The sequence below is a fragment of the Thalassospira xianhensis MCCC 1A02616 genome, from assembly GCF_003326475.1.
Taxonomy (GTDB): domain Bacteria; phylum Pseudomonadota; class Alphaproteobacteria; order Rhodospirillales; family Thalassospiraceae; genus Thalassospira; species Thalassospira xianhensis.
Window position 1 is genome coordinate 57,672 of sequence record NZ_JPWA01000013.1, and the last position, 57,671, is coordinate 115,342.

A 57,671-nucleotide genomic window follows, 5' to 3' on the forward strand; every position below is an offset into this window, starting at 1 on the left:
CATGCGCATTCGCTGGTTCTGAATTCACGCATCCGTAAATCCACGTAATTCAATACATCCTGATGTGAATTTGATTACAGCAATTTAGCCGAAAACGGCAATTTGACCATTTGGACAACTCTGTATTTGCCCTTCTTCTGATCATGTATACAATCTGCACATCAAATACGCAGAAAAGTAGAATTTCCAAGATTGGCAATAACCTGCAGGGGGACATCATGAAGTCTGGTACTTTCCATCTTTCCCGTCGCGCAATGCTGTCGGCCATGGCCGCAGTAGCCGCGGTGGTATCTTTTGGCCTTGGCGCACCGGCAATGGCCGCCGACCCGATCAAGGTTTCGGCGATCTACACCGTTCCGGTCGAACAGCAATGGGTTTCACGTATCCACAAGGCGCTGAATGCGGCCCAGGAACGTGGCGACATCACCTATGAATTTTCCGAAAACGTCGCCAATACCGACTATGAACGCGTGATGCGTGAATATGCCGAAAATGGCTCGGCCCTTATTCTGGGCGAAGTTTTCGGTGTTGAACGCGCGGCTCGGAAGGTTGCCGCCGATTATCCCGAAACCGCGTTTCTGATGGGTTCGAGCTTCGGCCCCGAAGGCGACAATTTCTCGGTCTTTGACAACTACATCCATGAACCAAGCTATCTGGTCGGCATGGCGGCTGGCAAGGCGACCAAATCGAACAAGATCGGCATGGTCGGCGGCTTTGCCATTCCGGAAGTCAACCGCCTGATGAATGCCTTTATGGAAGGTGCCAAATCGGTCAATCCGGATGTCGAATTCACCGTGACCTTCATCAATAGCTGGTATGACCCGCCCAAGGCCAAAGAAGCCGCGTTTGCGATGATCGATAAGGGTGCCGACGTCATGTATGCCGAACGCTTTGGCGTTTCGGATGCTGCCAAGGAACGCGGTGTTCTTGCGGTTGGCAACGTGATTGATACCGCAGCTGATTATCCGGGCACCATTTTGGGTTCGGCACTCTGGCATATGGAACCGACCGTTGATCACGCTATTGCCGCCGTCAAGGCGGGAGAATTCAAGGCCGAAGATTACGGCAAGTTCAGCTATATGGCACCGGGTGGCGGCACCGTCGTTCTGGATGGCGCCCTTCTGCCCGATGGAACCGTTGCCGAAGTTGAAGCCAAGCAGGCTGAAATTCTCGATGGCAGCTTTACCGTCAACGTAAATGACGAAGAACCGAAATCTTCCATGTAAGATTTCTTCCACTTTGCAGGCAGTCCGGTTTAAACATCGGACTGCCTTTCGTTTTCGGGGAACACCCCCCCGCCGCTATCGCAATACGGCCAAGGCGTGACACATAAAAATTAACGGATCAGCCGGATGTCATCTGCTGCCAACCCATCTTTGGAAAAATCCCCGCAATTGCTGCTGCAACTGGCTGCAATCACCAAGAAATTCGGCCCCCTGATCGCCAATGACGCCATCGACCTTGATGTGCACAAGGGCGAAATCGTTGCCCTGCTTGGCGAAAACGGTGCGGGTAAAACCACCCTGATGAACATCCTGTTTGGCCATTATGTCGCCGACGGGGGAACCGTGATGGTCGCGGGTGCGGATGGCATCCTTGCCCCGCTTGAACCCGGTGCACCGCAGGCGGCCCTTGATGCCGGCATCGGCATGGTTCATCAGCATTTCACGCTGGCCGAAAATCTAAGCGGCCTTGATAATATTGTCCTTGGTACGGAACCGATTTTCCGCCTGCGCCGCGACCGCACCGGTGCACGGGCCAAACTGACGAAGCTGATGGCGGGATCGGGTCTTAACGTCGATCTTGATCAGCCGATTCACAAACTGACCGTCGGCGAAAAGCAGCGCGTTGAAATCCTTAAAGCCCTTTATCGCGATGCCCGTTTGCTGGTGCTTGACGAACCGACCGCGGTTCTGACGCCGCAGGAGGCAGACAGCCTTTTTGCAACCTTGCGACAGCTTGCCGCGACCGGGCTTTCGGTCATTATCATTGCCCATAAACTGGCCGAGGTTCTGGCGGTTTCCCATCGCATCGCGGTTCTGCGCGGCGGCAAAAAGGTTGGCGAAATGGCAACCGATCAGGCCGACCGGCGATCAATTGCCGAATTGATGGTTGGCCGCGATGTTCCGGTCAGCCGACGCAGCGAACGCGCACCGGGCAAACCGGTCATAGGACTTCGGGATGTTACGATTGATCGTGGCGATGCCAGACGTTCCCTTCATGGGGTGAACCTTATGGCGCGTGAAGGCGAAATTCTTGGCATTGCCGGGGTATCGGGTAACGGGCAGGCGGCGTTGGCGCAACTGATTGCCGGGCTGGATCGTCCCGATGTTGGTTCAGTCGAGATTTTTGGTGAAAAAGTCACGAAATTCGATGCCCATCAGTTCGCCCAGAATGGCATCGCTCGCATTCCCGAAGACCGCCATCATGACGGCATGGTGGGCTCGATGACGGTGGCGGAAAACATCGCCATCGAAGATGTCCGATCCCGCGATTATCAGAAGTTCGGCTTCCTTGATTTCGAGGCAATCCGAAAACGCGCCGAACATGCCATTGCCGATTATGATGTGCGCTGCCCCGGCCCGGATGCTCCCGCACGTCTGCTATCTGGCGGGAATATTCAAAAGCTTATCCTTGCGCGTGTTCTTGAAAAATCACCAAAACTAATTCTTGCCAACCAGCCATCACGCGGACTTGACGTTGGTGCGCAATCCGAAGTCCACAGGCGGCTTCTTGAGGCACGCGAAGGCGGGGCGGCGGTGGTTCTGATATCCGAGGATCTCGATGAACTTCTGACCCTGTCCGATCAGATTGCGGTGATTCACGCCGGTCATGTATCGGCAGCAATTGCGGCACATGATATCGACCGGTCCGAGCTTGGCCTGATGATGGCCGGACAGAAAAAAGGCGATATCGATTTCGGGCCCGATAATTTTGAGTCCAGCACAAAGCCCCGCGAAAAAACCGATGAAAATGCCCCGAGATCAGGAGACCCGGCGTGATCCGGTTTGAACCCCGCACCAATCCATCCGCAATCATGGTTTATGGCGTGCCCGTCCTGGCGGCAATTATCGCCATTCTTCTGGCGGCGATCCCCCTTGCGCTGGCTGGGGCACCAATCATCAAGGCGTATGGCCTGATGATGAGCGGCGCGTTCGGATCGATGTTTTCAATTTCGGAAATGCTGACACGCGCAACCCCACTGATCCTGACCGGGTTGGCAGCCGCCATCGCATTTCGGGCCAAGCTTTGGAATATCGGGGCCGAGGGGCAACTTTACATGGGGGCCATGGCCGCCGTTGCCATTGGATCAGGCGTCATTGACGGGCCAAGCTATATCATGATCCCGGTGGTGCTGATTGCCGGGGCTGCTGCTGGGGCGGTGATGCTGATCGGGCCGACACTTTTGAAAACACGGCTGGGCGTGGACGAGGTCGTAACCACTCTGCTTTTAAATTTCATCGTTATTCTGTTTGTGCAGATGATGCTCGAAGGTGCGCTTAAAGACCCGATGTCGATGGGGTGGCCACAGTCCGAACCGGTAATCGATAATGCTGTTTTGCCGCCGCTGATCGAACGGATGCGGGTGCATCTGGGATTGGTGATCGCGCTGATCTGTGCCGTGGCTTTGGCGATTTTCGTCAAGCGCACCATTTGGGGATTTGAAATCCGTGCAGTCGGTGAAAATGCTGCGGCGGCAAAGTTTTCCGGCATTTCGGTGACCAAGACCATGGTGCTGGTCGCGATGCTGTCGGGTGGTTTGGCCGGACTTGCCGGTGTATCGGAAGTGGCGGGAACCCGTGGCTACCTCGCGACCGATCTGTCGCCGGGTTATGGTTATGCCGGAATTGTGGTTGCCATGCTGGCCCGGCTGTCACCGATTGGCGTGATTATATCCGCACTGTTTGTGGCGTCGGTTTTTGTCGGTGCAGATTCCATGAGCCGCGCGATTGGCGTTTCAAGCTATCTGGCCGATCTGATTGTTGCGATGGCGTTGCTGTGCGTTTTGATCGGCGGGTTTTTAACCCGGTTCAAGGTCCATTTCGAACATCAGAAATCGGCGGGTTAAGGGGAAAGACCATGGAAATCATCGATATCCTTTTGACCGCAAATTTCTGGGCCGCAGCCCTTCGTATTGCAACACCGCTGATTTTCGGGGTGCTGGGCGCGCTGATTTGTGAACGCGCCGGAGTTCTTAACCTTGGCATCGAAGGCATTTTCACCGCCGGGGCGATGGCAGGATGGATGGCTGTCTGGCTGGGTGCCGGATTATGGGGGGGCGTTCTGGTCGCCGCCCTGGCCGGGGGCTTTTTCGGCCTGATCCACGCGATCCTGACCGTGCCGCTTGGCCTGTCGCAGCATGTGTCAGGGATCGGGGTAACGTTGCTTGCGACCAGTCTGTCGTATTTCACCTATCGCACGGCATTGCCCGATGTGTCGTCCCCACCGCGAATTACACCGTTCCAGCCGCTTGATATCCCGATCCTGTCGGATTTGCCGTTTATCGGCCCGGCACTGTTTTCACAAACGGCTCTTACAATGCTGGCGCTTGTCATGGTGTTTGTCACCGGCTGGGTTTTGTATCGCACCCCGCTTGGCCTTGCGATCCGGGCGGTTGGCGATAATCCGTCCTCGGTCGAGGCGCAAGGGTTATCGGTTTATGCGCTGCGCATCGGGGCCGTGGTTGCCGGATCGAGCCTGATGGCGTTGGGCGGTGCGTTTCTGACCATGTCGGCCTTTGATGCGTTTTTCTTTGGCATGATCAATGGCCGTGGCTGGGTTTGCATTGCCCTTACGGTGTTTGCAAGCTGGCGTCCCGGCAAGGCATTGCTGGGCGCGTTGTTGTTTGGCGCGTTTGATGCATTTCAGGTCCGCCTGCAAACCGAGGTCGGTGCGTTCCTGCCATCGCAGGTTTTCCTGATGATGCCTTATCTGTTATCGATTGCCGCCCTGATCATTGTCGCGCGCAAGGCCGATTATCCCAAGGCATTGCTGGTGCCATGGTTCAAGGGGCAGCGTTGATTTGCATCACCGCCCCAGCCAACCCAAGACTCTGATGATTTAAAAGCCCCACTTTCGAAGGACGCCACCATGCAAGCCGATCTGATTCTGAAAAATGCCAATCTGCCCGATGGTCGTACCGGCATTGATATCGCATGCAAGGATGGCAAGATCATCGAAATCGGGCCACAATTGCCGATCCTGGCGGCCGAGGAAATCGATTGTGACGGAATGCTGGTCAGCCCACCCTTCGTCGATAGCCATTTCCATATGGATGCAACCCTGTCGCTGGGCCTGCCAAGGATGAATGAGTCGGGCACGCTGCTGGAAGGCATCGCGCTTTGGGGCGAACTTAAACCTCTTTTGACCATCGAAGCAGTGATCAAGCGCGCACTTCGCTATTGCGATCTGGCAGTGTCCAATGGCCTGCTTGCCATTAGAAGCCATGTCGATGTCTGTGATGACCGTCTGCTTGCGGTTGATGCATTGCTTGAGGTCAAAAAACAGGTCGCGCCCTATATTGATCTGCAACTGGTGGCTTTTCCGCAGGATGGCTATCTGCGCAGCCCGACGGCAAAGCAGAATGTCATTCGCGCACTCGATAAGGGTGTCGATGTTGTCGGCGGTATCCCGCATTTCGAACGCACCATGGCGGACGGCGCGCAAAGCATTACCGAACTTTGCGAAATGGCGGCCAAACGCGGCCTTCGGGTTGATATTCATTGCGATGAAACCGATGATCCGCTGTCACGTCATATCGAAATGCTGGCCTATGAAACGCAGCGCCTTGGCCTTCAGGGGCGGGTGGCCGGATCGCATCTGACATCGATGCATTCGATGGATAATTATTACGTATCGAAACTGATCGCCCTGATGACCGAGGCCGAGGTCAGCGCGATTGCCAATCCGCTGATCAATATCACCCTTCAGGGCCGTCACGATACATATCCCAAACGTCGCGGCATGACCCGCGTGCCCGAATTGCGCAAGGCCGGGCTGACCGTGGCGTTTGGTCATGATTGCGTGATGGACCCATGGTATTCGATGGGATCAGGCGATATGCTTGAAGTCGCATCAATGGGACTGCATGTGGCGCAGATGACGTCGCGCGACGATATCCGGGCATGTTTTGACGCGGTAACAACCGAGCCCGCAAAAATCATGGGACTTGAAGGTTACGGGATCGAAGTTGGCAACAATGCCGATTTCGTCGTGCTGCAGGCCCGCGATACGATCGAAGCCATTCGCCTGCGGGCCAACCGGCTTTATGTCATCCGGCGTGGCAACATCATCGCCGAAACCCCGTTGCAGCAAACCCGCCTGCATCTTTCGGAACGGCCGGAAACCGTGCGTGGCGATAATTATGCCCCCCGTTCCAGCGATCAACAGGAATAGCGGAAACATCATGTTTTACGAACCCGGAAAAACACCCCATAACCTGCCGCATGATCCGTTCAAGGCCTGTGTCGCGCCGCGTCCGATTGGCTGGATTTCGACGGTTGATAAACAGGGGCGCGCCAATCTGGCCCCCTATTCATTTTTCAATGCGGTTTGTGGCAATCCGCCAATGGTAATGTTTGCATCCGGCGGATCGATTGACAGCCTGAACAATGCGCGTGAAACCGGCGAATTCATTGCCGCCGTCGCCCCGCGTGCGATGCTGCGCGAAATCAATTTCTGTTCCGCCCCCCTGCCGCCGGGCGAGGATGAATTTGAATATGCCGGCCTGACCAAGGAACCGGCGCAAACGGTTGCAGCATTCCGGATCAAGGGCGTTCCGATCCATATGGAATGCAAGGTGTTCCAGATTGTCGATCTGCCCGGCCCCACCCCGCAAAGCAAAAACGCGATGGTGATCGGTACAGTGGTCGGTTTGCATATCGATGATGCGATCATCCGTGACGGCATGGTCGATGTCACCCTGTTCGAGCCGCTGGCACGGCTGGGCTATCACGAATATGCCAGTGTCGCGGAAACCTTTACCGTCCGGCGCGAGGATTTCTGGTAAACAGCCCGCTTGTTTGCGGCGATAGGTTACGACTTTCTGTTGTTTCACGGAAACGACCCGCAACCGCAAACAAACTGTCACAGTAAAATTCTAATGTGATCCTCATCACTTGCGCCTGAACCGATGCATATGCCGGGTTCGGGCGTTTCTTCGTATGGGTTACACGATGGGGGATCACACCATGAAACGGACGATTGCAGCCGGTTTTGCCGGTATTGCGGCCATGCTTCTTGCAACAACGGCAATGGCGGGCGAGGCCAAGGTTTTCGAAACCAAAAGTGCGATTAACAATCTGTCGACTGTAATGGTAGATGGCGGCAAGGCCCGCGACCTGACGGTTGGTTTCGGTTCGGGTGCCTATCGCCGTCCGGGTGATCCGGCCAATATGTTTTATGCCGTATCAGACCGCGGTCCGAACTTTGTTTGCGATGACGTTCAGGACGTGCTTGGCGTTTCCGAAGATGTCGTTTGCCAGGGCCGCAAGGTTCGCGTTTATGCGACCCCGGATTATTCGCCGTCGATCTACACGATCTTCTTGAATGATGACGGCAGCTTTGACGTCAAGGATGTCATTGCGCTGAAAGACCAGAATGGTGTGCCGCTGACCGGTTTGACCAACAAGCTGTCAGTTGCAAAAACCGAAAAGCCGGTCGATGCCAATGGCAAGGAACTGGCACAGTCGGTTTCGTCCATCGATGCAGAAGGCATCATTCGCCTGTCGGATGGTTCGTACTGGATCGGTGAGGAAAACGGCCCGTCGATCCTGCATGTCGCGGCAGATGGCACTGTGAACGAACGTATCGTTCCGGCCGGTTCGGAAAAGGATTTCGAGGGTGCGGCCTATAAAGTTAGCGGCGGCCTTCCAGCGATCCTTGTCACCCGCCAGACCAACCGCGGCATCGAATCGATGGCCGTGTCGCCCGATGAAAGCAAACTGTATTTCATGGTGCAGAACCCGCTGGCGAACCCGAATGCCGATGCTTACAAAACCGCCAAGAACACCCGTCTGTTTGTCTATGACCGCGTAAAGGGCGAGCTTGCGGGCGAATATATCTATCAGCTTGATGATCCGCAGACCTTCCGCAACGATCCGTCGGACAAACAGAATGCCCCACGCATCTCCGAGGTCCTTGGCCTTGGCGATGACCGTCTGCTGGTTCTGGAACGGACCGATGGCACTACCAAACTGCATGAAGTCAAACTCGATGGTGCGTCGAACATTCTGGCATCTCGCTGGGACGATATGTCGACCAGCCCGTCGCTTGAACAGGAAAACGACCTGTCAAAGCTTGACCTGAAGGCAGTTGCCAAAACACTTCGTTTCGACAGTGCCGATTACCCTATGGCCCCAACAAAGATCGAAGGTCTTGCGATTATGGGTGACGGTGCTCTGGCCCTGATCAATGACAACGATTTCGGCATCAAGGGCGATGCCACCAAGGTGCTTCTGATCGACGGTCTGGTTCAGGCAGACAAATTCTGATCTCTAGCTGGATAGTCTGACACTGCGGGAAAGCTGTTATGTGGCTTTCCTGCTTTTTTATTGGGCGAAATCAGCGTAAAAGCGGCCCATGAAAAACGATCAGACACACACCACCCGGACTTTTGACATCCCCGACGGTATCGATGCGGTCATCGAACCAATGGATGCGACCGGTTATCTTGCCCCTGTCGGCTTTGAAGATCAGCTGCGCGCCGAACTTGGCGACGTGATCGAAAGCCACGACCGGCTGATGTTCGCACCCGGCCCCGAACGCCGTGTCTTCTGGGCGCAAAATGTCTGGCGCAATCCGGTGCGTATGGCAATCCCGTCGATCAAGGGTGCGGCCAAAATCCTGAAATTCAATCAGCGCAACTGGGCCATGTTCAAGTTCGATCATTTTTCGCGTGCGAAACTGATCGAGGCCAACCTGCCGCATGTATCGGCCAAACGGCAGGTTTTTGGCGAACCGGCCCCGACCGCGCCGCTGGGTTCATGGACATTGATCGATCCTGATACGATCATCGCATCGATGGATTGTTCAAGCCCGTGGAAAAACGGCGAGGTCGAGTTTGAAGAAGACAAGACCACCCCGCCCAACCGCGCCTATCTGAAACTGTGGGAAGCCTTTACGCGGCTTGGGGTAACACCGCAAGCCGGTGATCGTACCATGGATCTGGGCGGCAGCCCCGGCGGCTGGACATGGGTTTTGCATGAATTTGGCACCGATGTGATCAGCATCGATAAGGCGCGGCTTGACCCCAAGATCGCCAAATTGCCACGTGTCGATTTCCGGCAGGAAAGCGCATTCGGACTTAACCCCGATGAAGTCGGTTATATCGACTGGCTCTGTTCGGATGTGATCTGTTATCCGGACCGGTTGTTCCAGCTGGTCAATCAGTGGATGGATGCCGGGATGGCAACCAATTTCATCTGCACCATCAAGCTGCAGGGCGACACTGATTATGCCGCAATTACCCAGTTTGCCGACATTCCCGGATCAAAGGTCGTACATCTTTACAACAACAAGCACGAACTGACCTGGATGAAGGTCCCCGGCGTGACCGATCGGGACTGACTGCGCGTCAACTCGTCCAATCAGGCTTCGTCATCCCCATTATAGGCGGGGATCGCCGGATCAATCGGGTAATAGTCGCCCTTGTCTTTGCAAAACATCTGGGCAGATGTCGATATGCCCGATGCACCATCAAGCGTTCCGGGTGTAATAGCAACTTCCTGCGAACGGACCGGTCGCCAGAACAGGGATGATCCGCATTCCTTGCAAAAGCCCCGGTCGCTTTGATCAGAAAGGCGATACCAGCGCAGGCCTTCTTCGCGGGTCAGATGCAGGGCATCCTTTTCCACCCGGGCATATGAACTGACATGACCGTGTAGTTTGCGGCACAGTTTGCAGTGACACATCTTGGTATCATGCAGTTTGCCGTGCACTTCATAACGGACTTCACCGCAGTGGCAGCCGCCAGCATGAACTTTCCCGGATGGTGTCGATGCGTTCATCTACCTTCCCCTTCTGATCGAATTCCGTTTCCCAGTATCTGGGCGATGGTGCGTGACATGCAAGCAGACACGTTACAATATCGATGTAATTGCTGGCAAAATTGCGACGATAATGTTTGAGCTTCGTCACAAGCAGTCCTATTCTGCCGCTTCTGTTCAGGCCCCGGATGATGACGCCACCGCGCCAGATGCCATCCGTCGCCTTGCCTCACAAGCGATGGGATATCATGACTGATCTGTCCTTCCATTATGATGTGCTTGTCATCGGCAGCGGTGCTGCCGGTTTATCCACCGCACTGAAACTCGCCCCGCATGTAAAGGTAGCCGTCCTTTCCAAGGGCAAGATTGACGATGGTTCGACCAACTGGGCACAGGGCGGAATTGCCGCCGTGCTTGATGCCGCCGACAGCATCGAAAGCCATGTCGAGGATACCCTGATTGCAGGTGCCGGATTGTGCAAACGCGACACCGTCGAATTTGTTGCACGCAATGCCCCCAATGCCATCAAATGGCTAGATGATCTTGGCATTCAACTGACCCGCGATCCGGAAGGCGGCAATGACCAGCCGTTTCACCTGACACGTGAAGGCGGGCACAGCCATCGCCGCATCGTTCATGCCGCCGATGCCACCGGGCGCGCGGTGCAGACCACCCTGCAGGGTGAGGCGGTCAAACACCCGAACATCAGGATTTTTGAAAACTACCTTGCGATTGATCTGGTGACAGACCGCAAGCTTGGGGGAGAAGGCCGACGATGCATCGGGGCCTATGCGCTTGATCTGACAACCGGCAAGGTCCGGTCGTTCAATGCACGCACCGTGGTACTTGCCACCGGGGGTGCCAGCAAGGTTTACCGGTTTACATCCAACCCCGACGGATCGACGGGCGATGGCATTGCCATGGCATGGCGTGCGGGTTGCCGGGTGATGAATATGGAATTCAGCCAGTTTCACCCGACCTGCCTCTATCATCCGCAGGCCAAATCATTCCTGATTACCGAGGCAGTGCGCGGCGAAGGCGGCAAATTGCTGCTTGCCGATGGGACGCGTTTCATGGACCGGTTTGACGAACGCGGCGAACTGGCCCCACGCGATATTGTCGCGCGCGCGATTGACCATGAAATGAAGCGTCTGGGTGCGGATTGCGTGTACCTTGATATCACGCACAAGGGCGAGGATTTCATCCGGGAGCATTTCCCGACCATCCATGAAACCTGCCTGTCGTACGGCATCGACATGACCAAACAGCCGATCCCGGTTGTTCCGGCAGCACATTATACATGCGGCGGGGTTTTGACCGATCTTCGCGGGCGCACCGATCTGACCGGGCTTTATGCGATTGGCGAATGTGCAGGGACGGGTCTTCACGGGGCGAACCGGCTGGCGTCAAACTCGCTTCTGGAATGCCTGGTATTTGGCGAGGCGGCGGCACGCGACATTGTCGAAGCCCTTCCGGTCGATGACCGGTTCAAGGACCTGCCGGACTGGGATGAAACCGGAATTACCGATTCCGACGAGGAAGTCATTGTTGCCCATAACTGGGAACAGTTGCGCAACGTGATGTGGGACTTTGTCGGCATTGTGCGCACCACCAAGCGTCTGCAACGTGCGCAGCATCGCATTGATCTTCTGTTATCAGAGATCGACGAGTATTACGGCAATTTCCGTGTCACCAATGACCTGCTTGAATTGCGCAACCTGTCGGTGGTTGCCAAGCTGATCATCCAGTCGGCATTGTGGCGCCATGAGAGCCGCGGTCTGCATTACACCACCGATTACCCGGAACGCGATGACAGCGCCACCCCGCGCCAGACCATTCTGGTACCCGAAAACTTTGCCGGTCGCTGGGTCGTGTCGGGCCAATGGAAAACCTGATCGGAGAAACAGCCATGACCGCCACCCTGATAGGTATCGCCCGCAAGACCCGTTCCCGTGCACCAATGGAAACACTGGACAAGGTTAATGTCAGTCTTGATCTCGGTGTTGATGGCGATTATCGCGGCAGGCTTCGCAAACGCCAGATCACGGTTCTGGCCGAAGAGGACTGGCTGGCGGCCTGTACCGAGATTGACCGCGCGGATTTGCCATGGACCACGCGCAGGGCCAATTTGCTGGTGCGGGGAATGAAACTGCCACGAACGCCTGGGGCACGTATCCGGATCGGTGATCTGGTCCTTGAAATCACCGGCGAAACCGATCCCTGTAGCCGGATGGAAGAAGCCGCCGAAGGCCTTGAAAAGGCGCTTTCCCCCGATTGGCGGGGTGGTGTTACGTGCCGCACCATCGAACCCGGTGCAATCCGCGTTGGGGACGCGGTTGTTTCTGTCTGACCGGTACTGCGTTCCATCTGGAAATCCCCTGTCGGCTTCCCACTTAAAAGGCAGAAGCATGGTCGGGGGAAAGAATGGAACTTGCTCCAATACCGCATAACGAAGCCGAACGTCAGGCCGTCATTACGCGAATGCGCATCGCAACCTTTGATGCAGAACCGGAACTGGATCGTATCACGTCGCTTGCCAAGCGTATCTTTGACGTCAAATCGGCCACGGTGACGGTTCTGGACCATGACCGGCAGATTTTCAAATCACGGGCAAATTTCGAAAAACTCGAAAGCAGCCGTGATATTTCGTTCTGCGGACATGCAATCACCCAGACCGGACCAATGGTGATCAACGATGCGCGTGCCGACCAGCGATTTTGCGACAATCCGTTGGTGGCGTGCAACGAACCGATCATTTTTTACGCCGGAATGCCTGTGCATCATCACGAGGGTTATCCGATCGGAACGCTTTGCATCTTTGACAACAAACCGCGCGAGATGAGCGAACGCGATATCGATAACCTCAAGGACCTTGCCTATCTTGTCGAGATGGTTTTGCTGCTGCGGTTCGCGCAATTCAGCCAGAAACGCCTTTTGCAGAACCTTGATGATGCGGTGCGCCAAAGCATGATGGACCCGATGACCGGACTATGGAACCGGCGCGGACTTGACGAAATCCTTGATCGCGAGCTGGCGCCGGATGGCGCACCGGTCCCCGAACCCTGTGGCGTTCTGTTGTGCGATATCGATCACTTCAAAGCGGTCAACGATACGCACGGGCATCTAATCGGCGATGAGGTGATCATCAGCATTGCGGGAATGCTCAAAAATCATCTGCGGGAAAACGATATCATTGCCCGGGTCGGCGGCGAGGAATTTGTCTGTGTCATTCCCGGCATGACGCGTGACATGACACCGAAAATCGCCCAGAAACTTTGCGATATCCTGCGCAATACCCCGATTGAAACCAGCGAGGGTAAAACACTTGATCTAACAATCTCCATCGGGGCGACGTGGCTTTCGCCTGTTATGGGCCCGATCAACCGCAAGGCGGTTTTTGAAACGGCGGACGAGGCACTTTATAGCGCAAAATACAGCGGCCGTGACAGGGTTGTCTTCAATGCTGAACCGTTGAAAGACCGCACCAAAGGACTACTTGAACGACACTAGATTCTACCTAAAATAGATCAATGTCGTCACAGGAGATTCGGCTTGAAAGTTGCACCGATACCGGAAAACGAAAGCGAACGGCAGAAATCGCTTGAAAGCATGGGTATTCTGTCGACACCTCGCGACCCGGAGCTTGACCGGATCACGCGTCTGGCCGAACGCATTTTCAAGACCGAGTTTACGGCAATTTCGCTGCTTGATGGTGATCGGCAGTTTTTCAAATCCCGGGTCAATCTGAGCGCGTCCGAAACATCGCGCGATATTTCGTTCTGCGGTCATGCCATCATGCATGACGCGCCGCTTGTCGTTGGCAATGCAATCAATGACGAGCGTTTCAGCGACAATCCGCTGGTAGCGGGTGCCCCTCATATCCGGTCTTATGTCGGTGTTCCGCTTGCGAACGCGGAAGGTTTCAAGCTTGGCACGCTTTGCATTATCGATTCAAAAACACGCAATTTCTCAGATAGCGAAATCGAAACCCTGAAGGATCTGGCCCACTGGGTCGAAACCGTTCTGGCGCTGCGCTATACCGAACGCAGCCAGAAACAGCTTCTGGCCGACCTTGATGCCGCCCATCGCGACGTGATGATCGACAGCCTGACCGGGGTGTGGAACCGCCGCGGGCTTGAGGAATTGCTGGCGCGCGAAATGTCAAGTTCGCGGATAAAAGGGGGTTCGGCGGGTATCTTCATGCTCGATATCGACCATTTCAAAAAGGTCAATGACAGCTATGGCCATCTGATCGGTGACAAGGTGATACAAGAGATTGCCGCAATCATGTCATCCAGCCTGCGCGATCATGACATTGTCGGCCGGTTCGGTGGCGAGGAATTTGTCTGTATCCTGCCGGGGCTTCGCCTCGAACAGACCATGTATCTGGGTTACAAGCTGTGCGATACGGTGCGAGATCAATGCCGGGTCAGCGATATGAACGGCAATCCCGTTCCGATCACAGTCAGTGTCGGAGCGACTTGGATATCCAATGAATCAACGGGACAGTACGAGCCTCACGACATCCTTAGAATTGCCGACGAGGCCCTTTATGAGGCCAAGGAAAGCGGGCGTGATACCGTACGTTACCGCGCACTTGATTCATTTGGCAGTCTCGACGATCTTAAGGGTTGATCGCGGCCCTGACCCAATCCCGCAGGGCATCCGGCCCTAGGTCATATAATCCATCAAGCGCGATATAGGGATCCCCACCCAGCGTGAGCAGGCTGGCAAAGGCAGGCTCGGTTTTGACGCCTTCGCGTTTCAATTGCCGGATGTCTGATGCAAAACTCTCGCCCAGAAGGGCAACCACGCGCGCCTCGACCAGCATATGGCGAAAGCCGAACTGGCTTTGCGATGGTGTGCCGGTGGCAAAAATTTCGACCGGAAGATCACCCAGAACAAACCGCACGACAATAGCCGGACCGACATGCTGCGTCGCCGGACGGTGATGCAGCCCAAAACCATCAAGATGACCAAAGGCCGACTGTGCACGGGCTTCAAAACCGCCAAATCCCGGGCAATAGCAGAGAATGTCGATATCCGATCCGTCGATATCGAGATTGATCGGAAAAGTTCCGGCAACAATGGGATCAAACCCGGCAAGTCCGTCCCATACGCCATGCTGTATAAGCAGACGGGCGGCCTTTTGACCGCGCACGGAAACGGATTGCAGAACATCAAGACCACGAAAGGCGTCGGGCATCAGGCTTTTGGGCCAATCCATTACCGGTTGGTTCATTGATAAATCCATTCCATTTCTTGACCCGTCTGCCATTGCACGGGATATGTAATGAAATCAAATATTTTTGACGTATGAGCGATCTGTTGATCAGATACCCACGCCGATTTCGGGACATGCCATCACATGCTTGACGTTCTGGCTATCACCAGCCCCATCTTTCTGATCATCGCCTTGGGCTATTTCGCGGTCCGGCAAAATATCATATCGCAGGATGTGGCGCGCGGCATGGGCGCGTTCGTGATGAATTTTGCCCTGCCTGCCCTTCTGATCAAGACGCTATCGGGGCGCGAACCGGCCGAAATCATTCACGGCGAATTTCTGATCGCCTATGGCGGCGGGTCGCTGATCATGTTGACGCTGGGCATCGCCTATACACGCTTTATTGCGCGGAAATCCTTTGCCAATGCGACACTGCAGGGTCTTGGCATGTCCTTTTCCAATAGCGGTTTTATCGGTTATCCGGTGGCGGTACAGGTGCTTGGCCCACCGGCAGCAATCGCGCTTGCACTATGTGTGATGATCGAAACACTAGTAATGATGCCGCTTGTTCTTGTTCTTGGTGACAGTGCCAATAACAATGGCCACGGCCGCCTTCACGTTCTTGGCAATGCGATAAAAAGCCTTTGCAAGACACCAATCATCATTGCGATTTTTATTGGGCTTTGTCTTGCCCTTACAGGGATCAATCTGCCCGGTCCGGCCCTGAAGGCAATCGATATGCTGGCCATGGCATCCGGCCCGGTGGCCCTGTTTGTCATCGGTGCAGGACTGGTCGGGTTGAAGCTGAAAGGCATGCGGATTGACATGGCCCGCATTGTCTTCGGCAAGCTGGTCCTGCATCCGGTTGCCGTATTCACTCTGGTTTGGATACTGCCGCCAATGGAACCGGTTTTACAGATTGCGGCAGTCAGTTTCGCCTGTTCTCCGATGCTGAGCATCTACGCCATCTTTGGGCAACGTTATGGCCATGAAGGATTATGTGCCGCATCTCTCATGGTTGCGACATTGCTATCCTTCATCACCATTTCAACGGCACTTTGGCTTCTTGATATCACGCAGGTCTTCGGGCCAATGCCCTAAGTGGGCTTAACCACCCGGCCCGCGACCACCGTTACGGCCGAATGGCGGCGGAGGAGGACGATCCCCCGGAAAGCCTTTTGGCCCGCCAAAACCACCGCCGGGTCGTTGGCCGCCTGGTCCACCGCCCGGTCCAAGACCACCCGGCCCCCGGGCAAAGCTTGGATCGGATTGGCCCGCAAGAAAGCGCGGAATGAAAGGGAAGCTTTCCGTCACGAAATACGCATAGGTCCCGCCAGGATATTCAGGGGTAACGGTTTCACGACCATTGGCTTCGTCTAGGTCGCCAAGGCCGGGGATAAATTCATAATCCTCGCCAAAGGTGCCATCATAACTGCCACCCGGTCCGCCCGGACGCGCACCTTTTTTCACACGCCACGAACTACTCAGCGCCTTGATCCCAGCATCTGGTTTCGCAGGGTCGCGATAGCCAAACAGGGCGTAGATCGGAAACCCGTCAGCGGCAAAACCGATGCGAATTGAATGCTGTTCCGGTGACCAGCTTTTGATCAGGCCCTTTGGCATGCCGTGATAGTGATAGGTGCCGTCAGGCTGCACATGGGCGTTGTTTTCATCCAGACCAAGATCAAGGGTGGGCGATATCGCCTCGTACCGCCATCCGGATTGCCGATCACGTTGCCAGTATTCAGCGGTGAAGGGATCAAATGGTACCCCATTTACCGCAATCCCGAACAGACCGTGCGTGTTTGGCATAAACCGCCCGGTTCTTTGCGGATTGACCGACAGACGAAACTCAAGCGACTGCGCTTTTATGCTGTTGGGATTGTGACGATTGGGGAAGCTACCGGTCGCGTGATCCGGGATCGCGTTGGAGCGGATGTAACGATATTGCCCGTCTTCGCGGATATTGACCTCATTGCTGATCGCCCAGGCCTGCCGCACCGGGTTAAGCACCATGGCCGCGAGCGGCAACATGCCAAGCCCGACCAGTATATTACGGCGCATCCGGTCAATTTCGGGTGCGTGATTACCGCGATAAACGCCTTCATCCAGCTCATGATGGTGGTGATCATGCCCATCATGATCATGTTGGCCTTTTTGGGTCATTTCCTTCCCCCCCCCCCCTGTTTCTTCCCCCGACCGGACGGCTCCCAATGCCGTCCGGTTTTATAGTGGGGACTGAAACCGAAGGATTCCAGTAAAAAGACGTCCTAAGTGGTCGCTTCCCCGGCATGGGCAAGGATTTCTTCGGCCTCGCGGATTTCCTGCTGCTGGGCCCACATTTCGGCATAGAGGCCGTCCTGTGCCAGAAGGTCCTGATGGCGGCCGCGTTCGGCGACCTGCCCGTCACGCAGCACGATGATTTCATCGGCATCAATCACGGTCGAAAGCCTGTGCGCGATCACAAGCGTCGTATGCCCGCGCGACACATCGCGAAGGGCCTGCTGGATATCTTTTTCGGTGCGGGTATCAAGGGCCGATGTTGCCTCGTCAAAGATCATGACTTTCGGACGTTTCAGTAACATACGCGCAATCGACACACGCTGTTTTTCGCCGCCGGAAAGTTTAAGTCCGCGTTCACCCACCATGGTTTTAAAGCCCTGCGGCAGACCGGCGATGAAACCATCGATACTGGCGAGTTTGGCAGCATTGGTGATTTCTTCCTCGTCCGCACCGGGACGGCCATAGGCAATGTTATAGGCAATCGTATCGTTAAACAGGACCGTATCCTGCGGCACGATACCAATTGAGCGACGCAAGGATGTCTGCGACACATCACGGATATCCTGCCCGTCAATCGTGATCCGCCCGGATGAGACATCATAGAAACGGAACATCAGGCGGGTCAGAGTCGATTTGCCCGCCCCGCTTGGCCCGACAACGGCAACGGTTTTGCCCGCCGGGACATCGAAACTGACACCTTTCAGAATCTGACGATCAGGGTTATAGGCGAATTTGACATCCTCGAACCGGATTGCCGCCTCGCCACAAGCCAGTGCCGGTGCCCCGATCTTGTCTTCAACTTCCTTTTCGACGTCGAGTAACGAAAACATGCGTTCCATGTCAGTCAGCGATTGCTTGATCTGACGATAGACGAAGCCAAGGAAGTTGAGCGGCATGTAAAGCTGCAGCAGATAGGTATTAACCAGAACAAAATCGCCTACGGTCATATTGCCATCCTGAACACCCTTGGCCGCCAGAAGCATGTTCAGAACCAGACCGACCGCAATGATCGCACCCTGCCCGATATTGAGTTTGGACAGGGATTCCTGTGACTTCACCGCAGCCGTTTCATAGCCGCGCAGGGCGTTATCATAACGACGGGATTCGTGATCCTCGTTATTGAAATACTTGACCGTTTCGTAGTTGATCAGGCTGTCGATGGCCTTGGTGTTCGCTTCGTCATCGCGCTGGTTCATTTCGCGGCGGAACTTCATGCGCCATTCGGTGACGATCAGGGTGAACGCGATATAGATCACGATGGTGACAAACGTGATCAGCGCGAACCAGAAATCATAAAGCACCCACAGAATGCCCGACACCATGAAGATTTCAAGCAGGGTCGGCAGAATGTTAAACAGCATGAAGGACAAAAGGAATTCAATCCCCTTGACCCCGCGTTCAATGGCGCGCGAAAGACCGCCCATCTGACGATCCAGATGGAACCGCAGTGACAGGGCATGCAGATGTTCAAAAACGCCAAGGGCGGATGTCCGGATGGCGCGTTGTGCGACCTTGGCAAAGACGGCGTCGCGCAATTCCCCGAAGGCCGAAGATAAGACTCGCACAAGCCCGTAAGCGACGATCATCCCCACCGGAACCACTATGAGGGAAGTCGTGTCAGCACCTGCGGAACCGGCGCCGGCTTTTCCGCCACCAAGAGCATCAACCGCGTATTTATACAGAACCGGGACATAAACGTTGGCGATCTTCGCCCCGACCAGAAACAGCAGGGCGATAACCACACGGGTCTTGAGCTCGAACTCGCCACGCGGCCACAAATACGGCAAAAAAGTTTTAACAACACCAAATTCAGCGCGGGCTGATGGCTGGTTATCACCCATGTTTTTCAAGTTCTTATCCCCTGGTGGGTACCATGTGGCGTGTCCGACACAGCCCCGACTTTCTGATTGACGTCCCGCTTTCCCAAAACAACAGATGGCCCGTATTCAATGATTTGGCAAGCAAGCCGGACAAGAAAGCATGTCTTGCCGTCTACGGGATAGTTCGCAAAACATTGATTTATCGTTCCTAGATGATTGCAGTTGCGCGGTCAGAGGGATATTTTGTCAAATTGTCGATAAAATTACGATAAGCCCGCCCGGGAAATTCCGGCCCGCGGGACATCTTCAAGGAACGGAACCAGGACCATGACGGCACTTGCCAGCATCGAAAACCAGAACATCACAGCATTGATGCGCGACATGGGCATCAATGCCCGTGAAGCTTCGCTGAAACTGGCACAGGTCCCGTCCGAACCAAAAACCGCCGCCCTTAAGATAGCCGCACGCAAATTGCGCGAAAATGCCGATATCATTTTGGCCGCCAATGCGCGTGACATGGAAGCAGGTCGTGCCAAGGGCCTGACGCCCGCATTGCTGGACCGCCTTGCGCTTGATCCCGCACGTATCGAAAGCATGGCGTCCGGTGTCGAGGCGGTTGCGAACCTTGCCGATCCGGTGGGTCGCGAGCTTGCCCGCTGGAGCCCCGAGCGCAACGGTCTTGATATCGCACGCGTGTCCGTGCCGCTTGGCGTGATCGGCATCATTTATGAAAGCCGCCCGAATGTGACGGCCGATGCAGGTGCCATGTGCATCAAATCGGGCAATGCCGCAATCCTGCGCGGCGGTTCGGAAAGCTTCAATTCATCACGTGCGATTTTTGATTGCATGCTTGCAGGTATTCTTGATGCCGGTTTGCCTGAACACGCCCTTCAGATGATCCCGGTGACGGATCGCGCCGCCGTTGGCGAGATGCTGAAACTGTCCGATTACATCGATGTCATTGTCCCGCGCGGCGGCAAGTCGCTGATATCGCGGATTACCGATGAAAGCCGCATTCCGCTGTTCAAGCATCTGGAAGGGCTTTGCCATACCTATATCCATACCAGTGCGGACCAGTCCAAAGTCGTCGATATCGTCGTGAATGCCAAAATGCGCCGGACCGGCATTTGCGGTGCGACCGAAACCATCCTGATTGATCAGGCGGTTGCCGATGATCTGTTACCGAAAATTGCCGCCGCCCTTGCCGACAAGGGTTGCGAATTGCGCGGCGATGCCAGCGCGCAGAAAGCTGACAACCGCATCCTGCCCGCAACGGACGAGGATTGGGTCACCGAGTATCTTGATGCGATTGTATCGATCAAGGTCATCAATGGCGTCGATGAGGCGGTCAACCATATCAACACATATGGATCACATCACACCGACGCCATTTTGGCCGAGGATGCCGATGCGACCGCGATCTTCCTGAACGGTATTGATTCCGGCATCGTGATCGTCAACGCATCGACCCAGTTTGCCGATGGCGGCGAATTTGGCATGGGGGCTGAAATCGGCATTTCGACGGGTAAACTGCATGCACGTGGCCCCGTCGGAGTCGAACAGCTGACCAGCTATAAATACATCGTGCGCGGCACCGGCCAGACCCGCCCATGAGCTTTTCGACGCCCAGAAGTCATAGTGCCCCACCCCGCGTCGGATTGCTGGGCGGATCATTCAATCCGGCGCATGAAGGGCATCTGCATATATCGCTCGAAGCGTTGAAAAGCCTGCGTCTTGATGCGGTCTGGTGGCTGGTGTCGCCGCAAAACCCACTCAAGCCCACGCAGGGCATGGCAGACCTTGCCGACCGCTTCGATTCGGCACTGATGATGGCAAAGCATCCCCGCATTGTTGTTTCTGCAATTGAATCAGAACTTGGAACCCGCTATACGGCCGACACTCTCGCAGCCTTGCAGCGTCGTTTTACCCGAACGCGGTTCGTATGGCTGATGGGGGCGGACAATCTGGCCCAGTTTCATAAATGGAAATGGTGGGACAGGTTGATTTTGCGCGCTCCCATTGCGGTCCTTGACCGTGAGGGGTATTCTAACAAGGCATTGTCCGGGACGGCAGCCAAGCGTATGGAACGCTGGCGCATCCCATCGGACAGGGCGGGTTTGCTGGCCGATCTCGATGTTCCGGCCTGGGTTTACCTGCCAATAAAGCGCCATCCGGCCTCTTCGACCGCAATCCGCGCCGAAGGCAGATGGCAGGTTTGACCGGCGGGAATTTCCCGAATCCGAAACGGATTGGGCTTTCTCGCGTAAATTGAGGTGGCGACCATAGGTACCGCAAAAAAGACTCTGACCCCGGGCGAGCTCCTTGCCCTTATTCAGAGCACGCTCGAAGACGACAAGGCCGAAGACCTTGTCACCATTGATCTGACCGATAAAACCTCCCTTGCCGATCATATGATCATTGCAACCGGCTCATCCTCCAGACGGGTGGCGTCGATGGCAGAACATATTGTCGAAAAGCTGAAAGATGCCGGCCAGGGCCGAGCAATGGCTGAAGGCAAGGAGCAGGGTGACTGGGTGCTGGTTGATGCCGGTGATGTCATCGTTCATCTGTTCCGCCCGGAAGTTCGCGCGTTCTACAACATCGAACAGATGTGGGGCGTTGAGAACCCGGCGCTTAAACAGCAGGCGGCGCGGCTGTATTAATACAGTCCGCCCCGGTTTGCCCTGACCACCGCGGGGATTGGCCATCGGTGCCCCCCAAGGCGGGCCGGAACCGGATCGGAAAGATGCAAATTACCCTTGCTGCAGTGGGCCGAATAAAGAACGGCCCCGAAAAAGATCTTTTTGACCATTACGCAGCGCGCCTGCGCTGGCCCTTTGCCGTGCGGGAAGTCGAAGAAAAGAAAAAACTTCCGCCCAATCAGCTTAAAGACCGCGAGGCAGAGCTTTTGCTGGGCGTTATTCCCGATAATGCCTTTCTGATCGCGCTTGATGAGCGCGGGCGCGAATACGGTTCCATCGATTTTGCGACAAAGCTTGAAGGCTGGATCGATCAGTATGCCGGAAACATTGCCTTTGCCATTGGCGGGGCCGACGGGCATGGGGACGCCATCAAATCGCGCGCCAATACGCTTTGGTCTCTTGGCAAGGCGACATGGCCACATATGCTGGTGCGCGCCCTGATTGCCGAACAGCTTTTCCGCGCCCACGCCATCCAGACCAATCATCCCTATCACCGGGAATAACCTCCAAAATCACCAAAAGCATCGTTTCCCCCCCACTCTTGGATAAGTTGTTTCAAAATTTGTCCGTGAGTATTCCTTTATCTGTTTGAGAAGGGGAATTAACGATGCAAACCAGGTACTTAAAGATCGCTGCCATTATCGGCCTGGCGATGCTTACCGGCGCGTGCGCAGCTTCGCGTAGCGTTGTCGAAATTCAGGAACCAGCCAAAATCGAAAACCCGGCGACCGGTCCAGCCGTCAAAATCGTTTCGGTCGAAGACAAACGCCAGTTCGAGATTGATCCATCCACGCCAGACATTCCGTCACTGTCGAATGACGAAATTGATGATGTCACCTTTACGTCGCGTGCCTATGCCCGCAAACGCAATGGTTACGGAATGGCGATGGGGGATGTTTTGCTCCCCGAAGGTAAAACCGTTGCCGAAGCCGTCAACAAGGCAATTTCAAACGGCTTTAAACAGGCTGGCTACCGCGTCCTCGAACCCGGTGACGCCGAATATGACGACGCGGATGCCGTGGACGCCGACCTGATCAAGTTCTGGTCATGGTTTGAACCCGGTTTCTGGCAGGTCACGGTGCATAACAAGTCGGAAGTGACATTGAAGGGCACCGAGTTGAACAAGGGCGAACCGATTACGGTCATCGACAGCTATCAGGAAAAAATGCAGATGGTCCTCGACAGCGACTGGCAAAGCAATGCTGTTAACGCCCTTCGCGAACTTTCGTCAAAGATTGCCGAAAAGCTGGAAACCTTGAAGTAACCAGCCTTAGCGCAAATCATACTGCATGCGCACAACACCGGATTTGTAATGTTCAGATGCCACCAATTTCGGTGTTGTGCCCGCAGCGTCCCGGCCAAACAGTCGAATGCCATCGCCCAGAATTTCCGGGATGATGAACATTTCAAGCTGATCGACAAGCCCGCCAAACAGGAATTGGGTCACGACACTGGCCCCGCCGACGATCCAGACATCGCCAGTGTCGGACCTGTCGTCGCGAAGCTGTGTTGCCAGTTCGACAAGGCTACCACCATAGGCCTCGGTATTGGCCGGACGGTTATCGGGTAAATCACGAGATGTCAGAACAATCGTGCGACGGTCTTCATATGGCCACTCGCCAAATTCCATCACCTGATCAAAGGTTTTCCGTCCAATGATCAGAGTTCCCACGGTGCCCAGAAAGCCCTCGAAATCAAACTCCGCCGGATCGAAATCATCGAGCCAGTCAACTGCACCATTGGTACGTGCGATATAGCCATCCAGACTGACCGCAATATAGATACGGAACAGTTTCTTTTTCATGCTTTGCCCAACCTGTTCGGGGTCTTTGCCCCGTTTCTGATTATTCAATGATATCAGAATGCAGGGTCAAGGTGGCAAGAATCGGGCCGGATGCAAAACACCCCCGAAACAATGGCTTCGGGGGTGTTTGAGAACACTTTTGCAGGCTGCTCAGCATTCAACGACGTTGACATTGACCGCAAGCCCACCCTGGCTGGTCTCCTTGTATTTGCTTTGCATATCAATGCCGGTCTGGCGCATGGTTTCGATCACCTTGTCGAGTGACACGGTATGCTGGCCGTCACCACGCATCGCCAGACGGGCGGCATTGATCGCCTTGACCGCCCCCATGGTGTTGCGCTCAATGCAGGGCACCTGCACCAGACCGCCAATCGGATCACAGGTCAGGCCAAGGTTATGTTCCATGCCAATCTCGGCGGCGTTTTCAACCTGTTCGGGCGTGCCGCCCATGACCGCACAAAGCGCCCCTGCTGCCATCGAACAGGCGACACCGACCTCACCCTGACAACCGACTTCGGCCGCCGAGATCGACGCACGCTTTTTATAGATCGAACCAATGGCCGCCGCTGTTAACAGGAATTCGCGTATTTTGCCCTGCGTGACATTGGCCCCGAACCGTTCGTAATAGCGCAGAACGGCGGGAATCACGCCTGCCGCCCCATTGGTCGGGGCCGTAACCACCCGCGAACCGGCAGCATTTTCCTCGTTCACGGCAAGGGCATAAAGATTGACCCAGTCGATCACGGTCAACGGGTCCTTAAGTCCGGCTTCAGGCCGTTCGGTCAGTTCAAGATATAGCTTCCGCGCGCGCCGTTTGACATTCAGCCCACCGGGCAGAATCCCATCGGTTTTGCAGCCCCGTTCAATACAATCCATCATCGCGCGATGCACACGGTCCACGAATTCCTCGGTCTCGGCGGGTTCGCGCCAGCTTTTCTCGTTTTCGGCCATGACTTCGGCAATCGACAGCTTTTCCTGTTTGCAGATCGCCATCAATTCATCGGCCGACGAAAAAGCATAAGGCAGCGTGATGTTATCGCCGGAATATTCCGCTCCACGATCATCACCCGATACAATAAACCCACCCCCGACCGAAAAATATTCCTGTTTGTGCAAAACAACACCATCATGGTCGAAGGCAGTGATGCGCATACCATTGGGGTGTTCGGGCAGGCTTTCGGCCATGTGAAACACAAGGTTGGTATCGCGGTTAAACGCAACCGGATGCCGACCGTAAAGCTGTAATTCGCGGTCCCTGTCAATCGCATCCATCGTCGGCGCGATCCGGTCAGGATCAACCGAACGCGGTCGTTCCCCCGAAAGCCCCATGATCACTGCGGTATCGGTGGCATGGCCCTTGCCGGTCAAGGCAAGCGATCCGTAAAGATCAACAATTACCGAGCCGATTTTTTCAAGCAGATTGCGGGCTTCAAGTTCCAGACAGAAACGATAGCCCGCCCGCATCGGGCCGACCGTATGCGAGCTCGATGGCCCGATGCCGATGGTATAGAGATCGACAACGGAAAGGTTAACGTCTTGCGGACGTTGATTTTTTTCTTCGGTCAAAAGGGCCTCCCACGGCTCTTTGTCATGCGAAACAATGCCGCACGACGTTATAGAACCGGTGTCTTGCCCCCTCTGTCCCTTGACCTGAGATTGTGCGCCTTGCCGCCAAAAACAAACAAGTCTTTGACGCCATGGCTTCATCCTTCGGTGGAAAGATGATGCAGGGCTTTGGCCCCGTACCGCTTTCTCTCTCCAGAGCCTCAATCCGCAACGGTCCATCTGCCTGAGAGTTTTCGGGGCTATTGCTCCTTCGGCGCCGATTTGATCGCGGGATCAAATCGGGCTCTCCCATCGCGGTTATTCGAGGTATCACCGTTGCAGGCCAGATTACAGGCAGGTGGCAAGCCTTGTCAAAAAGCAGCTTTGCAACCGCACAAAAAATACCCGGCCGGAAGGCTGTTCAATGCCCCCATTCATGATAGATTGCGCGTTGAAAATGCTTTGATTGACAGCGTCTGATGGCGGACCCACCGCGCCCGGCGTCATTGTACGGATGGTGAAATTACCGGAAAATAACCATCTTTACCGGTAATTCAGCCTTTTACCTTATTTCGTGTACCTTACTTCGTGGGATTATGATTGTGACTGTATCAAATACCGTAAAGCGCCCGCGTCCGGTGGTGCTGTGCATTCTGGATGGCTGGGGATATCGCGAGGAAAGCAAGGACAATGCGGTTGCATTGGCCAATACCCCTGTTTGGGACGCGCTTTATGCCAATAATCCGACCGGTTTTTTGAAGGCTTGTGGTCTGGATGTCGGCCTGCCCGAAGGACAGATGGGCAATTCGGAAGTCGGCCATATGAATCTGGGTGCAGGCCGGGTTGTGATGCAGGAACTGCCGAAAATTGACGACGCGGTCAAAACCGGTTCGATCGCAGAAACCGACACGGTCAAAAAAGTCATCGCCAAACTCAAAGAAAGCGGTGGTGTTTGCCATATCGCGGGACTTCTGTCCGAAGGCGGTGTGCATTCCCATCAGGCTCATATGGCAGCCCTTGCCAAAATCATCGCATCAGCCGGTGTGCCGGTAAAAATCCACGCCTATCTGGATGGCCGTGATACCGCGCCCAAAAGTGCCGCTAAATTCCTTGAAAAATTCCGTGCGCTGATTGGCGATGCCAATGTTGAAATCGTGACCGTTACCGGGCGCTATTACGCGATGGACCGCGATAATCGCTGGGAACGTGTCAGCCAGGCCTATTTCACGATGGTGCAGGGTAAAAACTACACCGATGGCCGTACCGCCGAAAGTGCCGAAGCTGCGATCAAGGCAGCCTATGATGCCGACACCACGGATGAATTCGTTCTGCCGACCGTAATCGGTAATTATGACGGCATGAAAGACGGCGACGGGCTTTTGATGACCAATTTCCGAGCCGACCGCGCGCGTGAAATTCTGGCCGCCATCTGCGCACCGGACTTTGACGGGTTTGACCGTGGCACCCCGATCAAATTTGCCGTACAGGCCGGCATGGTCGAATATTCATCTGACCACGCGAAATATATGGATGCGATCTATCCGCCGCAGGTGTTGCCAAATATCTTTGGCGAAGTTGTTTCCAGGGCGGGCATGAAACAGTTGCGCATTGCGGAAACCGAAAAATATCCGCATGTATCCTTCTTCTTTAACGGCGGTGAAGAACAGGTTTTCGAGGGCGAAGACCGTATTCTGGTACCCTCGCCCAAGGTTGCGACCTATGACCTGCAACCGGAAATGTCGGCCCCGGAAGTGGCCGAAAAGTTGGTGGCTGCGATCAGCGCAGAAACCTATGACGCGATCATTCTGAACTTTGCCAATCCCGACATGGTCGGCCATAGCGGCATTCTTTCAGCCGCCATGAAAGCCGCCGAAGCAGTTGACACCTGCCTTGGGCAGGTTGTCGATGCGGTTAAATCGGTAGGCGGCGTGATGTTCGTTACCGCTGATCACGGGAACTGTGAGATGATGGTCGATCCGGAAACCGGTGAACCGCACACCGCACATACACTTAATCTGGTCCCGACCATACTGGTAAACGGGCCGGAAGGTGTCACTCTGGAAAATGGCCGACTTGCCGATGTGGCACCAACGTTGCTTCAGCTTCTTGGCCTGCCGCAGCCAAAGGAAATGACCGGCAAACCGTTGATCAAGGGCTTGAAAGGGAATGATGCGCTTCTTGCGAGCTGATCTGCGTTCCAATACCGCCCTGCCTGCGCTGGCTGTGATTGCAGCCATGATTGCGGGCGGGGCTGCGCCTTCTTTTGCCCAATCGCTGCGCAAAGTGGACAGCCAGCTTGATAAACTTGAAAGCCAGTTGTCCGAACAACAGAAACAGGAAGAATTCCTGTCACGCAAATCACGCGAGCTTTGGACCGAGGAACAGGCGCTTCAATCCGAGGCCATTTCGGTCGCCAGAAGGGCCCAGCGCCTTGAAACAAAGCTGACCGAGCTTGAAGACCAGCTTGCCAAACTTGAAATCCGCGAAAAGCGCGCTGCCACCAGCCTTGAAGACAAAGCCGGGCAATATGCCCGCATTCTGATGGCGCTGCAGCGGCTGTCGACCACCCCACCCGAAGCCGTGATCGCCCTTCCGACCAGCCCGCAGGATACGTTGCGGTCAGCCATCCTGTTAAAGGCCGCCCTGCCGGGCGTCGAGCAGCATGCACGCGATCTGCGGGCCGAACTTGAAGAAATCGGCACCCTTCGCGAAGATATCCGTTCACGGCGCAGCGAAATGGCATCCGCCACCGAAGAATTACAGGCAGAACGCCAGTCACTGGCCTCCCTGCTTAACGAAAAGCGCAAACTGCGTTCGGAAACCGAGGCTGAGGCCAAAATGGCATCGCGCGCCGTCAATGAATTGGCGACCGAGGCAAAATCACTTGGCGATCTTCTGGAAAGCCTGAAAAATCGGGCAGAAGGCGTTCCCGAACCCCGCATGAAACCGGAACGCCAGATTGCCAAACGCGAAGAGCCCAAACCTGCCCCGCCCCCATCGACCATTGCCAGAAACGAGCCACCCGCCCCGCCTACCGACAAGACGGCCCCGGCAAGCAAACCTTCAAACGCCGCCGATGAAGAAATGGCTGTTGGCAGTTCGATCACGTTGGCACACGGACAATTGCGTATGCCAGCAAGCGGGAAGGTCGTTACACTGTTTGGCGAACGGTCGCGCGGACCGGACGGATTGGCGGTTACACATTCCAAGGGGATCGAGATCGACACGCGCCCGAACGCGCAAGTCGTATCACCCTTTGACGGCAAAGTTGTATTCGCCGGGCCCTTCCGTGGCTATGGCCGCCTCTTGATTATCGAACATGGCGAAGGATACCATAGTCTTATCGCCGGTTTTGATCGGCTCGACAGTGTGGTAGGACAGTATTTGTTGGCGGGCGAACCTGTTGGAATAATGGGTGAAATATCGCCTAAACTCTATCTGGAGATGCGCCATGACGGCGAAGCGGTCAATCCGCTTCCCTGGCTGGCCTCGAAAAACGGCAAGGTAAGTGGATGAAAACCTCTCGATTGGCAGTATTCGCACTCGCTACCGGCATGACTTTGGGCCTTGCTTCGCCCGCGCTGGCGCAATCTTCACCAACAACGTCGGCCGAAACCTATCGGCTGCTAAACCTGTTTGGCGATGTGTTTGAACAAGTGAAATCGAAATATGTCGAAGAAGTCGATGACAAACAGCTTATTGAAGCTGCGATCAACGGCATGCTCACATCGCTTGATCCACATTCCTCATATCTGAATATGGATAATTTCGAGGAAATGCAGGTTGATACCCGCGGCGAATTTGGCGGGCTTGGCATCGAAGTCACGATGGAAGAAGGCTTTGTCAAAGTCATTTCCCCGATTTATGACACGCCAGCCGAAAAAGCCGGTTTGCAGCCGGGCGATTACATCACCCATATCGACGGCACACCGATCCGTGGCCTTGGCCTGAACGAAGCGGTCGAGATGATGCGCGGCAAGGTCAATACCGATATCCGCCTGACCATCATGCGCAAGGGCGAAGCCGCACCGTTTGACGTGACGCTGACCCGGGCCGTAATCAAAATCCAGTCGGTCCGCTCCGAAGCGAAGGACGATGTCGGGTATATCCGCATCACCAAATTCAACGAACAAACCTATAGTGGCCTGCAACGTGCGATCACCGATATGCGCGATCAGATCGGTCCGGAAATGAAGGGCCTTGTGATTGATCTGCGTAACAATCCCGGTGGATTGCTTGATCAGGCGATTTCGGTTTCGGACGCGTTCCTGGACAAGGGTGAAATCGTATCAACCCGTCCGCGCGATACCGAAAACACCGAACGTTACAACGCCCGTCCGGGTGATCTTGCCGACGGACTTCCGATGATTGTACTGGTCAATGATGGTTCGGCATCCGCATCGGAAATCGTTGCCGGTGCCCTTCAGGATCACCGCCGGGCGGTCATCATGGGAACGCGCAGCTTTGGCAAGGGATCGGTTCAGACCATCCTGCCGATGCCGGGCAACGTGGCACTTCGTCTGACCACAGCGCGCTATTACACGCCGTCGGGTAAGTCGATCCAGGAAGTCGGCATTGTGCCTGACATCATCGTACCGCAAGCACGTGTAGAGAGCATCGAAGCCGCCCAGCGCCGATCCGAAGCCGACCTTAACGGTGCCTTGCGCAACGAGGACGAAACCATCAGCAATGCCGAAAGCGATGCAAATGATCGCCGCAGTGCCGCCGAGGAAATCGCGCTGGAGGATTATCAGCTGTCACGTGCACTTGACATGATCCGGGGCATTGCCCTGTTCGCACCCCGCCCGCAAGGGTGAGGTGCGAACCGAATACCGAAAGAGACTGACCTTTCGTGATCAGGAAACTCATAAAATCCTTGCGGTTTGGCCGAAAGAAGGAACGGGATCCTCTCGATGACATGGGCGATGAAGAAACAGATGATGTTTCAAACACCCTGTCTGACGAGGATCTTCCCTTTAACGAGCTGCCGATTGAGGTCCAGTGGGAACGCCTGCCCAAGCGTCCGCCATCGCGGCGCTGGTGGTTGTCCAAGCTCCTGATCATTGCCCTGTTTCTAAGCCCCATCGGGGCCGCGGCAATTGGCCTGATCCCGATCCTTGATCCAGAAACCGGATGGCGGCTGTTCCATCTGGGCAGTCCGAAAACAATCGCTGCTGTTCCCGGTTCCGAACGCGAACTTCAGGAAGAAATCGCCAAGGGCGTGCGTGACGTTGAAGAACGCACCCGTGCCGAGCAGGAGGCCCTTGCCAATGCCGGCACCAACCAGTCCGGCGAACCGCAAAATGCAGAAGACATTGCCAAACAGCTTGAAGGCGTTGCCGATCTGGTTGGAACACCGGGACAGGATGGCACGACCGACGGCAGCACAACACCGACCCCCGAAGAACTTGCCGCCCTTGCCGAGGAAGGCGCACTTGATCAGCCCATAGAGCCAGATCCCTTGCGCCCGGCCCCCATTCCCGGTCTGGATGAGGAAGGCAGCTTTGGCCGCATTCCGCGAATTGCCGATGATGGCACGACACCGTTTGATGCTTATAAACGCCCGTTTGACGTGGTTGAAGGCCAACCCTATGTCGGTATCATTGTAACCGGTATCGGCTTGAATAGTGACAGAACACAGGCCGCAATCGAAGATTTGCCGCTGAACATTTCGCTGGCGCTGTCACCCTATTCGAACAATCTGCCCGAGGTCGCGGCCAATGCACGGGCGATGGGTCACGAAGTATTCTTGCAGTTGCCGATGGAGCCAATCGACTTCCCGCTGTCCGATCCCGGTCCGCGTGCGCTTCTGACGAGCCTTCCGGAAGGTGAAAACCTTGTCAGGCTGGAATGGTTGCTGGCGCGATTCCCCGGCTATGCTGGTGTGGTCAGTTATCTTGGATCAAAGTTTGGCAGCCTTGACAGTGCCATCCGCCCGGTTATCGAGTTCATCGACCGGACGGGCCTGATGTATGTTGAAGGCACGAATTCAGGATCGATCAGTCTTGGCGCACAACTGGCATCGAATGCCGACACCCCGAATGCCATAGGCAATATCATGATCGACGAAATACCAAGCCGACGGCAAATTGACGCCCGCCTGAACGATCTGGTTGAGCAGGCAAAAAGCAATGGTGTCGCCATCGGGATCGCGCAATCCTATCCGGTCACCATTCAGCGCCTTCGCAACTGGTCGGCACGGCTTGCGCGTCAAGGGGTTCAGCTTGCACCGGTTTCGGCCCTTGCAAAGATGCAGGTCACACCGCAATCTGCGGTCGAGGCGGAAGCCGCCCGGCGTGAAGCGGCACTGGCCGAAGAACGTGCGCAGCAGAATGCCGCCCCGGAAGATACCGGCGACGGCGCAAATGAAACAATCGAGAATTGACAGCATAGCTGACGCGTAAACGCGGACAGGGGGTAAAAATGGCCAAGAAATCAGGTAGCAAGTCGAAGAAAGCTGCCAAGCCGGACAAGGATCAGCCGATCGAAAGTACCGGCGGAGCTGGCCTGACAGCGGAAGATTTACCTTATCGTCCATGCGTCGGGATTGCGCTGTTCAATGATGATGGACAGGTCTGGATCGGCAACCGGATCGGATTTGAAGGAGCATGGCAATTGCCGCAGGGCGGCATCGACGACGGCGAAACTGCAGAACAGGCCGCACGGCGCGAGCTGTCTGAGGAAATCGGAACCGACAGGGCAGACATCATTGCCGAAACCCCCGACTGGCTCACCTATGACCTGCCCGACCATCTGATCGGCAAGGCATTTGGAGGCAAATATCGTGGCCAGAAACAGAAATGGTTCGCCATGCGCTTTACCGGCAAGGAAAAACATATCAAAATCGATGCGCCTCATCCCGAATTCGACGCGTGGCGCTGGACCGATTTCGGAACTTTGCCCGATCTGATCGTGCCGTTCAAAAGACCGGTTTATTTGCAACTGGTCGAAATCTTTCGTGATGTACCTCAAAGAATTCGAAATTCGGGGACGGCATAAGACGCCACGTTATTTCTTGATCACTGCGCGCAAAGCGCTAGATTGCAGAAAATCAAGATACATCAGAAGTTTAGAGGAGTTCTAAGATGGGTGCAGATCGCTTGATCTTCGGTGTTCTGACGATCGTGGTAGGTCTTTTTGGCCTGTTCTATGCCTCGGGTTCGCTTGACGGCTACTCGTATTTTGTGGGTCTGGCACTATTCATCGGCGCGGTGCTGTTCATGTTCCAGTTGATCAAGGGACATTATGACCAGCAGGAAAAGGACTCCCATAAGTAACGCCGAAACGGTTCGCATCGCCTTAAAGGTTTTCTTTCAGGACCATGCGCGGTATGGATCAGGGTATGACCAATACACACTGGGATCCCGTTCGCTACGGCCTGTTTGGCGATGAACGCCGCCGCCCGGCCAAAGATCTGATCGCCCGCCTGCCCAAGCCGGCGGATGGCTTTGTACCGCGTCACATTGTCGACCTTGGCTGCGGACCGGGTTCAATCACCGCATTGCTAGATCAGGCGTATCGGACACCAGAAAATCCCGATGTCCGTATTGTCGGGATTGATTCATCATCGGAAATGCTCGAAACCGCCAGCACACGCGGTGAAAATATAGAATGGCAACAGGCTGATATCGCGCAATGGGAGCCTGACGAGCCAATCGATATCCTGTTTTCCAATGCCGCCCTGCAATGGGTTCCCGAACATGCAAAACTGTTCCCGCGGCTGACACGATTTTTACGGCCCGGCGGCTTGTTGGCCATTCAGGTGCCGAACAATTTCCTGGCCCCCAGTCATCAGCTGATTGGCGAAGCCGGAATTGAATGGCGCGACGCCGTTGCCGAAGCAACCCAGCAAATCCGGATCATGCGGCCAGGCGACTATTTCGATGTTCTTTCCCCGGACTGTGATGCCATTGATCTTTGGCAGACCCAGTATTGCCATGTCTTGCATAGTGAAGACCCTGTGTTTGACTGGACCTCGTCAACCGCCTTGCGACCGGTTCTGGCCGCCCTGCCCGACGATAATGCGCGCGCCGCATTTTGCGAAAAATACAAAACCCGCTTGAAACAGGTCTATCCCCCGCGTGAAGATGGCATCACCCTGTTTCCGTTCAACCGGTTATTCATGATAGCCCGCAAACGCGACGCATAAGTCCGACACGCCGTTTTATTGGCGGGCATCCGAAGGAGCAATCCATGCCCGCCTTTCGTGATCATTTTATTCCCTGCTGCGGTTATGAAGTTCATGTCCGGACATGGGGCACACCGGATAAACCGGCCCTTGTCATGAGCCACGGTCTGGCGCGGCTGGCCGATGATTTCGATGATGTCGCCCCACATTTCACTGATTCCTATTTCGTCCTGTGCCCATCCATGATCGGACGCGGGCTTTCCGGGTGGGCCAGGAATCCCGACAGCGAATATACCCTGCCTTTCTACGTCGCACAGACGTTTGAAATGCTTGAATATTTCAAAATTTCAAGCTGCAAATGGATCGGCACGTCGATGGGCGGGCTGATCGGGCTTGCCGTTACAGCCGAAGCTGCCGGATGGATCGAAAAGCTGGTTTTAAACGATATCGGCCCGGAACTTGATCCGACCGCCGTTGCCCGCATCAAGTCATATGTCGGCACAACGCCCGAGTTCGAAACAATTCATGATGTGGAGGAAATCGTCAAACTGGTCTATGCGCCGTTCGGGATCACTGACGAAGCCACATGGTCATTTATTTCTGCGCGTTCCGTCCGGCGCATGCCCAACGGAAATTTCATGATGCATTACGATCCCGAAGTGATGCGCGTTTTTGCCGAACATATTGATTCCTTTGATGCCTGGGATCAATTCAACGCCCTTCCATGCCCCGTAATGCTGATCAGTGGTGCGAAATCTGATCTGATCCCGCCCGTTATCGTAGAAAAAATGCGGGAACAAAAACCGGAAATGCCAGTTTTAATAGTGGCAAATTGTGGTCACGCACCCCACTTGAATGACGAGGAACAGATAAAAGCCATCAAGGCGTTCCTCACCGACTGATAAAGCCGGGACCGGAAACATCCAGTATTTGTTCGCACAAGGGGATGTGCATCAACTGGGATCAGGCTGTCGGGATACGAGGCATGAATGTATCACGTCCAATAATGTGGCCGATTGCAAGCCTTGCAATTGCTGTGATGGCAAGCGGGTTTTCGCAAACGGCCCAAGCACAGTCGACACTAACTGCCACGCCAGATGGAACCGGTGTATCGATTGGCTTGCCCAAAATCGATGGCTCCCCCAATTCGCTGGTTCCCGGTATTTTACCGCCCGCATCCCCGGGTGGCATGCGCAACTATTTTTCCACGCGAGGCAATCGCGGGATCGTGCTGGGCAATCCCGCCAGCGATTCCGAGGGTGACCAGTCCCTTTTCTGGCTTGAAATGGACAGCCAGCCCACATCAAGCAACGGTATTGCCGCCCAGATTGGAATCGGTTTTGCGCCACGTCCCGATCTTGGCTTTGCCTTCGGTCCGGTTTTCGAATTGAATGGCCCGATTGGGCAAAGTGCCAGCATCGGATCGGGCAATGATTACGATGTGACACCAACGCATCGTCCCGGTGGCGTGTACAGTCAGAACTTTTCAAGCAATCCTGCGGGAACAGATGATGCAGGCATTGCGGCAAGCCTGTCCTACATGCCGTTCCAGGATATCTGGATCGGATTGCACGGCCGTGTAACCAGCGACCTTTCATCAGGCCCCAATGCAGCAGAACCAGACCGGTTCGATGCAATGCTTGGCCTGACGGCGGGTTATCGTCTGGAATTCTGAGCCCGCTTTGAACCAATCCTGCACGCGATGCTCAATTACCCTTTTGTCAGCCCGAACGAGGCTGTATGACTCCTAGGGTCAGGACTCATTAGGGAAAGACGACGCGAAGCATGACCACCACGCCAGCACCGATAGACGGGCCGAATGCCGACGCCTTTTCCGCCTGCAACGACCTTGCCGCAGCCAAAAATGCCAATCTGTATCGTGCGGCCATGCGCCTTGGTCCGGAACGGCAACGTTTCTTTCTGGCCGCCTATGCGTCGATGCGGGTGATTGATGATATCGTCGATGACGGGTTCCTTGAACTGACCGATCATGAACGGGACTATGCCCGCGAAGATACCCTGATCGCGATTGACCAGTGGCAGCAACAAATCGAAGCAGCCAAGAAGGATAACGACAATCCCCATCCCGAAAGCGGCCCGCTCAACCAGCGGGTTTTCGATGCCCTGCGTCTGACACTGGGACGCAGCGACCTGGAAGTTGATCCGTGGGTTGATCTGGCCGATGCATTGCGCCGCGATGTTGCCGAAGACCCGATGGATGAATGGGACGATTTCATTGCCTATTGCGAGGGGGCAACGGCGGCCCCGGCATCGATTTTTGTCTATCTGCTCTCGGCACGATTCGATAACGAGATCGGATATACATCGCCCCTGACCAATCCGCCGCTCTATCACGCGCGCGACATGGCAATTTTCTGTTATGTGGTGCATATCCTGCGTGACCTGCCCGACGATATCAAAGGTCCCGACAGGCTGGTGACGATACCGGCCGAAATCCTGATTGCCGCCGATATAACGCTTGGCGAAATCCGAAATGCCATCGGGCAGAAGAAATATGATGATCTGGATCGGTTGGGCACCATCCTTCTGGAACGCGCGTGGGAACATTTTGAAACCGGACAGGCCCGGTCGGCTGAACTTCTGGCAATCCTTGACCCGGAAGAAACCGATACCCTGTCACGCCTGTTTGCCGTCTATATCGAACTGGCCAGTGCAATGATGGATAATGGTTATGCAGCCTTCCTGAAAGATCGCGATACAATCATCGCCCAAACAGCAAACAACAGCCTGCCCGGATAACAAAAGCCCCGCCAATCGGCGGGGTTTTGCATTTAAGAACCGGCAGATTGCGGATCAGTCACGCAGGGCAGCAACCCCCGGCAGCTCTTTACCTTCAAGCCATTCGAGGAAGGCACCGCCCGCCGTCGAGACATAGGAGAAATCCTGATCGGCATCGGCATGACGAAGGGCCGCAACCGTATCCCCACCACCCGCAACCGACAAAAGTTTGCCAGCCTTGGTCAGTTTCGCCGCCTGCTGTGCAACGGAAACCGTCGCCGTATCGAACGGTGCGATTTCAAACGCCCCCAGCGGACCATTCCAGACCAGCGTTTCGCAAGTCTCAAGGCGCTTGTTCAGATCGACAATGGTTTTCGGCCCGGCATCAAGGATCATGCCATCGGCTTCGACATTATTGATGTCGGAAACCGTGTGATCGGCATGCGCTTTAAATTCCTTGGCGACCAGACCATCAACCGGCAAAACGATTTCACAATTGGCGGCTTCGGCCTTGGCAAAGATTTCGCGCGCGGTTTCCAGAAGGTCATGCTCGCACAGCGATTTGCCAACATTGACACCCTTGGCCGCAAGGAAGGTATTGGCCATGCCACCGCCAATAACCAGCTGATCAACCTTGGCAACCAGATTGCCCAGAAGGTCCAGCTTGGTTGAAATCTTGGCACCGCCAACGATTGCCATCACCGGATGTTTCGGTGCTTCAAGCGCATTGCCAAGAGCTTCGAGTTCGGCCTGCATCAGACGACCGGCATAGGCCGGAAGCTTGCGCGCCAGTCCCTCGGTCGAGGCGTGCGCACGGTGCGCGCAGGAAAAGGCATCATTGACGTAAATATCGCCAAGCTTCGCCAGTTCAGCAACAAAGGCCGGGTCATTCTTTTCTTCTGCCGCGTGATAGCGAAGGTTTTCCAGAACCGCAATTTCGCCGTCCTTAAGGCTGTTCACCACGTCTGCCGCCGCTACACCAATGCAGTCATCGGCAAATTTCACCGGACGACCAAGCTGTTTGGCAAGAGCATCGGCAACCGGCTTAAGCGACATTTCGGCAACGCGTTCGCCCTTGGGGCGGCCAAAATGGGTAATCACAACCAGTTTCGCACCGGCATCTGCCAGTTCGATCAGCCCCGGAACCGTACGTTCGATGCGGGTGGTATCACCCACAACGCCGTCTTTCATCGGAACGTTAAGATCAGCGCGCAGCAAAACGCGCTTGCCAGCGACATTGACACCGTCAAGCGTATTGAAGTCAGCCATTATCTGAACCTGCTTTTGAGTTTAACAAAAGACGGGAGGGGGCGTCCCGACATGGGGTGAACGGAGAACCCGTTCATAACGACACCGACCCGTCATGTTGCTCACGGGGTCGGCACCATAAATCCAATCAATGCTGTCCCAGAAGGGATCCGTGCAAAAAGCCCGAGAAGCTGGTCGCAACCGGCCCGGTCATCAGGACATGGTCATCGGGCAGCCATTCGATGGTCAGCGGACCGCCATCCAGAATGATTTCAGTTTTCCGGCCCGTCAAACCACGGCGCGCAGCCGCAACACCGGCAGCACAGGCACCCGTGCCACATGCGCGCGTCACACCGACACCGCGTTCCCATACCCGCATGCGAATCCGGTTTTCGCTGATGATGCTGCACACCTCGATATTGGCTCGTTCGGGGAACATTTCGTGATGTTCAAGGACGGGTCCAAGCTTTTCGATATCAATCGACTCGGCATCGTCGACAAAGAACACTGCGTGCGGATTGCCGACATTAACACCGACCGCATCCGACAGGCCGCCCAGGGACAACGGAATATGGTTGGTATCGACCGCCTGACCCAGCGGGATATCGCGCCAGTCCAGCCTGACCTGCCCCATATCAACGGTGACACGGCCATCGGCCAGTCCATTGGCATCAAGCAAGCCAACAACGGTTTCAATAATGACATCCTTGCGGCCAAGTTCGCCCATGACAATGTTGGCGACACAGCGCGTGGCGTTGCCGCAGGCCTCGACCTCACCGCCGTCATTATTGCGAATGCGCATGAAGGCATCGGCAAGCTCGTCACGCGCCGGTTCGATCACGATCAACTGGTCGCAACCGACTCCGGTCTTGCGATCTGCGATACGGGCCGCGGTCGCGTTATCAAGATCAAGCACAGCGGGATCGCGTCGTCCGTCAAAGACAACGAAATCATTTCCCAGACCATGCATTTTGACAAAAGGAATACCGTTCATAACCGCCTTATAACGGTGTCAGCGGATGCCGTCCACCAAAGTCAGCGCCATCAATGCTGGGCTGCCGGGGCACAATAACGGATTTTACGCGGCACAAAGCCCGCCCCGCTGAAATAGTCACGCAGGCGTTCTTCCATTTCACCGACCGAAACATGAACCGCGGCACAGTGATGGCCCATTACCAGCCGGTTCATCGCATTGCGCATGGCATCAAGCACATAAGGCCGTGAAACAATTTCGACGGCCATGATGTTGTCGACATGCAGGACAAGTCCCTCGGCAATGTCGTCGCGCACCTGATAGGAAAACAGACCGTGGATATAGCCCCGTTCATTGGCGATCACGATGATGCCGCGTGGACGCTGCCACAGGATATCGTCGCATCCCGCACCGATCACGCTGTTGCCGCGATCCGTGCAGAATTCGGCAACAAACTCGCGCCAGCGTTCCACCGTAAGGCCGGTTTGCATCATCTGCACGAGCGGAAAGGTCATATCCGCTGTGTGATGTGTTAAGGGCCGTGCCTGATAGGTTGTTGACATGATTGCTGCTCTTCCCGGGGAATTTTGGCGATCATGCAGCAAAGAATTCGCATTCACCTTGACCTGTATCAACACCTTTGCAGACCCGAACGCGCATAAACACACTTAGCAATCAATTGTCCCGCAACGCGGGCGAGCTTTGCCTGAAGATTGAAAGACACGGGGCTTTTACACGCCGATATTGACGTGGATCAATGGCGTCAGCGGCTCCTACCCGCATAATCATCAGACATTCAAAAGCCTCGTCCGTTTTGCATGTGATGCCGCAAATAGCGCATCACGGCAGTGGTGGGGCTTTTGGTGCAGGTGGCAAGGGGATGGCATGTGTCGCACCCGGTCACCGCCGGGACTGATGGAGTTGACCGATCGGATTGGGGACAACTCACCCGAACACCTTGAACGGGAGTCAAGCATGAGCCAGGGGAGCATGGCACAGACAGCATCAACGCCAGTTGCTGTTGATTATAATATGGACGTTGTGCGCTGGGGCGCACTGGCGACTGTATTTTGGGGCGTCGTCGGATTTCTGGCGGGCGATTTAATTGCCTGGCAGCTCGCATTTCCGGCGCTTAACTTTGATAACGAATTCCTGAACTTCGGACGTCTGCGCCCGCTGCATACATCGGCAGTGATTTTTGCCTTTGGCGGCAACGCCCTTCTGGCGACGTCATTCTATGTGGTGCAACGAACCTGTCGAACGTCACTTTATGGTGGCAAGGCGCTTCCGTCGTTTGTTTTCTGGGGCTACCAATTGTTCATCGTGATGGCCGCAATCGGCTATGTCACGGGGGTTACCCAGGGCCGTGAATATGCTGAACCGGAATGGTTCGTCGATATCTGGCTGACCGTGGTCTGGGTCGCGTATCTTGCCGTTTTCGTCGGTACGCTGCTTAAACGTACGGAACCGCATATCTATGTGGCGAACTGGTTCTATCTGGCCTTCATCGTCACGATTGCGATGCTGCATCTGGGGAACAACCTGGCGATACCGGTCTCGTTCACGGGTGCCAAATCCTACTCGATGTTCTCGGGTGTTCAGGATGCGCTGACGCAGTGGTGGTATGGCCACAACGCGGTGGGCTTCTTCCTGACGGCAGGCTTCCTCGGCATGATGTACTATTTCATTCCGAAGCGTGCTGAGCGTCCGGTCTATTCCTATCGCCTGTCGATCATCCACTTCTGGGCGCTGATCTTCCTGTATATCTGGGCCGGCCCGCACCACCTGCACTATACCGCACTTCCGGATTGGGCGCAGACACTTGGCATGACTTTCTCGATCATGCTGTGGATGCCGTCCTGGGGTGGAATGATTAACGGCCTGATGACGCTTTCGGGTGCCTGGGACAAACTGCGCACCGACCCGGTCCTGCGTTTCATGGTCGCGGCTGTCGGTTTCTATGGCATGTCGACCTTCGAAGGTCCGGTCATGTCGATCAAGGCCGTCAACGGCCTGTCGCACTATACCGACTGGACCATTGGTCACGTTCATTCCGGCGCGCTTGGCTGGGTGGCATTCGTGTCGTTTGGCGCGATCTATCATCTGATCCCGGTCCTGTGGCACCGTGAACGCCTGTATTCAATGCGTCTGGTTGCCCATCACTTCTGGCTCGGCACTATCGGTATCGTTCTTTACATCACGTCGATGTGGGTATCGGGGATCATGCAGGGTCTGATGTGGCGTGCCTATGACGATCTGGGCTTCCTGCAGTATTCCTTCATCGAAACCGTTGAAGCCATGCACCCCTACTACATCATTCGTGCAACGGGCGGTCTGCTGTTCGTGCTGGGGTCGCTGATCATGGTCTGGAACGTCTACAAGACGATCAGGGGTGATCTGCGTCGCGAAGCACCGATCGGCACACCTGCCACCGTGGCCGCCGAATAAGGGGGATGGGAAAATGCTTCTGAAAAAACACCATATTGTTGAAAAGAACGTCTTTGTTCTCGTCCTCGGAATTTTCCTGACCATCATCATCGGCGGTATTGTTGAAATCGTGCCCTTGTTCACGATGGAACAGACCATCGAGAAGGTAGAAGGAGTACGTCCCTATTCACCGCTCGAACAGGCGGGACGTAACATCTATCTCCGCGAAGGCTGCTATAACTGCCATTCTCAGCAGATCCGTCCGTTCCGTGACGAGGTCGAACGTTATGGCCATTACAGCCTTGCTGCGGAATCGATGTACGACCATCCGTTCCAGTGGGGATCGAAACGTACCGGTCCGGATCTTGCCCGTGTTGGTGGCAAATATTCCAACGACTGGCATGTTGCCCACCTGATTGATCCGCGCGCGGTCGTGCCGGAATCGATCATGCCGGGCTACCCGTTCCTAGCGGAACGCGAATTGAAGTTCGATGACGCCCAGGCACACCTTGAAACGCTGAAAATGGTCGGTGTTCCTTACACCGACGAGCAGATCGAGAATGCCAAGGCCGACCTGTATCTGCAGGCGATGGCGGACGAGGATTACGAAGAACTCCTTGCACGCTATCCGAATGCGGCAACCGGTGACTTTGATGGCAATCCGGCAAAACTGACCGAAATGGATGCGCTTGTCGCGTATCTGCAGGTCCTGGGTCGCATGGTCGATTTCACCACCTACAACCCGCAACTGAACCTGCGCTAAGGCGAAGGGGAACGTCATGGAATTCTTTACGCAACTCGCTGACTTTTTCCGACCCTTGTGGGGTCTGTGGCTGATGCTGCTTTTCGGGGCGATCATTGCTTGGGTCATGTGGCCTAGCAAAAAGCGCCGGAAAGACATGGAAGAGCATGCCCGGATTCCGTTTCGGGATGAGGAATAGGGGGAGAACCGAGCTATGTCGACACATGTCGAAAAAGACCAGGTTTCGGGTCACGAAACCACCGGTCATGAATGGGATGGCATCAAGGAACTGAATACACCGCTGCCTTCCTGGTGGGTATATGTCTTCTGGGCCACAATCGTCTGGTCGGTCGGCTATTGGGTGGTTTATCCGTCCTGGCCGACGGCAACGAGCTACCTTACCGGTATGTTCGAAACCACCAACCGGACCCAACTGCATGAAACCATGGCCAATGTTGCCGCCGAACGCGCGCCCTATATGGAGCGTCTGGCAGCACTGGATCTGGATGAAATCGTTAATGACAGCGAATTGCTGAACTTCTCGATGGCGGGGGGCAAGGCCGTGTTTGCAGAAAACTGCGCACCGTGTCACGGCACGGGCGGTTCTGGCAATCCAGGCTTCCCGTCCTTGCAGGATGATGACTGGCTGTGGGGCGGAACGCTTGAGGCGGTCAATGAAACGGTTCATGTCGGTGTCCGCTGGGATGCAAATGAAGACACCCGGTTCAACGATATGCCCGCTTTTGGTCGTGACGAGATACTTGAACGCGAAGACATCAATGATGTCGTTCAGTATGTCCTGGCCTTTACCGGTCGCGAGACCGACAAGGCAGCAGCCAATCGCGGTGCGGGAGTGTTCGCCGATAACTGCGCATCCTGCCACGGCGAAGACGCAAAGGGTGTTCAGGAACTGGGCGCGCCCAACCTGACCGATGCAATCTGGCTGTATGGCGGCGATGCTGCCACCATCACCGAAACCGTAAACAATTCACGCGGTGGCGTGATGCCAGCTTGGGGTGGTCGTCTTGACGAAGAAACCATCAAGATGCTGACGGTTTACGTCCACTCGCTTGGTGGCGGTCAGTAACCTTTAAAATCTTCTGCCCGCCGCACCTTTCTGCACTGTGATCTGATCAAAAATTGATTTGTATCATGGTGGGGTGCGGCGGGTTTTTCGTATGTTGGCACTGCAATTTGAATAATCCTAATCCGGCTTGGCATGCCGCATGCCAATGTCGCGCGATGTGCCGATGACTGGTGGCCCAAAACCACAAGAGAGCAGTTATCGGCGATGCGGCACAACAATCAGGTAGCGACAATGGCCATGCCCCATTTGCAACAGCCCGATCCCGCACATCCCCTCCCGCAAAATGACACGCTGCCGGAAGATGATCGAGACCAGCCCCTATATAAAACCCGCGACAAGGTCTATCCGAAACGGGTGTCGGGGTATTTCCGTAACCTGAAATGGTTTGCGCTGATTACCCTGCTGGCGATTTACTGGATCGTGCCCTGGCTACGCTGGGATCGCGGCGCATCGGCACCGGATCAGGCGGTTCTGATCGATATGGATATGGGGCGCGCCTATTTCTTCTTTATCGAAATCTGGCCGCAGGAAGTCTATTACATCACCGGTCTTCTGATTCTGGCGGCAATCGGTCTTTTTCTGGCGACATCGCTGTTTGGTCGCATCTGGTGTGGGTATGGCTGCCCGCAAACGGTGTGGACCGATCTTTTCATGCTGGTCGAACGCCATATTCAGGGGGATCGCAATGCCCGCATGCGCCTCGACAAATCGCCCTGGACCTTTGAAAAAATCTGGAAAATCGGGGCCACTCATCTTTCGTGGCTGGTGATTGCTGCCGCAACCGGTGGTGCCTTCGTGCTTTATTTCAACGATGCTCCCAAGGTAATCGCCGATATCTTTACCGGCCACGCATCATTGGGCGTTTATGTCACCATCGCGTTTCTGACTTTTTCGACCTATTTGCTGGCGGGTTGGGCGCGCGAACAGGTTTGTACCTATATGTGCCCTTGGCCGCGTTTCCAGTCGGCAATGCTTGATGACGAGTCGATGATCGTCACCTATGAAGGCTGGCGCGGCGAGCCCCGCGGCCCGATCAAACGCAAGAACCTTGTCCGAGGCGAAGTTCCGGAAGTCGGTCACTGCATTGATTGCTATGCCTGCTTTAACGTGTGCCCGACGGGGATCGATATCCGTGATGGACTGCAGATGGAATGTATCGGCTGTGGCCTGTGCATCGATGCCTGCAACGAGATGATGGACAAAGTCGGCTTCCCGCGCGATCTGGTACGGTTCGATTCCGTGCAGAACAGTCAGCTTCGCGCCCATGGCAAGGCGACCAATATCCGCATCCTCCGCCCGCGCACGATTTTCTATTCGGTCATTCTCGTGCTTGTTGCCTCGGTAATGGCTTTTGGCCTTCTGAACCGCACAACGCTTGAGGTCAACGTCCTGCGTGACCGTAACCCGATCTTTGTCACTTTGTCGGATGGTGACGTTAGAAACGGCTATACGCTGAAAGTCCTGAACAAGGAACAGGCTGCGAAAACCTATATCCTTCAGATCGAAGGACTTGATGCCAGCGATTTTCAGGTGATCGGTCTGACACCGAACCAGGACGGCACATTCAGTCTGGATGTCGCACCTGATCGCGTCGGCAGTTTCCGCGTCTTTGTTGCGGCAAATCCGGAAACATTAAACAGTGAATCAACGCCGTTCGAGTTCAGCGTGACAGATCCAGAGGACAATGTTCGCGAAACTTATGATACGGTATTTGCCGGTCCGAAATAAACGGACCGGCCTGATGATCCCGGCAACCGATCATGTGCCACCGGGCAGGAGATAAAGATTATGACGATCCAGACCACAACATCACAGGCTTCTGGCGCCGGCCCGCGCAAATCGGATCGTCTGATCCCGTGGTATTTCGTCGGTGGTTTCGCGATCATGCTGATTGCCAATATCTCGCTGATCACGTTTTCAATGACCAGCTGGAACGGCCTTGTGACCAAACATGCCTTTGAAGAAGGCAATAATTACAACGCCGCAATGTCAGGTGCACAACGCCAGACCGAACTGGGATGGCGCAGCAAACTGTCCGTTGATGGCCTGATCAATCAGTCTGCGACGGTTACTGTCCTGTTCCGGGATCGTGATTCCAAACCGATCAGCGGTGCAGAAATGGAAATCGTTTTGCGGCGTGCAGACCGTGATGACCTTGACCAGACTGTCCGGCTGGCCGAAATCGCCCCCGGTGAATATCGTGCCAGTGCCGCGTTCCCGGTTTATGGTCGCTGGGAAATCCGGACCATTGCACGCGCCCTTGGTGATGATTACCAGACCGTCGAGACCGTTCTTGTAAAACCATGACAACCCCGAACACCTGCCGCCATTGTGGATATCCGGTGACATCCATGTCACCAGCGGGACCCGATTTCTGCTGTCGGGGCTGTGCAGGTGCGTTTGCGCTGTTGGGTGACCTGGGCCTGAAATCCTATTACAGCCGTCGAAGCATTGATCCCAAAACCAGACCGTTGCGCCCCGACACGGATGAAATCGCAGCGATTAATTTCACCGACCTTGTCAGTACCGACGACAAAGGTGTTCATCATCTGAACCTGATGGTGGACGGTATTCATTGTGCGGCCTGCGTCTGGCTGATCGAAACCCTTTTGCAAAAAAATCCGTCCGTCCTGCATGCCCGCGTCAACATGACCACCCGCCGCCTAAGGATGGCATGGAACGGCGATATTGCCGATGTCGATGAACTGGTCAAACCGGTTCTGCAGATGGGATACCGGCTGATCCCGTTTGATCCCGCAGCGCTTGAGCAGGCCACACAGGCCCGCAACAGCGAATTGCTGCGCTGTCTGGCGGTCGCCGGATTTGCCGCAGGCAATGTCATGCTGCTTTCGGTGTCCGTCTGGGCCGGGTATTTTCAGGGCATGGGCGGGGCAACCCGCGATCTTTTCCATTGGATATCGGCCCTGATTGCCCTTCCCGCAGCGGCCTATGCCGGCATCCCGTTTTACCGCTCTGCTTGGGGTGCAATCCGCAATCGCCGGGTCAATATGGATGTCCCGATCAGCCTCGGCGTCATTCTCGCCCTTGGCATGAGCTTGGCCGAAACCACGCGCGGCGGCCCGCATGCCTATTTTGATTCGGCGATAACACTTCTGTTTTTCCTTCTGGTTGGTCGTTATCTTGACAGCCGCGCACGCGGTCAGGCGCGGTCGGCGGCCGAACATCTGCTTTCTCTCAATGCCCGATCGGTCACGGTTCTCGATGACGATGACACCCGCCGACTGATCGCGCCGGAGAAGGCAAAGCCGGGCATGATCGTTATGGTCGCTGCGGGCGAGCGGATCGGCATTGACGGTGAAATCCTCGACGGACAGTCGGATATCGATACCAGCCTGATCACGGGTGAAAGCATCCCCGGCATCGCCAAACCGGGGGCCACCGTTTTTGCTGGAACAACCAATATTTCGGCCCCCTTGCGCATACGTGTTACCGCAACCGGTCAAACCACGCTTTTGGCGGAAATTGTCAGGTTGATGGAAAATGCCGAACAGGGGCGTGCCAAATATGTGGCCCTTGCCGACAGGGTCGCAAAATCTTATGCCCCCGTGGTCCATATTCTTTCGGGCACGACATTTCTGGGCTGGTGGTTGATTGGCGGGATTGGCTGGCAGGATGCCCTGATGAATGCAATTGCCGTTCTGATCATCACCTGCCCCTGCGCGCTGGCACTTGCGGTGCCGGTTGTTCAGGTAATTGCAACCGGACGGCTGTTGCGTGCGGGTATTCTTGTCAAATCGGCCACCGCACTGGAAAGACTGACCAGCATTCGTGGCGTCATTTTCGATAAAACCGGTACATTAACCACCGGCAAGCCCGAATTGGTAAGCAATACCGAAAATGAAGGCTCGCTTGAACTTGCGGCTTCCATCGCCGCCAATAGCACCCATCCCTTATCCCGTGCCCTGGTTCGGGCCGCCGGAAATGTAACACCAGTCGCCAACGTTTCCGAACATCCGGGACAGGGATTGTCTGCGGAACTGCCCGGTGGTGTGGTTCGGCTGGGAAGCCGTGCATTTTGCGGCATTGCTGAAAATGCCGACCTGTCCAGCCACGTTGCAGGTCCCGAAATATGGTTACAGGAACCGGAGCGTTCAGCCGTCCGGTTTGTTTTCCGCGATGCCCCGCGTCATGATGCCGAACAGGTTATTGCAACGCTGTCTGCACGCGGATTTGATATTTCCCTTCTATCGGGTGACCGGCCGGTGACGGTATCGCAGCTTGCCGAAACGCTTGGCATCCGCGACTGGAAGGCACAACTATCTCCGGCGGACAAGGCAAACGAAATCGCCCGTCGCGCAGAAGACGGAAAATGCGACCTTATGGTCGGTGACGGCATTAATGATGCGCCGGCACTTGCCGCAGCCCACGCATCCATGTCACCCGCCAGTGCGGCTGAAATCAGCCAGAATGTCGCCGATATCGTGTTTCAGGGTGATCGTCTTTCAGCCGTGATCGAGACCATCGATGTTGCAAAAAAATCCGACCGGCTTGTGCGGCAGAATTTCATGCTTTCGTTTGGCTATAACCTGATTACGATTCCATTGGCGGTTTCGGGTATGGTCACCCCACTGGTGGCCGCCATTGCGATGTCTTCATCATCTTTGATTGTGATTGCCAACGCATTGCGCCTGCGATCAGGAAGTGACAAACCGGTAATCGAAGATCGCGCGACCCTCCCCGTACATGCCCAAGAGGCAGGAGCTCCGTCAGTATGAGCAACCTATTACTTCTGATACCAATCGCCCTGTTTCTGGGACTTCTCGGGCTGGCCGCATTTCTGTGGTCGCTTAAATCCGGGCAGTTTGATGATATGGAAGGGGCGGCAAACCGGATTTTGTTTGACGACGACGATCAGGAACCGCAGGACAGCCATACGAAAAACAACTGAATGAAACGTTAGTATCGCTTGAACTGCCCCTATCTGATCGAATAGATTAATTCCAATTCAACACCTTAATGCATGTAGCTCCGGAGTTTGCCATGTCTGTGCGTTCCCAGCTTTGTGAGGCCTGCGGAATCAAGGACTTGACCTTCTGCTCTTCTTTGCAGGGTACGGAGCATGACCGTCTGCGCCAGATGCTGACTCATGTTCAGTTTGATTCGCACAGCACGATTTTCCATGAAGCCGAAGACGCCGACTACGTTTTCAACGTCACATCGGGTTCGGTGAAGCTTTACAAACTTCTGGGCGATGGCCGCCGCCAGATCACCGGTTTCCTTTTCCCCGGTGATTTCCTTGGTCTGGCGCTGAACACCACATACAGCTACACCGCCGAAGCAATTGAGCCGGTAACCGCCTGTCGCTTCCCGCGTGAAAAGCTTGAAAAGCTGTTTGACGAATTTCCGCGTCTTGAAAAACGCATGCTGGGCATGGCGGTTGACGAACTGGCCGCCGCACAGGACCAAATGCTGCTGCTGGGTCGTAAGACCGCCAAGGAAAAAGTCGCATCCTTTCTTCTTATGCTGGCCCGCCGGCAGGAACATCGCGGCGAGGAAAGCGACACGATCCAAGTACCGATGAGCCGTTCCGACATCGCCGATTATCTTGGCCTGACCATTGAAACGGTGTCACGGACCCTGACGCAGTTGCGCAAGGAAGCGACGATTACACTTAGGGATAATCGTCATATCGAAGCGGTCGGCATTGATATGCTCGAAGACCTTGCCGAAGGTTTGTGATTGCGTTGTGCAAATGCACAACAAATCGCGAAATGGACTGAATATCCTGCGGCTGCAATAACGGGAACCCGTCCTGTTAAAGGCTATTCGACCAAAAGCCTGTTTCGCGATTGCGAAAAAACAGTTCCCGCAAATGGTCATCATATTGTAAACATGACGGCACGCCTGACACAGATCGGGCAGCCAAATCCGGTTATACCGGGGGAGAAACGTCATGAGTGCCACCACAAGAAAACAGGGCCGCATCACGGTTCCTGAAATTCGCGCCCGCAAGGGGGCAGAACCGATTGTCTGCCTTACGGCTTATACCACGCCGATGGCGCAACGCCTGGATGAACACTGCGATCTTCTTCTGGTCGGTGATTCACTGGGCATGGTTGTTTACGGCATGGAAAGCACCCTTGCCGTCACCGTCGACATGATGATCAACCACGGCAAGGCCGTTATGCGTGGCAGCTCCAACGCCTGCGTGATCGTCGATCTGCCATTCGGAAGCTATCAGGAATCCAAGGAACAGGCGTTCCGCACCGCATCGCGCATTCTGGCCGAAACCGGTTGCGCGGGTGTGAAACTCGAAGGTGGCGCCGAGCTGGCCGACACCATCGCGTTTCTGAGCCAGCGCGGCATTCCCGTCATGGCCCATATCGGCCTGATGCCGCAGCAGGTCAACACCATGGGCGGCTTCAAAAGCCAGGGCCGTGGTGACGAAGCTGCTGCCAAGGTGCTTGCAGATGCCAAGGCCATTGCCAAAGCCGGTGCATTTTCCGTTGTTGTCGAAGGCACGGTCGAGGCCGTGGCACGACGTATCACCACGGAAATAGACATCCCGACGATTGGCATCGGCGCCTCTGTCGCCTGCGATGGTCAGGTGCTTGTGACCGAGGATATCCTTGGCCTGTTTTCCGATTTCACCCCGAAATTCGTCAAACGCTATGCCGATCTGGGCGATCAGGTCTCCAAAGCGGTTGAAAGCTATGCCTCCGAAGTCCGGAACCGTCAGTTCCCGACCGACGATCATTGCTTTGGCGTGACCAAACCCGGCAAATTGCGCGCTGTTAAATAACTTTGCGGCATTTTGCCCAACAGACGATCGACAAGACGAACATGACGCTTAAAACCGTTCACAGCGTTGCAGAACTGCGCGCGGTTATCGCTGGGTGGCGCGCAGAAGGTTTGCGCGTGGCATTGGTGCCGACAATGGGTGCGCTTCACGCCGGTCATATTAGCCTGACCGATCATGTCCGCAATCACGCCGACCGTGTCGTGGTCAGCATTTTTGTCAATCCGACGCAGTTTGGCCCGAACGAGGATTTCGGTGCCTATCCGCGCACACTGCCCGATGATCAGAAAATGCTCGATGCCGCCGGGGTGGAGCTGTGCTTTGCCCCCTCGGTCGAGGAAATGTATCCCGAAGGCTTTGCCACCCGCGTCAGCGTCGATGGATCCCTCACTAACGTGCTGTGCGGTGCCGCCCGGCCAGGCCATTTTGACGGTGTTGCCCAGATCGTCACCAAGCTTCTGCTACAGGCCCTGCCCGATTGCGCGATATTCGGCCAAAAGGACTATCAGCAACTGATGGTCATCCGGCGTTTCACCACCGACCTGAACATACCGGTCGAAATCATCGGCGCACCGATCCTGCGCGAGGAGGACGGACTGGCGATGTCATCGCGTAACCGCTACCTCACCGTTGATGAACGTGCTGTTGCCCCGACCCTTAACCATGTTCTCGCCGACATCACCCGGGCCGCCGCATCCGGTAAGGAAATCGGTCCGCTTCTGGCCATGGGACGCGAAGATATCCTGCGCGTGGGTTTCAGTCCGATCGATTACCTTGAAATCCGTGATGCCAATACGCTGGAACTGGTCACCGAACGCGTGACAGGTCCCAGCCGCGTCTTTGTCGCCGCCCATCTTGGCAAAGCCCGCCTGATTGACAATCACGCCATCGAACCGGCCAACATCGCGGGTTAAACAACGGGCTGGTCGCGACGAATCGCCGATTGCGATGAAATCGGCATCAAAAGCGCAGAACATAGCGCTTTTGCGCCTGATTGCGCTTGACTCTCCACCCCCTATCGCATAAACCCTGCGCAACAAAGGTCGCCCAAGGGGTGACTCCCCCAGTCCTCGAGTTGTCGAGCACTGGGTTTTAGTTTTTTGTGCGTACACGGTGGAAACACCGGAAACACAGACGGGATTTGGAATGTTTGAAGGACTAAGCGATCGCCTTGGCGGTGTTCTTGACAAGCTGCGCAAACGTGGCGCGCTGAAAGAATCCGACGTCAAGGAAGCCATGCGCGAAGTACGCGTCGCCCTGCTTGAGGCTGACGTGGCGCTGCCGGTTGTTAAATCCTTCATCACCAATGCAACCGAACGTGCGGTTGGTCAGGATGTTCTGCGGTCGGTGACACCGGGGCAGATGGTCGTCAAGATCGTCCATGACGAACTGAAAAACATGCTGGGCGAAGGCGAGGATATCAACCTTGCGGCCACCCCACCGGTTCCGATCCTGATGGTCGGTCTGCAGGGTTCGGGTAAAACCACGAGCTCGGCCAAGATCGCGCTGCATCTGACCAAAAAGCGCAACAAGAAAGTCCTGCTGGCGTCGCTTGATATCTATCGTCCGGCCGCACAACAGCAGCTTAAAGTTCTGGCCGATAGCAATGGCCTGAACGTTCTGCCGATCGTCATGGGCGAAAAGCCGGTCTCGATCGCAAAACGCGCCATGGATACCGGCCGCAAGGAAGGCTATGACGCCGTCATCCTCGATACCGCAGGTCGCCTGCATATCGATATGGAACTGATGAGCGAGGTCGCCCAGGTCCGTGACGCGGTCAACCCGGCCGAAACCCTTCTGGTCACCGATGCGATGACCGGTCAGGACTCGGTCAATGTGGCCAAGGAATTCGCCGACAAGGTCGGCATCACCGGTATCGTTCTGACCCGTATCGACGGTGATGCACGCGGTGGTGCGGCCCTGTCGATGCGCCAGATCACCGGCTGCCCGATTAAGATGCTCGGTACCGGTGAAAAAATCGACGAGATGGAAGCCTTCCATCCGGATCGTATCGCCAACCGCATCCTCGGGATGGGCGATGTCGTCAGCCTTGTTGAAAAGGCTGCCGAGACGATCAAACAGGAAGACGCCGAGAAAATGGCGAAGAAGCTCGCAAAGGGTCAGTTTGACCTGAACGATCTTCTTTCCCAGCTCAAGCAGCTTCAGAAAATGGGTGATCTTTCCGGCATCATGGGGATGCTGCCGGGCATGGGCGCGCTGAAAAAACAGATGTCGCAGACCAAGCTCGATCCCAAACTTCTGACCCATCAGGAGGCGATCATCCTGTCGATGACGCCCAAGGAACGTGAAAACCCGGCCCTGATCAAGGCATCGCGCAAAAAGCGTATTGCCGCGGGTTGCGGTCTTTCGGTCCAGGATGTGAACAAACTGCTCAAACAGCATCAGACCATGGCCACCATGATCAAAAAGATGGGCAAAATGGGCAAAAAAGGTCTGTTTGGCGGTATGCCGAAAATGGATCCCTCGATGCTCGAAGGCGGCGACATGCCCGATATGAGCAAGTTGCCAAAAGGATTTCCCGGTGCCGGGGGCGGATTACCGCCCGGGTTCCCGGGATTGGGCGGCGGTGGCTTGCCGCCGGGATTTCCGGGGTTCAGTAAAAAGAAATAGCCAAGCCCCCGGTTCTCAAGATTTTTCGAAAGAACCAAACACCCCGGTTCACTGAACCGGAATAAATTGATCCCTCGGGATCGTAACTTGAAGACTACAAACCCAAGCTGAAAGGAACTTATCCGAATGGCTGTCAAGATTCGTCTTTCCCGTGGCGGTGCCAAAAAGCGTCCGTACTACCGTATCGTAGTTGCAGATGCCCGTGCCCCGCGTGACGGCAGCTTCATCGAGAAAGTCGGTACCTATGATCCGATGCTCCCGAAGGATGCTGACAACCGCGTGACCTTCAAAGAAGAGCGCATCAAATATTGGCTGGGCGTTGGCGCACAGCCGACCGATCGTGTTGCACGTTTCCTGGGCAAAGCTGGCCTGGCTGACGCGTTCAAACCGACCGAACAGCCCCAGAAGTCTGCTCCGAAGGCGAAAGCCCAGGAACGTCTTCGTGAGAAAGCTGAAAAAGCCGAAGCCGCTGCTGCTGCAGCTGCCGAAGCTGCTGCGGCTCCTGCTGAAGAAGCTGCCAGCGAAGAATAAGCTTTTCGCACGCTTTGATCAGATACCGGAAATTTGTGAACCGAAATGGCTGATACCCGCAAATCCAAAACCGACGATGCATTTGTCTGCGTCGGCATGATCACCGCCCCGCACGGGGTGCGTGGTGCCGTGCGCGTCAAAAGCTATACCGTCGATCCGGATAACCTTGTCGGTTACGGCCCGTTGTTCGACGCCAAGGGACAGGCGAAATTCAAACTGTCTCCTGTCGGACATGTTCGCGACCAGCTGATCGCCAAGATCGATGGTGTGAACGACCGGGACGCCGCCGAACGGCTGCGGGGAACCAAGCTTTACGTACCGCGGACGGCCCTGCCGGAAACGGAAGACGAAGACGAATTCTATCTTGCCGATCTTGTCGGCCTGAAAGCCCATCATGTTGATGGTTCGCTGTTCGGGACCGTACGGGGTGTGGCTGATTTTGGCGCGGGCGATGTGATCGAAATCGCGCTGGAAGAAGTCCGTGGCAAAGTCGTCGTCCTGCCGTTTACCAAGGAAGTCGTGCCCGATGTGGTGCTTTCGGAACGCAAGCTGGTGGTAAATCCGCCCGAGGGGCTTTTGCAGGAAGAAGAAGGACCGGGAAATCGTACCCGTCGTCCGGGAAGCTCCCGCAAGGACTCTCAGGCCGACCGCGATTCTGATGCCGTCACTGCCGATGCAGTAGGCGCAGAAACTGCGACCGGCAGCGGAAAGGAGGCCTGATCGATGTCTGTGTGGCAGGCCAAGGTTGCAACCCTGTTCCCGGAAATGTTCCCGGGCGCGCTCGGTCAGTCTCTGGCCGGACGGGCACTGGAAAACGGGATCTGGTCGCTGGATGTCAAAGACATCCGTGATCATGCAACCGACCGTCACCGCACTGTTGACGACAATCCTTTCGGGGGGGGGGCCGGTATGGTCATGCGCCCGGATATTGTCGACGCCACCCTGCGTGAATTGCGTGCGGAAGCTCCGCAATTGCCGCTGATTTATCTCAGCCCGCGCGGGAAAATGCTGAACCAGAAACGTTGCCGCGAATTGGCAGCCGGACCGGGTGCCATCCTGTTGTGCGGTCGTTACGAAGGTATCGACCAGCGCGTACTTGATGAACACGCGGTCGAGGAAATCAGCATTGGCGATTACATCCTCATGGGCGGCGAACTGCCGGCCATGGTCCTGATTGAATCGTGCATTCGCCTTATCGAAGGTGTGGTCAACAAGACCGAATCCGTCGACGAGGAAAGCTTTGAAACCGGGTTGCTTGAATATCCGCATTACACGCGCCCGGCCAATTGGAACGGGCGTGACGTGCCGGAGATCTTGCTTTCCGGACATCATGCCAAGGTACAAGCCTGGCGGCATGCTCAGGCAGAAGAAATTACCCGTGCTCGGCGTCCTGACCTTTGGGATCAGTATGTCGCACGCGGGCACATCAAAGAGGGTTAAACCATGACCAACGCAATCATCCAGCAGATCGAAAAAGATCAGCTCGATAAAATCGCTGCAAAACGCGAAGTTCCGGAATTCGACGCAGGCGACACCGTCCGTGTTCACCTGAAAGTCGTTGAAGGTACCCGCGAACGTATCCAGCAGTTCGAAGGCGTATGCATCGCCAAGAAAAACCGCGGCCTGAACTCGTCCTTCACCCTGCGTAAAATCGCATCGGGCGAAGGTGTCGAGCGTATCTTCCAGAACTACTCCCCGGCGATCGACAAAATCGAAGTCGTCCGTCGTGGTGACGTTCGTCGCGCGAAACTTTACTACCTGCGTGGCCGTACCGGTAAATCGGCTCGTATCGCCGAACAGACCACCGGTCACAAAGGCAAACTGACTGCTGCAGAACGCAAGAAATAATCTGCGTTCCGTATCGTCGGAATGATCTGCGGGCTCACCTTCGGGTGGGCCCGTTTCTTTTGACCCGGCCCTCGAGCGACAAACAACTCCTTAATACACTTTATACGTGCATCATATCGAATCGCCGGTTTTCATGCCTGATTGATGTAGCGCGCGGAAACCTTGCGAATAACATATAACTTTATTTTATATCAGCTATCCCTGCTTTGATTTCCTACCCTTGGAATCTGATTGTTTTGACTACCACAGGGTGCTCAATTTTCCTTGAATCTACTTTGAGATGTAATTGCGTAAAAAAACACGCGCCCGGTTGCTTGCGATTTGGAAGCTTGAGTGTATAAAGGCACTCCCGCGGCAAAAACGATCAAGTCCGTGCGGTTCTGGATAATAAAATTTCGCATATCGGGACAAACCCGGATGCCCGGAGGAACAGGCGACACAGTGCGCCGCATGACATCGCAATCCATGGATTGCCGTCGTAAAAAACATCCCCGGTTTAACGTCCATTACCGGCACAACTGTCTTATCGTCGCTGCATACAAGATCGATTTTAAGAGGAGGTCGAGATGGGTGCGCCTAAAACCCTTTTTGACAAAATTTGGGAAAGTCACGTGGTCGATACGCAGGATGATGGTACCTGCCTGATTTATATTGACCGCCATCTCGTTCATGAAGTGACCAGCCCGCAGGCTTTCGAAGGCCTTCGCAATGCCGGCCGCAAAGTGCGCCACCCGGAACTCACCCTTGCCGTTCCGGATCATAACGTTCCGACCACGGACCGTTCCGAAGGCATCAAGGAAGAAGACAGCCGTATCCAGGTCAACACCCTTGACCAGAACGCCAAGGATACCGGTATCCATTACTTCCCGATGAATGACCTGCGTCAGGGCATCGTTCACATTGTCGGCCCCGAAGAAGGTTTCACCCTGCCGGGTGTCACCATGGTCTGCGGCGACTCGCACACCTCGACCCACGGCGCATTCGGCACCTTGGCATTCGGCATCGGCACGTCTGAAGTCGAACATGTTCTGGCGACCCAGACGCTGGTTCAGAAACCGGCGAAAAACATGCTGGTCAAGGTTGAAGGCGATCTACATCCGGGCGTTACCGCCAAGGACGTGACCCTTGCCATCATCGGCCGCATCGGCACGGCCGGTGGCACCGGTTATGTGATCGAATATGCCGGTTCGGCCATTCGTTCGCTGTCGATGGAAGGCCGCATGACGGTCTGCAACATGTCGATCGAAGGCGGTGCACGCGCGGGCCTCATCGCACCAGACGAAAAAACCTTTGAATATATCAAGGGCCGTCCGATGGCACCCAAAGGTGCAGCGTTCGAACAGGCTGTCGAATACTGGAAGACCCTGCCGTCTGACGAAGGTGCCCATTACGACAAGATCGTCGAAATCGATGCAGCAGACATCATCCCGCAGGTCACCTGGGGCACCAGCCCGGAAGACGTCGTACCAGTTAACGGCAAAGTACCGGCACCGTCCGATGCCAAGGATCCCGGCAAACAGAAAGCCATCGCCCGTTCGCTCGAATATATGGGCCTGACCGCAGGCACCAATATCGAAGACATCAGGATTGATCGCGTCTTTATCGGTTCCTGCACCAATGGCCGTATCGAAGACCTGCGCGCCGCGGCAGTTATCGCCAAGGGTCGCAAGGTTGCCGATCACGTCAGTGCCATGGTCGTTCCGGGTTCCGGTCTGGTCAAGGAACAGGCCGAAGCCGAAGGCCTGCACGAGATTTTCCTCGAAGCCGGCTTTGAATGGCGTGAACCGGGCTGCTCGATGTGCCTTGCGATGAACCCGGACCGTCTGGAACCGGGCGAGCGTTGCGCATCGACCTCCAACCGTAACTTCGAAGGCCGTCAGGGCCGTGGGGGCCGTACCCACCTGCTCAGCCCGGCGATGGCCGTGGCCGCAGCAGTTACCGGTCATCTGACTGACGTCCGCAAACTCGGTTAAGGCAGAAACCCATGGCAGAACGAGCATTCATCAGTTTCCGTGACGGCGCCGCGCGCTGTGGCCGGGCCCCGATCATCGAACAGTTGCTCCCGCAGCTGACCGGGATCAATCTGCCCGATTTCGTTGCGAAGGATATCGACGCAACAGAGGAACTGATCGAGGCACTCGGTCTTGCCTGGGAAACTGGAAGCAAGGGATAAGATTAATGGATAAGTTCACGACCCTCACCGGTGTGGCGGCACCGCTGCCGATGATCAATGTCGATACCGACATGATCATCCCGAAACAGTTCCTGAAAACCATCAAGCGTTCGGGCCTTGGCAAGAACCTGTTTGATGAAATGCGTTATGACGACAAGGGCAACGAAATCCCGGATTTCGTCCTGAACAAACCGGCCTATCGCAATGCCAAGATCATCGTATCGGGTGACAACTTTGGCTGTGGCTCGTCGCGCGAACATGCGCCGTGGTCGCTGCTTGATTTCGGCATTCGCTGCATCATCGCGCCAAGCTTTGCCGACATTTTCTATAACAACTGCTTCAAGAACGGCATTCTGCCGATCCGTCTGCCGCAGGAAGATGTCGACAAGCTGATGGATGACGCCGAACGCGGCGAAAATGCCACCATCACCATCGATCTTGAAAAACAGGAAATCCATGGTCCAGACGGCGGCTGCATCAAGTTTGATGTCGAACCGTTCCGCAAACATTGCCTGTTGAACGGCCTTGATGACATCGGTCTGACCCTGCAGAAGGGTGACGCGATCAATGATTTCGAAGCCAAGCGCGCTGCGTCGCAGCCCTGGCTGTCGCTGTAATTCAAAGTGGCGGCAGACCGTTCCGGTTTGCCGCCCTTTTTGTCGATACGGGGTGAACGGCCCCGATAATATCTGGGAAGGATTGTTTGATGAGCACCACCAAAAAAGTTCTGATGCTGCCCGGCGACGGCATTGGTCCCGAAGTCATGCGCCAGGTTCTGCGCGTCATGGACTGGATGGCCAAGAAGCGTAACGTCAATTTCGAAATCACCGAAGGTCTGATCGGTGGCGCGTCGATTGATGCGCACAACAATCCGCTGACCGACGAAACGCTTGCCGATGCTATGGCTGCCGATGCGGTTTTGCTCGGTGCCGTTGGTGGCCCGAAATGGGACAACCTTCCCTTCGAAATCAAACCGGAACGCGGCCTTCTGAAAATCCGCAAGGAAATGGGCCTGTTTGC

At 55.5% G+C, this 57,671-nt stretch carries 58 protein-coding genes and 2 riboswitches (1 of these 60 only partly in view); of the genes, 49 read left to right on the forward strand and 9 right to left on the reverse strand.

The features are described from left to right. Window positions 1-218: 218 nt before the first annotated feature. The 8 genes from TH5_RS12150 to TH5_RS12185 all read left to right on the forward strand — a co-directional run bounded on the left by TH5_RS12150 (window position 219) and on the right by TH5_RS12185 (window position 9,567). Window positions 219-1,226, forward strand: coding sequence for a BMP family protein (locus tag TH5_RS12150; RefSeq protein ID WP_114122143.1), 1,008 nt, complete (start codon window positions 219-221; stop codon window positions 1,224-1,226). A 126-nt stretch (window positions 1,227-1,352) separates the two neighbouring features. Beyond that, window positions 1,353-3,002 carry an ABC transporter ATP-binding protein gene (locus TH5_RS12155; protein ID WP_114122096.1) on the forward strand — a complete coding sequence of 550 codons (1,650 nt, stop codon included), beginning with the start codon at window positions 1,353-1,355 and terminating at the stop codon, window positions 3,000-3,002. Beyond that, window positions 2,999-4,069, forward strand: coding sequence for an ABC transporter permease (locus TH5_RS12160; protein ID WP_208638443.1), 1,071 nt, complete (start codon window positions 2,999-3,001; stop codon window positions 4,067-4,069). Before TH5_RS12155 ends, TH5_RS12160 begins: the two co-directional genes overlap by 4 nt. Window positions 4,070-4,080: 11 nt before the next feature. Further along, window positions 4,081-5,022 carry an ABC transporter permease gene (locus tag TH5_RS12165; protein WP_114122097.1) on the forward strand — a complete coding sequence of 314 codons (942 nt, stop codon included), beginning with the start codon at window positions 4,081-4,083 and terminating at the stop codon, window positions 5,020-5,022. A gap of 69 nt (window positions 5,023-5,091) precedes the next feature. Continuing rightward, the gene (locus TH5_RS12170) at window positions 5,092-6,396 is read left to right on the forward strand and encodes an amidohydrolase family protein (protein WP_114122098.1); all 1,305 of its coding nucleotides are present in this window, start codon (window positions 5,092-5,094) and stop codon (window positions 6,394-6,396) included. Between the two features lie 10 nt (window positions 6,397-6,406). Then, entirely contained in the window at window positions 6,407-7,009 is a 603-nt protein-coding gene (locus tag TH5_RS12175; protein ID WP_114122099.1) for a flavin reductase family protein, read from the forward strand. Window positions 7,010-7,190: 181 nt separating this feature from the next. Continuing rightward, a complete protein-coding gene (locus TH5_RS12180; RefSeq protein WP_114122145.1) occupies window positions 7,191-8,492 on the forward strand; it encodes an esterase-like activity of phytase family protein in 1,302 nt (433 codons plus the stop codon). Window positions 8,493-8,580: 88 nt separating this feature from the next. Further along, window positions 8,581-9,567 carry an SAM-dependent methyltransferase gene (locus TH5_RS12185; RefSeq protein WP_114122100.1) on the forward strand — a complete coding sequence of 329 codons (987 nt, stop codon included), beginning with the start codon at window positions 8,581-8,583 and terminating at the stop codon, window positions 9,565-9,567. A 20-nt stretch (window positions 9,568-9,587) separates the two neighbouring features. On the opposite strand, the gene TH5_RS12190 is transcribed toward TH5_RS12185, so the two are convergent. After that, window positions 9,588-10,007, reverse strand: coding sequence for a GFA family protein (locus TH5_RS12190; protein WP_114122101.1), 420 nt, complete (start codon window positions 10,005-10,007; stop codon window positions 9,588-9,590). A 52-nt stretch (window positions 10,008-10,059) separates the two neighbouring features. On the opposite strand from TH5_RS12190, the gene TH5_RS12195 reads away from it, so the two are divergent. The 5 genes from TH5_RS12195 (at window position 10,060) to TH5_RS12215 (ending at window position 14,621) form a co-directional block, all read left to right on the forward strand. Beyond that, a complete protein-coding gene (locus TH5_RS12195) occupies window positions 10,060-10,242 on the forward strand; it encodes a hypothetical protein (protein WP_114122102.1) in 183 nt (60 codons plus the stop codon). Then, entirely contained in the window at window positions 10,235-11,881 is a 1,647-nt protein-coding gene (gene nadB / locus TH5_RS12200) for an L-aspartate oxidase (protein ID WP_114122103.1), read from the forward strand. Before TH5_RS12195 ends, nadB begins: the two co-directional genes overlap by 8 nt. A 14-nt stretch (window positions 11,882-11,895) precedes the next feature. Further along, the gene (locus TH5_RS12205; protein ID WP_114122146.1) at window positions 11,896-12,336 is read left to right on the forward strand and encodes an MOSC domain-containing protein; all 441 of its coding nucleotides are present in this window, start codon (window positions 11,896-11,898) and stop codon (window positions 12,334-12,336) included. Window positions 12,337-12,410: 74 nt separating this feature from the next. Next, the gene (locus TH5_RS12210; protein ID WP_114122104.1) at window positions 12,411-13,496 is read left to right on the forward strand and encodes a sensor domain-containing diguanylate cyclase; all 1,086 of its coding nucleotides are present in this window, start codon (window positions 12,411-12,413) and stop codon (window positions 13,494-13,496) included. Between the two features lie 42 nt (window positions 13,497-13,538). Continuing rightward, entirely contained in the window at window positions 13,539-14,621 is a 1,083-nt protein-coding gene (locus TH5_RS12215; RefSeq protein WP_114122105.1) for a sensor domain-containing diguanylate cyclase, read from the forward strand. Here the strand turns inward: TH5_RS12215 and TH5_RS12220 are convergent. Then, entirely contained in the window at window positions 14,611-15,228 is a 618-nt protein-coding gene (locus TH5_RS12220) for a DUF4269 domain-containing protein (protein WP_167443536.1), read from the reverse strand. The two genes, TH5_RS12215 and TH5_RS12220, sit on opposite strands and share 11 nt — an antisense overlap. Window positions 15,229-15,354: 126 nt before the next feature. Here TH5_RS12220 and TH5_RS12225 point away from each other — a divergent pair, with 126 nt between their 5' ends. Next, the gene (locus tag TH5_RS12225; RefSeq protein ID WP_114111239.1) at window positions 15,355-16,311 is read left to right on the forward strand and encodes an AEC family transporter; all 957 of its coding nucleotides are present in this window, start codon (window positions 15,355-15,357) and stop codon (window positions 16,309-16,311) included. A gap of 6 nt (window positions 16,312-16,317) precedes the next feature. On the opposite strand, the gene TH5_RS12230 is transcribed toward TH5_RS12225, so the two are convergent. Then, on the reverse strand, window positions 16,318-17,376 hold the full coding sequence (locus TH5_RS12230; protein WP_147250097.1) for a YHYH protein: 1,059 nt from the start codon (window positions 17,374-17,376) through the stop codon (window positions 16,318-16,320). Between the two features lie 104 nt (window positions 17,377-17,480). After that, window positions 17,481-19,334 (reverse strand): ABCB family ABC transporter ATP-binding protein/permease, encoded by a 1,854-nt coding sequence (locus TH5_RS12235; RefSeq protein WP_114122108.1) that lies wholly within the window; start codon window positions 19,332-19,334, stop codon window positions 17,481-17,483. Between the two features lie 306 nt (window positions 19,335-19,640). On the opposite strand from TH5_RS12235, the gene TH5_RS12240 reads away from it, so the two are divergent. From TH5_RS12240 to TH5_RS12260, 5 genes are all read left to right on the forward strand, one after another. Then, window positions 19,641-20,927 (forward strand): glutamate-5-semialdehyde dehydrogenase, encoded by a 1,287-nt coding sequence (locus TH5_RS12240; protein ID WP_114122109.1) that lies wholly within the window; start codon window positions 19,641-19,643, stop codon window positions 20,925-20,927. Then, window positions 20,924-21,532: a nicotinate-nucleotide adenylyltransferase gene (locus tag TH5_RS12245; protein WP_062958771.1), complete on the forward strand. Its 609-nt coding sequence runs from the start codon at window positions 20,924-20,926 to the stop codon at window positions 21,530-21,532. Before TH5_RS12240 ends, TH5_RS12245 begins: the two co-directional genes overlap by 4 nt. Window positions 21,533-21,586: 54 nt before the next feature. Next, window positions 21,587-21,976 (forward strand): ribosome silencing factor, encoded by a 390-nt coding sequence (gene rsfS / locus TH5_RS12250; RefSeq protein ID WP_062951594.1) that lies wholly within the window; start codon window positions 21,587-21,589, stop codon window positions 21,974-21,976. Between the two features lie 83 nt (window positions 21,977-22,059). After that, on the forward strand, window positions 22,060-22,518 hold the full coding sequence (rlmH, locus tag TH5_RS12255) for a 23S rRNA (pseudouridine(1915)-N(3))-methyltransferase RlmH (RefSeq protein WP_114122110.1): 459 nt from the start codon (window positions 22,060-22,062) through the stop codon (window positions 22,516-22,518). Window positions 22,519-22,622: 104 nt separating this feature from the next. After that, window positions 22,623-23,279: a flagellar biosynthesis protein gene (locus tag TH5_RS12260; RefSeq protein WP_114122111.1), complete on the forward strand. Its 657-nt coding sequence runs from the start codon at window positions 22,623-22,625 to the stop codon at window positions 23,277-23,279. A 6-nt stretch (window positions 23,280-23,285) separates the two neighbouring features. Here the strand turns inward: TH5_RS12260 and TH5_RS12265 are convergent, their stop codons facing one another. Further along, window positions 23,286-23,819 (reverse strand): dihydrofolate reductase family protein, encoded by a 534-nt coding sequence (locus tag TH5_RS12265; RefSeq protein WP_114122147.1) that lies wholly within the window; start codon window positions 23,817-23,819, stop codon window positions 23,286-23,288. Window positions 23,820-23,969: 150 nt separating this feature from the next. Then, complete coding sequence (locus tag TH5_RS12270) at window positions 23,970-25,385, reverse strand: L-serine ammonia-lyase (protein WP_114122112.1); 1,416 nt, start codon at window positions 25,383-25,385, stop codon at window positions 23,970-23,972. Between the two features lie 70 nt (window positions 25,386-25,455). Then, a riboswitch (glycine riboswitch) is annotated at window positions 25,456-25,583 on the reverse strand. 3 nt (window positions 25,584-25,586) lie between these two features. Then, window positions 25,587-25,686, reverse strand: a riboswitch (glycine riboswitch). Between the two features lie 274 nt (window positions 25,687-25,960). Between TH5_RS12270 and gpmI the strand changes: the two genes are divergently transcribed. The 10 genes from gpmI to TH5_RS12320 all read left to right on the forward strand — a co-directional run bounded on the left by gpmI (window position 25,961) and on the right by TH5_RS12320 (window position 36,252). Continuing rightward, window positions 25,961-27,553, forward strand: a complete 1,593-nt coding sequence (gene gpmI / locus TH5_RS12275; protein ID WP_114122113.1) for a 2,3-bisphosphoglycerate-independent phosphoglycerate mutase — start codon at window positions 25,961-25,963, stop codon at window positions 27,551-27,553. Beyond that, complete coding sequence (locus TH5_RS12280) at window positions 27,531-28,880, forward strand: murein hydrolase activator EnvC family protein (protein ID WP_244204899.1); 1,350 nt, start codon at window positions 27,531-27,533, stop codon at window positions 28,878-28,880. The genes gpmI and TH5_RS12280 overlap by 23 nt, the downstream gene beginning before the upstream one ends. After that, window positions 28,877-30,181, forward strand: coding sequence for a S41 family peptidase (locus tag TH5_RS12285; protein ID WP_062951601.1), 1,305 nt, complete (start codon window positions 28,877-28,879; stop codon window positions 30,179-30,181). The genes TH5_RS12280 and TH5_RS12285 overlap by 4 nt, the downstream gene beginning before the upstream one ends. Window positions 30,182-30,282: 101 nt before the next feature. Further along, a complete protein-coding gene (locus tag TH5_RS12290; RefSeq protein ID WP_062958779.1) occupies window positions 30,283-31,749 on the forward strand; it encodes a divergent polysaccharide deacetylase family protein in 1,467 nt (488 codons plus the stop codon). Between the two features lie 38 nt (window positions 31,750-31,787). Beyond that, window positions 31,788-32,363 carry an RNA pyrophosphohydrolase gene (locus TH5_RS12295; RefSeq protein WP_114122114.1) on the forward strand — a complete coding sequence of 192 codons (576 nt, stop codon included), beginning with the start codon at window positions 31,788-31,790 and terminating at the stop codon, window positions 32,361-32,363. Window positions 32,364-32,449: 86 nt separating this feature from the next. Next, window positions 32,450-32,641 (forward strand): hypothetical protein, encoded by a 192-nt coding sequence (locus TH5_RS12300; RefSeq protein ID WP_062951603.1) that lies wholly within the window; start codon window positions 32,450-32,452, stop codon window positions 32,639-32,641. 65 nt (window positions 32,642-32,706) lie between these two features. After that, window positions 32,707-33,513, forward strand: a complete 807-nt coding sequence (locus TH5_RS12305) for a methyltransferase domain-containing protein (protein WP_114122149.1) — start codon at window positions 32,707-32,709, stop codon at window positions 33,511-33,513. 44 nt (window positions 33,514-33,557) lie between these two features. After that, window positions 33,558-34,394 (forward strand): alpha/beta fold hydrolase, encoded by an 837-nt coding sequence (locus TH5_RS12310; protein ID WP_114122115.1) that lies wholly within the window; start codon window positions 33,558-33,560, stop codon window positions 34,392-34,394. A gap of 83 nt (window positions 34,395-34,477) precedes the next feature. After that, window positions 34,478-35,167, forward strand: a complete 690-nt coding sequence (locus TH5_RS12315; RefSeq protein ID WP_147250098.1) for a hypothetical protein — start codon at window positions 34,478-34,480, stop codon at window positions 35,165-35,167. Between the two features lie 110 nt (window positions 35,168-35,277). Then, window positions 35,278-36,252, forward strand: a complete 975-nt coding sequence (locus TH5_RS12320) for a phytoene/squalene synthase family protein (RefSeq protein ID WP_114122117.1) — start codon at window positions 35,278-35,280, stop codon at window positions 36,250-36,252. Between the two features lie 54 nt (window positions 36,253-36,306). Here TH5_RS12320 and TH5_RS12325 read toward each other — a convergent pair whose 3' ends face one another. The 3 genes from TH5_RS12325 to TH5_RS12335 all read right to left on the reverse strand — a co-directional run bounded on the left by TH5_RS12325 (window position 36,307) and on the right by TH5_RS12335 (window position 39,015). Next, complete coding sequence (locus TH5_RS12325; protein WP_114122118.1) at window positions 36,307-37,500, reverse strand: phosphoglycerate kinase; 1,194 nt, start codon at window positions 37,498-37,500, stop codon at window positions 36,307-36,309. A 127-nt stretch (window positions 37,501-37,627) separates the two neighbouring features. Continuing rightward, the gene (gene dapF / locus TH5_RS12330) at window positions 37,628-38,473 is read right to left on the reverse strand and encodes a diaminopimelate epimerase (protein ID WP_114122119.1); all 846 of its coding nucleotides are present in this window, start codon (window positions 38,471-38,473) and stop codon (window positions 37,628-37,630) included. 50 nt (window positions 38,474-38,523) lie between these two features. After that, window positions 38,524-39,015, reverse strand: a complete 492-nt coding sequence (locus TH5_RS12335) for a hypothetical protein (protein WP_244204900.1) — start codon at window positions 39,013-39,015, stop codon at window positions 38,524-38,526. Window positions 39,016-39,442: 427 nt separating this feature from the next. On the opposite strand from TH5_RS12335, the gene ccoN reads away from it, so the two are divergent. From ccoN to leuB, 20 genes are all read left to right on the forward strand, one after another. Continuing rightward, the gene (gene ccoN / locus TH5_RS12340; protein WP_062951674.1) at window positions 39,443-40,900 is read left to right on the forward strand and encodes a cytochrome-c oxidase, cbb3-type subunit I; all 1,458 of its coding nucleotides are present in this window, start codon (window positions 39,443-39,445) and stop codon (window positions 40,898-40,900) included. 13 nt (window positions 40,901-40,913) lie between these two features. Beyond that, window positions 40,914-41,642, forward strand: a complete 729-nt coding sequence (gene ccoO / locus TH5_RS12345) for a cytochrome-c oxidase, cbb3-type subunit II (RefSeq protein ID WP_114122120.1) — start codon at window positions 40,914-40,916, stop codon at window positions 41,640-41,642. Window positions 41,643-41,658: 16 nt separating this feature from the next. Continuing rightward, a complete protein-coding gene (locus TH5_RS12350; RefSeq protein ID WP_007089114.1) occupies window positions 41,659-41,820 on the forward strand; it encodes a cbb3-type cytochrome c oxidase subunit 3 in 162 nt (53 codons plus the stop codon). Between the two features lie 15 nt (window positions 41,821-41,835). Then, window positions 41,836-42,708, forward strand: coding sequence for a cytochrome-c oxidase, cbb3-type subunit III (gene ccoP, locus TH5_RS12355; protein WP_114122121.1), 873 nt, complete (start codon window positions 41,836-41,838; stop codon window positions 42,706-42,708). Between the two features lie 231 nt (window positions 42,709-42,939). After that, on the forward strand, window positions 42,940-44,436 hold the full coding sequence (ccoG, locus tag TH5_RS12360) for a cytochrome c oxidase accessory protein CcoG (RefSeq protein ID WP_114122151.1): 1,497 nt from the start codon (window positions 42,940-42,942) through the stop codon (window positions 44,434-44,436). 60 nt (window positions 44,437-44,496) lie between these two features. After that, window positions 44,497-45,015, forward strand: coding sequence for a FixH family protein (locus TH5_RS12365; protein WP_114122122.1), 519 nt, complete (start codon window positions 44,497-44,499; stop codon window positions 45,013-45,015). Beyond that, the gene (locus tag TH5_RS12370; protein WP_114122123.1) at window positions 45,012-47,444 is read left to right on the forward strand and encodes a heavy metal translocating P-type ATPase metal-binding domain-containing protein; all 2,433 of its coding nucleotides are present in this window, start codon (window positions 45,012-45,014) and stop codon (window positions 47,442-47,444) included. The genes TH5_RS12365 and TH5_RS12370 overlap by 4 nt, the downstream gene beginning before the upstream one ends. Next, window positions 47,441-47,617 (forward strand): cbb3-type cytochrome oxidase assembly protein CcoS, encoded by a 177-nt coding sequence (gene ccoS / locus TH5_RS12375; protein ID WP_062951614.1) that lies wholly within the window; start codon window positions 47,441-47,443, stop codon window positions 47,615-47,617. Before TH5_RS12370 ends, ccoS begins: the two co-directional genes overlap by 4 nt. A 92-nt stretch (window positions 47,618-47,709) precedes the next feature. Beyond that, window positions 47,710-48,408, forward strand: a complete 699-nt coding sequence (locus TH5_RS12380; protein ID WP_114122124.1) for a cyclic nucleotide-binding domain-containing protein — start codon at window positions 47,710-47,712, stop codon at window positions 48,406-48,408. Window positions 48,409-48,622: 214 nt separating this feature from the next. Then, window positions 48,623-49,471: a 3-methyl-2-oxobutanoate hydroxymethyltransferase gene (gene panB / locus TH5_RS12385; RefSeq protein WP_114122125.1), complete on the forward strand. Its 849-nt coding sequence runs from the start codon at window positions 48,623-48,625 to the stop codon at window positions 49,469-49,471. Between the two features lie 41 nt (window positions 49,472-49,512). Then, entirely contained in the window at window positions 49,513-50,382 is an 870-nt protein-coding gene (panC, locus tag TH5_RS12390; protein ID WP_114122152.1) for a pantoate--beta-alanine ligase, read from the forward strand. A gap of 232 nt (window positions 50,383-50,614) precedes the next feature. Beyond that, window positions 50,615-52,099, forward strand: a complete 1,485-nt coding sequence (gene ffh, locus TH5_RS12395; protein ID WP_114122153.1) for a signal recognition particle protein — start codon at window positions 50,615-50,617, stop codon at window positions 52,097-52,099. 126 nt (window positions 52,100-52,225) lie between these two features. Next, a complete protein-coding gene (gene rpsP, locus TH5_RS12400) occupies window positions 52,226-52,630 on the forward strand; it encodes a 30S ribosomal protein S16 (RefSeq protein ID WP_007089124.1) in 405 nt (134 codons plus the stop codon). Window positions 52,631-52,675: 45 nt separating this feature from the next. Then, complete coding sequence (rimM, locus tag TH5_RS12405) at window positions 52,676-53,350, forward strand: ribosome maturation factor RimM (protein WP_085642292.1); 675 nt, start codon at window positions 52,676-52,678, stop codon at window positions 53,348-53,350. A gap of 3 nt (window positions 53,351-53,353) precedes the next feature. After that, window positions 53,354-54,070 (forward strand): tRNA (guanosine(37)-N1)-methyltransferase TrmD, encoded by a 717-nt coding sequence (trmD, locus tag TH5_RS12410; RefSeq protein ID WP_062951620.1) that lies wholly within the window; start codon window positions 53,354-53,356, stop codon window positions 54,068-54,070. Window positions 54,071-54,073: 3 nt separating this feature from the next. Next, window positions 54,074-54,478: a 50S ribosomal protein L19 gene (gene rplS / locus TH5_RS12415; RefSeq protein WP_007089127.1), complete on the forward strand. Its 405-nt coding sequence runs from the start codon at window positions 54,074-54,076 to the stop codon at window positions 54,476-54,478. 566 nt (window positions 54,479-55,044) lie between these two features. Further along, a complete protein-coding gene (gene leuC / locus TH5_RS12420; protein WP_114122126.1) occupies window positions 55,045-56,451 on the forward strand; it encodes a 3-isopropylmalate dehydratase large subunit in 1,407 nt (468 codons plus the stop codon). Window positions 56,452-56,462: 11 nt separating this feature from the next. After that, complete coding sequence (locus TH5_RS12425; protein ID WP_114122127.1) at window positions 56,463-56,651, forward strand: hypothetical protein; 189 nt, start codon at window positions 56,463-56,465, stop codon at window positions 56,649-56,651. Window positions 56,652-56,656: 5 nt separating this feature from the next. Further along, the gene (gene leuD, locus TH5_RS12430) at window positions 56,657-57,268 is read left to right on the forward strand and encodes a 3-isopropylmalate dehydratase small subunit (protein ID WP_062951623.1); all 612 of its coding nucleotides are present in this window, start codon (window positions 56,657-56,659) and stop codon (window positions 57,266-57,268) included. 89 nt (window positions 57,269-57,357) lie between these two features. After that, on the forward strand, window positions 57,358-57,671 hold the 5' portion of the coding sequence (gene leuB / locus TH5_RS12435; RefSeq protein WP_114122128.1) for a 3-isopropylmalate dehydrogenase. 790 nt of this gene lie beyond the right edge of the window; 314 of the gene's 1,104 nt are visible here — the first part of the coding sequence; the start codon lies at window positions 57,358-57,360; its stop codon lies beyond the right edge, outside the window.

Coding starts and splice junctions, on each gene's coding strand:
- TH5_RS12190 (WP_114122101.1), bottom strand. CDS start 10,007: ATGAACGCATCGACACCATCCGGGAAAGTTCATGCTGGCGGCTGCCAC.
- TH5_RS12220 (WP_167443536.1), bottom strand. CDS start 15,228: ATGAACCAACCGGTAATGGATTGGCCCAAAAGCCTGATGCCCGACGCC.
- TH5_RS12225 (WP_114111239.1), top strand. CDS start 15,355: ATGCTTGACGTTCTGGCTATCACCAGCCCCATCTTTCTGATCATCGCC.
- TH5_RS12350 (WP_007089114.1), top strand. CDS start 41,659: ATGGAATTCTTTACGCAACTCGCTGACTTTTTCCGACCCTTGTGGGGT.
- TH5_RS12185 (WP_114122100.1), top strand. CDS start 8,581: ATGAAAAACGATCAGACACACACCACCCGGACTTTTGACATCCCCGAC.
- TH5_RS12300 (WP_062951603.1), top strand. CDS start 32,450: ATGGGTGCAGATCGCTTGATCTTCGGTGTTCTGACGATCGTGGTAGGT.
- TH5_RS12180 (WP_114122145.1), top strand. CDS start 7,191: ATGAAACGGACGATTGCAGCCGGTTTTGCCGGTATTGCGGCCATGCTT.
- rpsP (WP_007089124.1), top strand. CDS start 52,226: ATGGCTGTCAAGATTCGTCTTTCCCGTGGCGGTGCCAAAAAGCGTCCG.
- TH5_RS12240 (WP_114122109.1), top strand. CDS start 19,641: ATGACGGCACTTGCCAGCATCGAAAACCAGAACATCACAGCATTGATG.
- ccoN (WP_062951674.1), top strand. CDS start 39,443: ATGGCACAGACAGCATCAACGCCAGTTGCTGTTGATTATAATATGGAC.
- TH5_RS12260 (WP_114122111.1), top strand. CDS start 22,623: ATGCAAACCAGGTACTTAAAGATCGCTGCCATTATCGGCCTGGCGATG.
- panC (WP_114122152.1), top strand. CDS start 49,513: ATGACGCTTAAAACCGTTCACAGCGTTGCAGAACTGCGCGCGGTTATC.
- ccoG (WP_114122151.1), top strand. CDS start 42,940: ATGGCCATGCCCCATTTGCAACAGCCCGATCCCGCACATCCCCTCCCG.
- TH5_RS12265 (WP_114122147.1), bottom strand. CDS start 23,819: ATGAAAAAGAAACTGTTCCGTATCTATATTGCGGTCAGTCTGGATGGC.
- TH5_RS12295 (WP_114122114.1), top strand. CDS start 31,788: ATGGCCAAGAAATCAGGTAGCAAGTCGAAGAAAGCTGCCAAGCCGGAC.
- leuC (WP_114122126.1), top strand. CDS start 55,045: ATGGGTGCGCCTAAAACCCTTTTTGACAAAATTTGGGAAAGTCACGTG.
- TH5_RS12150 (WP_114122143.1), top strand. CDS start 219: ATGAAGTCTGGTACTTTCCATCTTTCCCGTCGCGCAATGCTGTCGGCC.
- TH5_RS12235 (WP_114122108.1), bottom strand. CDS start 19,334: ATGGGTGATAACCAGCCATCAGCCCGCGCTGAATTTGGTGTTGTTAAA.
- panB (WP_114122125.1), top strand. CDS start 48,623: ATGAGTGCCACCACAAGAAAACAGGGCCGCATCACGGTTCCTGAAATT.
- TH5_RS12155 (WP_114122096.1), top strand. CDS start 1,353: ATGTCATCTGCTGCCAACCCATCTTTGGAAAAATCCCCGCAATTGCTG.
- rplS (WP_007089127.1), top strand. CDS start 54,074: ATGACCAACGCAATCATCCAGCAGATCGAAAAAGATCAGCTCGATAAA.
- TH5_RS12305 (WP_114122149.1), top strand. CDS start 32,707: ATGACCAATACACACTGGGATCCCGTTCGCTACGGCCTGTTTGGCGAT.
- TH5_RS12245 (WP_062958771.1), top strand. CDS start 20,924: ATGAGCTTTTCGACGCCCAGAAGTCATAGTGCCCCACCCCGCGTCGGA.
- TH5_RS12210 (WP_114122104.1), top strand. CDS start 12,411: ATGGAACTTGCTCCAATACCGCATAACGAAGCCGAACGTCAGGCCGTC.
- TH5_RS12285 (WP_062951601.1), top strand. CDS start 28,877: ATGAAAACCTCTCGATTGGCAGTATTCGCACTCGCTACCGGCATGACT.
- ccoO (WP_114122120.1), top strand. CDS start 40,914: ATGCTTCTGAAAAAACACCATATTGTTGAAAAGAACGTCTTTGTTCTC.
- rimM (WP_085642292.1), top strand. CDS start 52,676: ATGGCTGATACCCGCAAATCCAAAACCGACGATGCATTTGTCTGCGTC.
- TH5_RS12380 (WP_114122124.1), top strand. CDS start 47,710: ATGTCTGTGCGTTCCCAGCTTTGTGAGGCCTGCGGAATCAAGGACTTG.
- TH5_RS12170 (WP_114122098.1), top strand. CDS start 5,092: ATGCAAGCCGATCTGATTCTGAAAAATGCCAATCTGCCCGATGGTCGT.
- TH5_RS12165 (WP_114122097.1), top strand. CDS start 4,081: ATGGAAATCATCGATATCCTTTTGACCGCAAATTTCTGGGCCGCAGCC.
- TH5_RS12365 (WP_114122122.1), top strand. CDS start 44,497: ATGACGATCCAGACCACAACATCACAGGCTTCTGGCGCCGGCCCGCGC.
- TH5_RS12325 (WP_114122118.1), bottom strand. CDS start 37,500: ATGGCTGACTTCAATACGCTTGACGGTGTCAATGTCGCTGGCAAGCGC.
- ffh (WP_114122153.1), top strand. CDS start 50,615: ATGTTTGAAGGACTAAGCGATCGCCTTGGCGGTGTTCTTGACAAGCTG.
- gpmI (WP_114122113.1), top strand. CDS start 25,961: ATGATTGTGACTGTATCAAATACCGTAAAGCGCCCGCGTCCGGTGGTG.
- TH5_RS12315 (WP_147250098.1), top strand. CDS start 34,478: ATGAATGTATCACGTCCAATAATGTGGCCGATTGCAAGCCTTGCAATT.
- TH5_RS12425 (WP_114122127.1), top strand. CDS start 56,463: ATGGCAGAACGAGCATTCATCAGTTTCCGTGACGGCGCCGCGCGCTGT.
- TH5_RS12230 (WP_147250097.1), bottom strand. CDS start 17,376: ATGACCCAAAAAGGCCAACATGATCATGATGGGCATGATCACCACCAT.
- ccoP (WP_114122121.1), top strand. CDS start 41,836: ATGTCGACACATGTCGAAAAAGACCAGGTTTCGGGTCACGAAACCACC.
- rlmH (WP_114122110.1), top strand. CDS start 22,060: ATGCAAATTACCCTTGCTGCAGTGGGCCGAATAAAGAACGGCCCCGAA.
- dapF (WP_114122119.1), bottom strand. CDS start 38,473: ATGAACGGTATTCCTTTTGTCAAAATGCATGGTCTGGGAAATGATTTC.
- ccoS (WP_062951614.1), top strand. CDS start 47,441: ATGAGCAACCTATTACTTCTGATACCAATCGCCCTGTTTCTGGGACTT.
- nadB (WP_114122103.1), top strand. CDS start 10,235: ATGACTGATCTGTCCTTCCATTATGATGTGCTTGTCATCGGCAGCGGT.
- TH5_RS12370 (WP_114122123.1), top strand. CDS start 45,012: ATGACAACCCCGAACACCTGCCGCCATTGTGGATATCCGGTGACATCC.
- TH5_RS12310 (WP_114122115.1), top strand. CDS start 33,558: ATGCCCGCCTTTCGTGATCATTTTATTCCCTGCTGCGGTTATGAAGTT.
- trmD (WP_062951620.1), top strand. CDS start 53,354: ATGTCTGTGTGGCAGGCCAAGGTTGCAACCCTGTTCCCGGAAATGTTC.
- TH5_RS12280 (WP_244204899.1), top strand. CDS start 27,531: ATGATGCGCTTCTTGCGAGCTGATCTGCGTTCCAATACCGCCCTGCCT.
- TH5_RS12205 (WP_114122146.1), top strand. CDS start 11,896: ATGACCGCCACCCTGATAGGTATCGCCCGCAAGACCCGTTCCCGTGCA.
- TH5_RS12320 (WP_114122117.1), top strand. CDS start 35,278: ATGACCACCACGCCAGCACCGATAGACGGGCCGAATGCCGACGCCTTT.
- TH5_RS12335 (WP_244204900.1), bottom strand. CDS start 39,015: ATGTCAACAACCTATCAGGCACGGCCCTTAACACATCACACAGCGGAT.
- TH5_RS12175 (WP_114122099.1), top strand. CDS start 6,407: ATGTTTTACGAACCCGGAAAAACACCCCATAACCTGCCGCATGATCCG.
- leuD (WP_062951623.1), top strand. CDS start 56,657: ATGGATAAGTTCACGACCCTCACCGGTGTGGCGGCACCGCTGCCGATG.
- TH5_RS12290 (WP_062958779.1), top strand. CDS start 30,283: ATGGGCGATGAAGAAACAGATGATGTTTCAAACACCCTGTCTGACGAG.